At 67.4% G+C, this 54118-nt stretch carries 61 protein-coding genes and 1 tRNA gene (1 of these 62 cut by a window edge); 27 read left to right on the top strand and 35 right to left on the bottom strand.

The window, feature by feature from the left end; translation table 11 throughout:
- From lysA to ACWF4Z_RS06870, 7 genes are all read right to left on the bottom strand, one after another.
- On the bottom strand, nt 1-287 hold the start of the coding sequence (gene lysA, locus ACWF4Z_RS06900; protein WP_452242008.1) for a diaminopimelate decarboxylase. Its footprint begins 1117 nt before the window's first position; 287 of the gene's 1404 nt are visible here — the first part of the coding sequence; the start codon lies at nt 285-287; its stop codon lies off the left edge, out of view.
- The gene (gene argS, locus ACWF4Z_RS06895) at nt 284-1942 is read right to left on the bottom strand and encodes an arginine--tRNA ligase (protein ID WP_452242007.1); all 1659 of its coding nucleotides are present in this window, start codon (nt 1940-1942) and stop codon (nt 284-286) included. Before argS ends, lysA begins: the two co-directional genes overlap by 4 nt.
- Before the next feature lie 62 nt (nt 1943-2004).
- Nucleotides 2005-2424 (bottom strand): PIN domain-containing protein, encoded by a 420-nt coding sequence (locus ACWF4Z_RS06890; protein ID WP_452242006.1) that lies wholly within the window; start codon nt 2422-2424, stop codon nt 2005-2007.
- Nucleotides 2424-2669, bottom strand: coding sequence for a FitA-like ribbon-helix-helix domain-containing protein (locus ACWF4Z_RS06885; RefSeq protein WP_452242005.1), 246 nt, complete (start codon nt 2667-2669; stop codon nt 2424-2426). The genes ACWF4Z_RS06890 and ACWF4Z_RS06885 overlap by 1 nt, the downstream gene beginning before the upstream one ends.
- A 56-nt stretch (nt 2670-2725) precedes the next feature.
- Nucleotides 2726-3253, bottom strand: a complete 528-nt coding sequence (locus ACWF4Z_RS06880) for a hypothetical protein (RefSeq protein ID WP_452242004.1) — start codon at nt 3251-3253, stop codon at nt 2726-2728.
- Between the two features lie 58 nt (nt 3254-3311).
- The gene (locus tag ACWF4Z_RS06875) at nt 3312-3497 is read right to left on the bottom strand and encodes a PspC domain-containing protein (RefSeq protein ID WP_452242003.1); all 186 of its coding nucleotides are present in this window, start codon (nt 3495-3497) and stop codon (nt 3312-3314) included.
- Nucleotides 3498-3690: 193 nt separating this feature from the next.
- Complete coding sequence (locus ACWF4Z_RS06870; protein ID WP_452242002.1) at nt 3691-4524, bottom strand: hypothetical protein; 834 nt, start codon at nt 4522-4524, stop codon at nt 3691-3693.
- Nucleotides 4525-4603: 79 nt separating this feature from the next.
- Between ACWF4Z_RS06870 and ACWF4Z_RS06865 the strand changes: the two genes are divergently transcribed.
- Nucleotides 4604-4675: transfer RNA gene (locus ACWF4Z_RS06865), tRNA-Arg, on the top strand.
- Between the two features lie 231 nt (nt 4676-4906).
- Here ACWF4Z_RS06865 and ACWF4Z_RS06860 read toward each other — a convergent pair.
- Entirely contained in the window at nt 4907-5509 is a 603-nt protein-coding gene (locus ACWF4Z_RS06860) for a TetR family transcriptional regulator (RefSeq protein ID WP_452242001.1), read from the bottom strand.
- 144 nt (nt 5510-5653) lie between these two features.
- On the opposite strand from ACWF4Z_RS06860, the gene ACWF4Z_RS06855 reads away from it, so the two are divergent.
- A complete protein-coding gene (locus ACWF4Z_RS06855; RefSeq protein WP_452242000.1) occupies nt 5654-6109 on the top strand; it encodes a nuclear transport factor 2 family protein in 456 nt (151 codons plus the stop codon).
- A gap of 45 nt (nt 6110-6154) precedes the next feature.
- Here ACWF4Z_RS06855 and ACWF4Z_RS06850 read toward each other — a convergent pair whose 3' ends face one another.
- On the bottom strand, nt 6155-6793 hold the full coding sequence (locus tag ACWF4Z_RS06850) for a TetR/AcrR family transcriptional regulator C-terminal domain-containing protein (protein WP_452241999.1): 639 nt from the start codon (nt 6791-6793) through the stop codon (nt 6155-6157).
- A gap of 70 nt (nt 6794-6863) precedes the next feature.
- Here ACWF4Z_RS06850 and ACWF4Z_RS06845 point away from each other — a divergent pair, with 70 nt between their 5' ends.
- Nucleotides 6864-8330, top strand: a complete 1467-nt coding sequence (locus ACWF4Z_RS06845) for an FAD-dependent monooxygenase (protein WP_452241998.1) — start codon at nt 6864-6866, stop codon at nt 8328-8330.
- On the opposite strand, the gene ACWF4Z_RS06840 is transcribed toward ACWF4Z_RS06845, so the two are convergent.
- Nucleotides 8327-9187, bottom strand: a complete 861-nt coding sequence (locus ACWF4Z_RS06840; protein WP_452241997.1) for an AraC family transcriptional regulator N-terminal domain-containing protein — start codon at nt 9185-9187, stop codon at nt 8327-8329. The genes ACWF4Z_RS06845 and ACWF4Z_RS06840 overlap by 4 nt on opposite strands.
- Nucleotides 9188-9309: 122 nt before the next feature.
- On the opposite strand from ACWF4Z_RS06840, the gene ACWF4Z_RS06835 reads away from it, so the two are divergent.
- Nucleotides 9310-10332 carry an aldo/keto reductase gene (locus ACWF4Z_RS06835; RefSeq protein ID WP_452241996.1) on the top strand — a complete coding sequence of 341 codons (1023 nt, stop codon included), beginning with the start codon at nt 9310-9312 and terminating at the stop codon, nt 10330-10332.
- On the opposite strand, the gene ACWF4Z_RS06830 is transcribed toward ACWF4Z_RS06835, so the two are convergent.
- Nucleotides 10329-10859: a helix-turn-helix domain-containing protein gene (locus tag ACWF4Z_RS06830; RefSeq protein ID WP_452241995.1), complete on the bottom strand. Its 531-nt coding sequence runs from the start codon at nt 10857-10859 to the stop codon at nt 10329-10331. The two genes, ACWF4Z_RS06835 and ACWF4Z_RS06830, sit on opposite strands and share 4 nt — an antisense overlap.
- Before the next feature lie 118 nt (nt 10860-10977).
- Here ACWF4Z_RS06830 and ACWF4Z_RS06825 point away from each other — a divergent pair, with 118 nt between their 5' ends.
- The gene (locus ACWF4Z_RS06825; RefSeq protein WP_452241994.1) at nt 10978-12501 is read left to right on the top strand and encodes a serine hydrolase domain-containing protein; all 1524 of its coding nucleotides are present in this window, start codon (nt 10978-10980) and stop codon (nt 12499-12501) included.
- Here the strand turns inward: ACWF4Z_RS06825 and ACWF4Z_RS06820 are convergent.
- From ACWF4Z_RS06820 to ACWF4Z_RS06810, 3 genes are read right to left on the bottom strand one after another with little or no spacing between them, the layout of a single operon-like run.
- Nucleotides 12479-13108: a maleylpyruvate isomerase family mycothiol-dependent enzyme gene (locus ACWF4Z_RS06820; protein WP_452241993.1), complete on the bottom strand. Its 630-nt coding sequence runs from the start codon at nt 13106-13108 to the stop codon at nt 12479-12481. The genes ACWF4Z_RS06825 and ACWF4Z_RS06820 overlap by 23 nt on opposite strands.
- Nucleotides 13109-13145: 37 nt before the next feature.
- Nucleotides 13146-14327 carry an RNA polymerase sigma factor gene (locus tag ACWF4Z_RS06815; RefSeq protein ID WP_452241992.1) on the bottom strand — a complete coding sequence of 394 codons (1182 nt, stop codon included), beginning with the start codon at nt 14325-14327 and terminating at the stop codon, nt 13146-13148.
- Nucleotides 14324-14632 carry a YciI family protein gene (locus ACWF4Z_RS06810; protein ID WP_452241991.1) on the bottom strand — a complete coding sequence of 103 codons (309 nt, stop codon included), beginning with the start codon at nt 14630-14632 and terminating at the stop codon, nt 14324-14326. Before ACWF4Z_RS06810 ends, ACWF4Z_RS06815 begins: the two co-directional genes overlap by 4 nt.
- Before the next feature lie 155 nt (nt 14633-14787).
- On the opposite strand from ACWF4Z_RS06810, the gene zwf reads away from it, so the two are divergent.
- From zwf to ACWF4Z_RS06785, 5 genes are all read left to right on the top strand, one after another.
- A complete protein-coding gene (gene zwf / locus ACWF4Z_RS06805; protein WP_452241990.1) occupies nt 14788-16296 on the top strand; it encodes a glucose-6-phosphate dehydrogenase in 1509 nt (502 codons plus the stop codon).
- Between the two features lie 29 nt (nt 16297-16325).
- Nucleotides 16326-17090: a precorrin-6A synthase (deacetylating) gene (gene cobF, locus ACWF4Z_RS06800; RefSeq protein ID WP_452241989.1), complete on the top strand. Its 765-nt coding sequence runs from the start codon at nt 16326-16328 to the stop codon at nt 17088-17090.
- A gap of 84 nt (nt 17091-17174) precedes the next feature.
- The gene (locus ACWF4Z_RS06795; RefSeq protein WP_452241988.1) at nt 17175-17849 is read left to right on the top strand and encodes a DUF433 domain-containing protein; all 675 of its coding nucleotides are present in this window, start codon (nt 17175-17177) and stop codon (nt 17847-17849) included.
- On the top strand, nt 17849-18115 hold the full coding sequence (locus tag ACWF4Z_RS06790; RefSeq protein WP_452241987.1) for a PIN-like domain-containing protein: 267 nt from the start codon (nt 17849-17851) through the stop codon (nt 18113-18115). The genes ACWF4Z_RS06795 and ACWF4Z_RS06790 overlap by 1 nt, the downstream gene beginning before the upstream one ends.
- Nucleotides 18116-18184: 69 nt before the next feature.
- Nucleotides 18185-19759 (top strand): carboxylesterase/lipase family protein, encoded by a 1575-nt coding sequence (locus tag ACWF4Z_RS06785; RefSeq protein ID WP_452241986.1) that lies wholly within the window; start codon nt 18185-18187, stop codon nt 19757-19759.
- Here the strand turns inward: ACWF4Z_RS06785 and ACWF4Z_RS06780 are convergent.
- The 3 genes from ACWF4Z_RS06780 to ACWF4Z_RS06770 all read right to left on the bottom strand — a co-directional run bounded on the left by ACWF4Z_RS06780 (nt 19719) and on the right by ACWF4Z_RS06770 (nt 22331).
- Nucleotides 19719-20339, bottom strand: a complete 621-nt coding sequence (locus tag ACWF4Z_RS06780) for a TMEM175 family protein (RefSeq protein ID WP_452241985.1) — start codon at nt 20337-20339, stop codon at nt 19719-19721. The genes ACWF4Z_RS06785 and ACWF4Z_RS06780 overlap by 41 nt on opposite strands.
- Nucleotides 20326-21762, bottom strand: a complete 1437-nt coding sequence (locus ACWF4Z_RS06775) for an MFS transporter (protein ID WP_452241984.1) — start codon at nt 21760-21762, stop codon at nt 20326-20328. The genes ACWF4Z_RS06780 and ACWF4Z_RS06775 overlap by 14 nt, the downstream gene beginning before the upstream one ends.
- A gap of 86 nt (nt 21763-21848) precedes the next feature.
- Nucleotides 21849-22331: a MarR family winged helix-turn-helix transcriptional regulator gene (locus tag ACWF4Z_RS06770; protein WP_452241983.1), complete on the bottom strand. Its 483-nt coding sequence runs from the start codon at nt 22329-22331 to the stop codon at nt 21849-21851.
- A gap of 100 nt (nt 22332-22431) precedes the next feature.
- Between ACWF4Z_RS06770 and ACWF4Z_RS06765 the strand changes: the two genes are divergently transcribed.
- The gene (locus tag ACWF4Z_RS06765; protein ID WP_452241982.1) at nt 22432-23403 is read left to right on the top strand and encodes an alpha/beta fold hydrolase; all 972 of its coding nucleotides are present in this window, start codon (nt 22432-22434) and stop codon (nt 23401-23403) included.
- Here the strand turns inward: ACWF4Z_RS06765 and ACWF4Z_RS06760 are convergent.
- Nucleotides 23338-23841, bottom strand: a complete 504-nt coding sequence (locus ACWF4Z_RS06760; protein ID WP_452241981.1) for a mycothiol transferase — start codon at nt 23839-23841, stop codon at nt 23338-23340. The two genes, ACWF4Z_RS06765 and ACWF4Z_RS06760, sit on opposite strands and share 66 nt — an antisense overlap.
- Before the next feature lie 128 nt (nt 23842-23969).
- On the opposite strand from ACWF4Z_RS06760, the gene ACWF4Z_RS06755 reads away from it, so the two are divergent.
- The 8 genes from ACWF4Z_RS06755 to ACWF4Z_RS06720 all read left to right on the top strand — a co-directional run bounded on the left by ACWF4Z_RS06755 (nt 23970) and on the right by ACWF4Z_RS06720 (nt 31171).
- Nucleotides 23970-25136 (top strand): MFS transporter, encoded by a 1167-nt coding sequence (locus ACWF4Z_RS06755; RefSeq protein ID WP_452241980.1) that lies wholly within the window; start codon nt 23970-23972, stop codon nt 25134-25136.
- Nucleotides 25137-25146: 10 nt separating this feature from the next.
- A complete protein-coding gene (locus ACWF4Z_RS06750) occupies nt 25147-26232 on the top strand; it encodes a precorrin-3B synthase (RefSeq protein WP_452241979.1) in 1086 nt (361 codons plus the stop codon).
- Nucleotides 26229-26861, top strand: a complete 633-nt coding sequence (locus ACWF4Z_RS06745; protein ID WP_452241978.1) for a precorrin-8X methylmutase — start codon at nt 26229-26231, stop codon at nt 26859-26861. The genes ACWF4Z_RS06750 and ACWF4Z_RS06745 overlap by 4 nt, the downstream gene beginning before the upstream one ends.
- Nucleotides 26858-28384, top strand: a complete 1527-nt coding sequence (locus tag ACWF4Z_RS06740) for a precorrin-2 C(20)-methyltransferase (protein WP_452241977.1) — start codon at nt 26858-26860, stop codon at nt 28382-28384. Before ACWF4Z_RS06745 ends, ACWF4Z_RS06740 begins: the two co-directional genes overlap by 4 nt.
- Before the next feature lie 79 nt (nt 28385-28463).
- The gene (locus ACWF4Z_RS06735; RefSeq protein ID WP_452241976.1) at nt 28464-29168 is read left to right on the top strand and encodes a hypothetical protein; all 705 of its coding nucleotides are present in this window, start codon (nt 28464-28466) and stop codon (nt 29166-29168) included.
- An 84-nt stretch (nt 29169-29252) separates the two neighbouring features.
- Nucleotides 29253-29906 carry a hypothetical protein gene (locus ACWF4Z_RS06730; protein WP_452241975.1) on the top strand — a complete coding sequence of 218 codons (654 nt, stop codon included), beginning with the start codon at nt 29253-29255 and terminating at the stop codon, nt 29904-29906.
- A 93-nt stretch (nt 29907-29999) separates the two neighbouring features.
- Nucleotides 30000-30677 (top strand): SDR family NAD(P)-dependent oxidoreductase, encoded by a 678-nt coding sequence (locus ACWF4Z_RS06725; RefSeq protein ID WP_452241974.1) that lies wholly within the window; start codon nt 30000-30002, stop codon nt 30675-30677.
- Between the two features lie 11 nt (nt 30678-30688).
- Entirely contained in the window at nt 30689-31171 is a 483-nt protein-coding gene (locus ACWF4Z_RS06720) for a 2,4'-dihydroxyacetophenone dioxygenase family protein (RefSeq protein ID WP_452241973.1), read from the top strand.
- Between the two features lie 22 nt (nt 31172-31193).
- Here ACWF4Z_RS06720 and ACWF4Z_RS06715 read toward each other — a convergent pair whose 3' ends face one another.
- On the bottom strand, nt 31194-32075 hold the full coding sequence (locus ACWF4Z_RS06715; protein ID WP_452241972.1) for a LysR family transcriptional regulator: 882 nt from the start codon (nt 32073-32075) through the stop codon (nt 31194-31196).
- A 402-nt stretch (nt 32076-32477) separates the two neighbouring features.
- On the opposite strand from ACWF4Z_RS06715, the gene ACWF4Z_RS06710 reads away from it, so the two are divergent.
- Nucleotides 32478-33545, top strand: coding sequence for an FAD-dependent oxidoreductase (locus ACWF4Z_RS06710; protein ID WP_452241971.1), 1068 nt, complete (start codon nt 32478-32480; stop codon nt 33543-33545).
- Here ACWF4Z_RS06710 and ACWF4Z_RS06705 read toward each other — a convergent pair.
- Nucleotides 33535-34095 (bottom strand): TetR/AcrR family transcriptional regulator, encoded by a 561-nt coding sequence (locus ACWF4Z_RS06705; RefSeq protein ID WP_452241970.1) that lies wholly within the window; start codon nt 34093-34095, stop codon nt 33535-33537. The two genes, ACWF4Z_RS06710 and ACWF4Z_RS06705, sit on opposite strands and share 11 nt — an antisense overlap.
- A 94-nt stretch (nt 34096-34189) precedes the next feature.
- On the opposite strand from ACWF4Z_RS06705, the gene ACWF4Z_RS06700 reads away from it, so the two are divergent.
- On the top strand, nt 34190-35209 hold the full coding sequence (locus ACWF4Z_RS06700) for an aldo/keto reductase (protein WP_452241969.1): 1020 nt from the start codon (nt 34190-34192) through the stop codon (nt 35207-35209).
- Between the two features lie 3 nt (nt 35210-35212).
- On the opposite strand, the gene ACWF4Z_RS06695 is transcribed toward ACWF4Z_RS06700, so the two are convergent.
- Both ACWF4Z_RS06695 and ACWF4Z_RS06690 read right to left on the bottom strand, forming a co-directional pair.
- The gene (locus ACWF4Z_RS06695) at nt 35213-35686 is read right to left on the bottom strand and encodes a GyrI-like domain-containing protein (protein WP_452241968.1); all 474 of its coding nucleotides are present in this window, start codon (nt 35684-35686) and stop codon (nt 35213-35215) included.
- A gap of 25 nt (nt 35687-35711) precedes the next feature.
- Nucleotides 35712-36107 (bottom strand): nuclear transport factor 2 family protein, encoded by a 396-nt coding sequence (locus ACWF4Z_RS06690; protein ID WP_452241967.1) that lies wholly within the window; start codon nt 36105-36107, stop codon nt 35712-35714.
- Between the two features lie 83 nt (nt 36108-36190).
- On the opposite strand from ACWF4Z_RS06690, the gene ACWF4Z_RS06685 reads away from it, so the two are divergent.
- Nucleotides 36191-36715, top strand: a complete 525-nt coding sequence (locus tag ACWF4Z_RS06685; RefSeq protein WP_452241966.1) for an SbtR family transcriptional regulator — start codon at nt 36191-36193, stop codon at nt 36713-36715.
- Nucleotides 36716-36743: 28 nt separating this feature from the next.
- A complete protein-coding gene (locus ACWF4Z_RS06680) occupies nt 36744-38033 on the top strand; it encodes a glycoside hydrolase domain-containing protein (RefSeq protein ID WP_452241965.1) in 1290 nt (429 codons plus the stop codon).
- A 1-nt stretch (nt 38034) separates the two neighbouring features.
- Here the strand turns inward: ACWF4Z_RS06680 and ACWF4Z_RS06675 are convergent, their stop codons facing one another.
- Nucleotides 38035-38406 (bottom strand): cupin domain-containing protein, encoded by a 372-nt coding sequence (locus tag ACWF4Z_RS06675; RefSeq protein ID WP_452241964.1) that lies wholly within the window; start codon nt 38404-38406, stop codon nt 38035-38037.
- Between the two features lie 62 nt (nt 38407-38468).
- Here ACWF4Z_RS06675 and ACWF4Z_RS06670 point away from each other — a divergent pair, with 62 nt between their 5' ends.
- Entirely contained in the window at nt 38469-38933 is a 465-nt protein-coding gene (locus tag ACWF4Z_RS06670) for a MarR family winged helix-turn-helix transcriptional regulator (RefSeq protein WP_452241963.1), read from the top strand.
- Between the two features lie 4 nt (nt 38934-38937).
- On the opposite strand, the gene ACWF4Z_RS06665 is transcribed toward ACWF4Z_RS06670, so the two are convergent.
- The 6 genes from ACWF4Z_RS06665 to ACWF4Z_RS06640 form a co-directional block, all read right to left on the bottom strand.
- The gene (locus tag ACWF4Z_RS06665; RefSeq protein ID WP_452241962.1) at nt 38938-39480 is read right to left on the bottom strand and encodes a hypothetical protein; all 543 of its coding nucleotides are present in this window, start codon (nt 39478-39480) and stop codon (nt 38938-38940) included.
- 201 nt (nt 39481-39681) lie between these two features.
- The gene (locus ACWF4Z_RS06660; protein ID WP_452241961.1) at nt 39682-40119 is read right to left on the bottom strand and encodes a hypothetical protein; all 438 of its coding nucleotides are present in this window, start codon (nt 40117-40119) and stop codon (nt 39682-39684) included.
- Between the two features lie 26 nt (nt 40120-40145).
- Nucleotides 40146-40640: a hypothetical protein gene (locus ACWF4Z_RS06655; RefSeq protein ID WP_452241960.1), complete on the bottom strand. Its 495-nt coding sequence runs from the start codon at nt 40638-40640 to the stop codon at nt 40146-40148.
- A 116-nt stretch (nt 40641-40756) separates the two neighbouring features.
- Complete coding sequence (locus tag ACWF4Z_RS06650) at nt 40757-41194, bottom strand: hypothetical protein (protein ID WP_452241959.1); 438 nt, start codon at nt 41192-41194, stop codon at nt 40757-40759.
- A 108-nt stretch (nt 41195-41302) separates the two neighbouring features.
- Complete coding sequence (locus ACWF4Z_RS06645; protein ID WP_452241958.1) at nt 41303-42574, bottom strand: serine hydrolase domain-containing protein; 1272 nt, start codon at nt 42572-42574, stop codon at nt 41303-41305.
- A gap of 103 nt (nt 42575-42677) precedes the next feature.
- A complete protein-coding gene (locus ACWF4Z_RS06640) occupies nt 42678-45530 on the bottom strand; it encodes a DEAD/DEAH box helicase (protein ID WP_452241957.1) in 2853 nt (950 codons plus the stop codon).
- A 129-nt stretch (nt 45531-45659) separates the two neighbouring features.
- Between ACWF4Z_RS06640 and ACWF4Z_RS06635 the strand changes: the two genes are divergently transcribed.
- A complete protein-coding gene (locus ACWF4Z_RS06635) occupies nt 45660-47252 on the top strand; it encodes a carboxylesterase/lipase family protein (RefSeq protein ID WP_452241956.1) in 1593 nt (530 codons plus the stop codon).
- Here the strand turns inward: ACWF4Z_RS06635 and ACWF4Z_RS06630 are convergent.
- Entirely contained in the window at nt 47200-48108 is a 909-nt protein-coding gene (locus ACWF4Z_RS06630; RefSeq protein WP_452241955.1) for an alpha/beta hydrolase, read from the bottom strand. The two genes, ACWF4Z_RS06635 and ACWF4Z_RS06630, sit on opposite strands and share 53 nt — an antisense overlap.
- A 100-nt stretch (nt 48109-48208) precedes the next feature.
- On the opposite strand from ACWF4Z_RS06630, the gene ACWF4Z_RS06625 reads away from it, so the two are divergent.
- On the top strand, nt 48209-48673 hold the full coding sequence (locus ACWF4Z_RS06625; RefSeq protein WP_452241954.1) for a MarR family winged helix-turn-helix transcriptional regulator: 465 nt from the start codon (nt 48209-48211) through the stop codon (nt 48671-48673).
- Nucleotides 48674-48739: 66 nt separating this feature from the next.
- On the opposite strand, the gene ACWF4Z_RS06620 is transcribed toward ACWF4Z_RS06625, so the two are convergent.
- The 5 genes from ACWF4Z_RS06620 to ACWF4Z_RS06600 form a co-directional block, all read right to left on the bottom strand.
- The gene (locus ACWF4Z_RS06620; protein WP_452241953.1) at nt 48740-49567 is read right to left on the bottom strand and encodes a chitosanase; all 828 of its coding nucleotides are present in this window, start codon (nt 49565-49567) and stop codon (nt 48740-48742) included.
- A gap of 255 nt (nt 49568-49822) precedes the next feature.
- On the bottom strand, nt 49823-50707 hold the full coding sequence (locus tag ACWF4Z_RS06615; RefSeq protein WP_452241952.1) for a diacylglycerol/lipid kinase family protein: 885 nt from the start codon (nt 50705-50707) through the stop codon (nt 49823-49825).
- Entirely contained in the window at nt 50707-51462 is a 756-nt protein-coding gene (gene tatC, locus ACWF4Z_RS06610; RefSeq protein ID WP_452241951.1) for a twin-arginine translocase subunit TatC, read from the bottom strand. The genes ACWF4Z_RS06615 and tatC overlap by 1 nt, the downstream gene beginning before the upstream one ends.
- A 102-nt stretch (nt 51463-51564) precedes the next feature.
- Nucleotides 51565-51858, bottom strand: coding sequence for a twin-arginine translocase TatA/TatE family subunit (locus ACWF4Z_RS06605; RefSeq protein WP_452241950.1), 294 nt, complete (start codon nt 51856-51858; stop codon nt 51565-51567).
- Between the two features lie 60 nt (nt 51859-51918).
- On the bottom strand, nt 51919-52110 hold the full coding sequence (locus ACWF4Z_RS06600; protein WP_452241949.1) for a hypothetical protein: 192 nt from the start codon (nt 52108-52110) through the stop codon (nt 51919-51921).
- 119 nt (nt 52111-52229) lie between these two features.
- On the opposite strand from ACWF4Z_RS06600, the gene ACWF4Z_RS06595 reads away from it, so the two are divergent.
- On the top strand, nt 52230-53420 hold the full coding sequence (locus tag ACWF4Z_RS06595) for a winged helix DNA-binding domain-containing protein (RefSeq protein ID WP_452241948.1): 1191 nt from the start codon (nt 52230-52232) through the stop codon (nt 53418-53420).
- Nucleotides 53421-54118 lie beyond the last annotated feature (698 nt).

Raw genomic sequence — 54118 nt, 5'->3', positions numbered from 1 at the left:
AAAGCCTTGCCGGCGTAGTAGACGTCGAAGTCCTTGAAACCGTGCTTGAACGCGCGGGCCCGGGCGCGGAAGTCGTCCTCGTCCAGCACGTACGCCGGGCTGCCGTGCTCGGCGACCAGGTCACGGACGTCGACACCGCCGACCTCGAGGGCGCCTTCGCCGTTCTTCTTGGCGTTGGTCGACCAGAGCGAGGTGACCAGGTCGTTGGGATCGCGGGGCGCGCGCAGCCACGGCGGCGCCTTGTGGCCGATGTCGGCGTGCAGCGCGCCCGCCTCGTGGGCCCTCACATCCGCTCCGGTGCGGTGACGCCGAGCAGGTCCAGCCCGTTGGCGAGCACGGTCCGGGTCGCGGCGACCAGGGTCAGGCGAGCCTTGTGCACCGGCTCGACCTCCTCGTCGCCGCGCGGCAGCACGCGGCAGCTGTCGTAGAACTTGTGGAACGCGGCCGAGGTGTCCTCGAGGTAGCGCGCGACCCGGTGCGGCTCCCGCAACTCGGCCGAAGTGGCGACGATGCGCGGGAACTCGGCCAGCGCGCGGAGCAGGTCGCCCTCGCGCTCGTGGCTGAGCAGACCCGGGTCGAACTCGTCGAGCTTGATGCCGAGCTCATCGGCGTTCCGCAGGATCGAGGCGAGCCGGGCGTGCGCGTACTGGACGTAGTAGACCGGGTTCTCGCTGGCCTGGCGGGTCATCTCCTCGATGTCCAGCGTCAGCGGGGAGTCGGCCGGGTAGCGACACAGCGTGTAGCGCAGCGGGTCGACGCCGCCCTCCTCGACCAGCTCGGCGAGCGTGACGATCGTGCCGGCCCGCTTGGACAGCTTCATCTCCTCGCCGCCCTTGAGGATCTTCACCAGCTGGCCGATCAGAACCTCGATGTTGTACTGCGGATCGTCCCCGGCGCAGGCCGCGATGGCCTTCAGCCGGTTCACGTAACCGTGGTGGTCGGCGCCGAGCATGTAGACGCAGGTCTCGAAGCCACGGTCGCGCTTGTTCACGTAGTAGGCCGCATCGGAGGCGAAGTACGTCGGCTCGCCGTTCGAGCGGATCAGGACCCGGTCCTTGTCGTCGGTGAAGTCCGTCGTCCGCATCCAGAGCGCGTCGTCGGCCTCGTACAGATGACCCTGCTCGCGGAGCTTCTGGATCGCGTGGCCGACGCCGTCCTGCTCGTGCAGGCTGCGCTCCGAGAACCACACGTCGAACTTGGTCCGGAAATGCTCCAGCTGGGCCTGCTGCTCCTTGAGCTGACGCTCGTACCCGGCCTCGCGGAACGCGACGGCCTGCTCGTCGTCCGGCAACTCGGTGATGCCCGGCACCTCGGCGACGATCTGCTTGGCCAGGTCCAGGATGTACTCCCCGTGGTACCCGTCCTCGGGGATCGGCTCGCCGTTCGCCGCGGCCTTCAGGCTGGCGCCGAACTTGTCCATCTGGTTGCCGCGGTCGTTGATGTAGAACTCGCGGGTGACGCTGGCCCCGGCCGCGGACAGCACCCGGGCGAGCGCGTCGCCGACGGCAGCCCACCGGGTGTGACCCAGGTGCAGCGGGCCGGTCGGATTGGCCGAGATGAACTCGACGTTGATCGTGCGGCCCTGCAGGCTGTCGCTGGTGCCGTACGCCGGGCCCGCGTCGAGAATCGACTGGGCGATCTTGCCCTGGGCGTCGGCGGCGACCCGAAGGTTGATGAAACCGGGGCCGGCGATCTCGACGGCGGTGATCGCGTCGTCGTCCTGCAGCTTGGCGGCGAGCAGCTCGGCGAACTGGCGCGGATTCATCCCGGACCGCTTGCCGAGCTGCATGGCGACGTTGGTGGCGTAGTCCCCGTGCTCGGGGTTCTTGGGCCGCTCGACCTTCAGCTCGCGCGGCAGCCCGCCCTCGACGGTGATGGCGCCGTCGTCGGCGAGCGCGGCCAGGGCCTGCAGGATCTTCTCAGCGAGCTGTTCCGGAGTCACCGCCTCAGCCTAATGGCCGCAGGCCCGATGTCTTGACTCACCATCCACAGCCCGGTACACCCTCACTCCCACGGATTGACCAGCTGAACCCCGGTCCGGACGAAGTCCGCGATGTTCCTGGTCGCGAGTGGAGCTTGTTCTACCAGGCAGATCGCCGCGATCTGCGCATCCAAGGTGCCGATCGGCAGACCGGCCCGCCGCCGGTCGCGCATCACCACCGAATAGGCCGTCGCCGCCTCCGCCGTGAACGACAGGACCTCGTAGTCGACGACGGAGGAGGCGAAAGGGGCGTCCGCGGCCAGCCGCATCTGCGTGCGCCTGCGGCCACCCGGCATGCGCTCTATGCCGTCGAAGATCTCCGCAACGGTGACGGCCGTCGTCCGGAACTCCTCGCCCAGATTGTCGAGTATCCATTGCCAAACAGCCGGGTCCGGAGTCTCCTTCATGATCTCCGAGACGACATTGGTATCGAGCACGATCATCAGTCGAACTCGACCGGTGCACGATGTCCGCCGGTCCGCGGCGGGATGTCCAGTTCAACTCCACCGAGCGCCGCACAACGCTCGTGCAGGACCAGAAGCCAGTTCTCGGGCCCCTCCTCCTCGGCCACGGCATCGATGAGGATCGCTCTCACCTCAGCCTCCATCGAGCGACCGTGCTCGGCCGCGCGAACCCGCAGCCGGTGCTTCACATCGTCATCGAGACTTCGCACTGTGATTGCTGCCATCGCCGATCCTCCTCCGCCTTCGGTGCTAGCAGAAAGGGTAGCAGTGATTGCACTCTTCAGTGACGGACTGTGATGGCGAGGTTGCTGTTGCGGGTCAGCGGGGTGTTCCAGGGGGCTGGTTTGCCGTCGATGGTGACGGTGAGCGCGTGACAGGCGTCGGCCAGGCACTTGGCGTCGTACCGGACTCCCCAGAGAGTGAAGAACTGCGGAAGGGTCGGGCGCTCGGCGGTGGTCTTGGATTCGACCCAGACCAGGCCGTCGGTGGTGTGGGTGTGGACCGCGGCCTGCTCCGCGCGGAGGCGATCGATGCCCACCCCAGCCGGGACCTCGACGGGCTTGCCGTCGACCGTGACGGAGATGGTCAGTGTGTACGGCGAGGGCCCGGAGAAGTCGAGCGGGAGCCGTTCGAAACCGGCCTTGTCGATGTACGAGACGGCGTCGCGGGGTGCGTCCCACGGTGGCGGGCCGCTCCGGAGTTCGGCCGCGGCCGGCGGCGCGGGGCCTACCTGACAAGCGCTGGTGCCGAGGAACAGCGCGGCGAAGGTTGCCGCCACGCCCGCCCGGCGCCACCTGCCTGCTCTCATGAACAGTCAGGTTGCCATGCCGGGCAGCGTGCGGGATGCGAGGGGCCAGCTGATCGGGTCAGTCCTCGGAAGGCATCAGGACCCAGAGCACGATGTAGATCAGGAACTGCGGGCCGGGCAGCAGACAGCTGATGACGAAGATGGCGCGCATCGTGTTCGGCGTCGTACCGAACCGGCGGGCGAGCCCGGCGCAGACACCGCCGATCCAGCGACCGTTGGACGGGCGGACCAGTGAGCTAGCCATGAGAGCACTTTCCTTTCGCAGACGGGCTTACGTCCACTATGACGCCGGTTCCGCCACAGTCGATCCCGCCGCGCCCCTCTTCCAGGGTCGACTCAGGGTGCCCCTACGACGAAAGTCGGTGACCCCTCCGGGTCAGGTGGACCGAATCGTGGCCGTGGGCAACGATTCGGTCCACTGCGGAGGTTCTTCGGGATCAGCGCTGGAAGCGGTAGGTCTTGCTGTCGATGGCGATGCAGGCACCCGGAGACAGGATGACGACGCGGAGCGTGCCGTCGTTCTCGAAGTAGTCGATACCCTCCACCTCGAACTCACCGGAGCAGCCGCTCTGCAGCGGCAACTGACCGAGTGAGGTCACGTGCCCGTTGACATCGCCGGAGCCGACCGGCGCGGACAGATCCACCTGCAGCAACGGCTTCGTCGTACCGAAGAGCGTCCCGGCCGGGTCGTCGGACGAGCAGAGCAACTGGGTCGCGGTGACGAAGTCACAACCCTGTACGTCGCGGACCTGGTGGTCGAGGCGGACCGACGAAGCCAGCGGCAGGTTCTTGGACGGATCCGTCGCGGCGACACCCGGCATCGGGAAGACCAGCAGGCGGTCCATCGTTCCCCACTCGCCGTTGACCATCCAGCGAGTGTCGGGCGACACGGCCGACCAGCTGTTGTTGTTGGCCTCCGACGACTCGAGGGCGTGGGTGTAGTTGGCCCAGGTGCCGGACGGCGACTGCACCCGGAAGAGCTTCCCGCCACGGTCATCGCGCTGGTAGGGCTCGACGTACCAGCCCTGCGCGGCCCCCGGATCGCCGACGTGGTTCCAGCCCTTGAGCAACAGATCGAGCGGAATGGTCGTCGTACCGGTGTAGCGGTACTGCGTTGTCGCACCACGAGTGACCGTGGCCAGTCCTTGACCTTCATCCAGCGGACGGGCGTTGTCCGACCCGACGATTCTCCATCCAGTGACGGCTTGGGCCTGAGCCGGCGCAAGCAGGGCGGCGAGCACTACGACGAGAGCAATCCCCAGTTTTCGCATGGCCTCGTTCTACCCTGCCCAGGTGTCGCCCAATTCGGGATCAAGCGAACTTTCCTGCTACTGTTCTGCAAGTTCCTGAGCCCCCGTAGCTCAGGGGATAGAGCACCGCCCTCCGGAGGCGGGTGCGCAGGTTCGAATCCTGCCGGGGGCGCGACCGATCTGGCCGATCCTTGTTCGCGGAGAGCGCGAACGTTGGATCGGTCGCCGTGTTTCTGGGGGGTGCAACCCCCCAGACCCCCGCCCGGCGGGGCTTCGCCCCCCGGACCCCCCGGGTCTGTGGTTGCTCGGGTGCCTTCCGGTTCCGGCCTTGGTTGGTGTGGTGCTTCCAGTTTCGGCTGTGGTTGCTGTAGTTGTGTGGTGCTTTCGGTTCTGGCTGTGGTTGCTACGGGGTTTGGGTGAAGGCGTCGCGGAGGAGCGACAGGGCTTTTGTGCATTCTTCATTGAGGGGGGTGTGCTGGCCGGACTGGAGCCAGAAGACTGTGGCTACGCGCATGGCGTCGGTTACGGCGTGGGTTAGGACGTGGGCGCGGAGTTCGGTGTCGTGGGTTCTGGGGTGGCCTGTTAGGAGTGCTTCTACAAAGTGTTCTTGGCCGCCGCGCCATACCAGCTGGAAGAGGCGCGCCTGGAGGGCAGGGACGGCTTGGACCAGGCGATAGGCGCGCATCGTGCGGGCCGGGTCGCCGGCGGTCAGGCCGGCGAGCATGGCTCGGGCCACGAAGTCCACGTCCGTCTCGTCCGGGTGACGCTCGGCCAGTGCCTGTCGGGTCGCGTCGGCGGCATTCGGACCGCCGAGGAGCACGTCCTCCTTCGCCGGGAAGTAGCGGTAGAACGTTCGCGGTGAGACGTCGGCGGCCGCCGCGATGTCGTCGACCAGCACCGCGTCGTACCCCTTCGACTCGAACAGCCGCAGCGCGGCGTCGATGATCGCATCCTCGGTTCGCCTCTTCTTGCGCGTCCGCAGGCCGTCCTCGGGATCACTGGTCACACCGATCAGGCTAAACCACACCCGACAGAACTGCCGAACGGCAGGATTGCCAAGTGGCAGATCTGCCACTACACTCGTTCACGGTCGTCCGGACGCCCACCTGCCCGAAGCATCCACGCACCCGCACGCAGGAGGAAGTACGCCGTGAACCGCGAAGACACCATGAATCAGTACTGGCGGGCCTACAGCCGCCACGACCTCGAAGCCGTCCTCGCCTACATGTCCGAGGACGTCGTCATCCAGTTCCCGACGAGCGCACAGCCGAGCCGGGGCAAACAACACATCCGGCCGGTCTGGTCGATGCTGTTCAGCACGATCATCCCGGACGTCCGCCAAGAGGTCGTGCACACCGTGATCCACGGCGACACGGCCGCCTGCGAGTTCGTCGAGACCGGCACACTCCACCTTCCGCCCGGCGTGACCGAGTCGGCAGGCGGCCGGCCCTACACGATGGAGATGGCCTCGTTCTTCCATTTCGACAGCACCGGCCTGATCGACCGAATCCGTTCGTACTGGGACACCGGGAGCTTCGCCGAACAGATCGGGATCGACATCAGCGTCATCCGCTCCCTGCAGTCACGCGCACACCTGACCGCCTGACCGCCTGAGGCCTCGCCGCCAGCGACTCCTACCGACCACCTGCCGCTAGCTGGTCGGTAGGTAGGTGGCTTTCAGGCCCGTGAGGATTACCTGGAGGCCCGCCTCGAAGGCTTGGTCTGTTCTCGATTCGAACAGATGGGGGCCGGCTTGGGTGGTCAGTGGGTAGCGGGTGCTGGTGGTGAGGGGGGTCGATGTGTAGGGATTCTCGCCTTTGTAGTCGGCGCCGGTTCTTGCTTGTTCTTCGATGGTGAAGCCGATGGTGTAGTGGTAGACGACCGGGAAGCCTCGGGCCGCGTCCTCGAGGGTGAAGCCGGCGTCGACGAGGGTGGCGAGGGTCAGCTCCACGGATCTGGGGAGGTCCGACTCGTCCATGTAGCTGCCGGCGAAGACTCTGGCGCCGTCTCGGTAGGTCAGCATCATCTGGCGCAGGGCACGGGCGCGGCCGGTGAGCCACTCGGTCCAGTCGATGCCTTTGCGCGGCGCTTCGAGACCGTCGTTGACTTCGTGAGACATGACCGCGGCCATCGCGTCCAGTAGCTCCTGCTTGTTCTTCAGGTGCCAGTAGAGGGCGGGCGCCTGCACGCCCAACTCATTCGCGAGCAGGCGCATGGTCAGGCCGTCCAGGCCGACCTCGTTGAGCAGACCGAGGGCAGCCTTCGCGATGACCTCGCGAGTGAGCTTCATGCTTGACACCTTAACACCGTTATGGGCATCCTTAACATCGTTAAAGCTTAACAACGTTAAGGAGACTCTGATGGAGACCACGAGCGTTCTGATCGCCGGTGCCGGGCCGACCGGACTGATGCTGGCGTGCGAGCTGCGGCTGGCCGGCGTCGACGTACGGGTTATTGATCGGCTCGACCGGCGTGGTGATGAATCGCGGGCCGGTGGCATGCACCCGCGCAGCCTCGAAGTGCTGGATCAGCGCGGGATGCTCGCGCCGTTCCTGGCCCAGGGGAAGCCGTTGCAGGCCGGGCACTTCTCCGGGATCGGGCTGGACTTCAGCGGCTTCGCGACCCGGTTCCCGTATTCGCTGGTGCTGCTCCAGGCCCGGGTCGAGCGGTTGCTCGAGGAACGCCTGGTCGAGCTGGGCGGCCGGGTCGAGTGGTCGGCGGAGATCACGGGAGTAGAGCAGGACGAGGACGGTGTCGCCGTACGGATCAATGACGCACAGGAGATTCGTGCCGACTACCTGGTCGGAGCCGACGGCGGCCGGAGCGCGGTGCGCAAGCTGGCGGGCATCGGCTTCTCCGGTACGGCGGCAACCTTGACGACGCTGCTCGGCGACGTCGAGTTGCGCGAACCACCGACCGAGGCGTTCTTCCAGGTTCGTACCGAGAACGGAAGCTTCTCCGTGCTCAGCTTCGAGCCGGGCTGGTACCGGGTGATGGTCCAGGAGTACCACGTGATCCTGGATCGGCACGCGGAGGTCAGCCTGGAGCAGGTGCGGACGGCCCTGATCCGCGTGGCCGGCACCGACTTCGGCCTGCACAGCCCGCGCTGGCTCTCCCACTTCGGCGACGCTGCGCGGCTCGCGGACCAGTACCGGAGCGGCCGCGTGCTGCTGGCCGGGGACGCAGCGCACATCCACTTCCCGGCCGGCGGGCAGGGCATGAACACGGGTCTGCAAGATGCGGTCAACCTCGGCTGGAAACTCGCCCTGGTCGCCACCGGCCGAGCGCCGGAATCGCTGCTCGACAGCTACGAGACCGAACGCCGCCCGGTCGCCGACCGCGTCCTCCGCAACACCCGCGCACAGACGTTCCTGGGTCGACCAGGTCCGCACGCCGACGCTCTCCGCGAGACCGTCACCGCGTTGATCGGGACCGAGGCCGGCAACGACACCATCGGCACGATGATCTCCGCGCTCGACCTCAAGTACCCGGTCGGTGACGAGCACCCGCTCCTCGGCCGGCGCGTCCCCGACCTCGATCTCAAGACCGCCGACGGCGCCGTCCGCCTGTACGAACTCCTGCACGCCGGCCGCCCGATCCTGCTCGACTTCGACGGCACCCGCCGTACGGCGCTCGACGGCTGGACCGACCGTGTCGACCGCGTCGAAGCCATCCTGCCGACCGAGCGCTGGGCGGTCCCGGCCGTCGGCGACATCCCCGCCTCCGCGGCGCTCCTCATCCGGCCCGACGGTCACGTCGCCTGGCTCCCCGAGTCAGCTGTTGACCTGCAGACTGCCCTCGCCACGTGGTTCGGGCCGAAGAGCTAGGCGGTGCGGTCCTCGCTCGGGGTCCGGCCGAAGGCCTGGTGGTAGGTGCGGGTGAAGTGGGCCGGGCTGGTGTAGCCGACCTGGTACGCGACCTCGGCCGCCGTCATCGACTGCGTGCGAAGCAGGACCCGGGCCTCCTGCAGGCGGATCTGCTTCTGGAACTGGATCGGCGTCATCGAGGTCGCGGCCCGGAAATGCCGGTGGAAGGTCGACGGGCTCATCCCGGCCAGGTCCGCCAAGTCGGCCACGAGCAACGGTTCGTCGTGGTGACTGCGGATCCAGCGGATGGCCCGGGAGATGTGGGCGAGCATGCCGTCGGCCAGACCGACCTGCCGGACCAAGGCGCCGTGGTCTCCGGTGAGCAGGCGCCACAGGATCTCCCGCCGGATCCCCGGCGCCAGCACCCGGACGTCGTCGGGGTGGTCGGCAATGCGCAGCAGTCGTACGACGGGGTCCAGCAGCTCAGGTGTTGCGTCACTCACGACCAGACCGGCGTACCGCGGCGGCTGCTCCGGCACCTCGAGCAGTAAGGCCGCGATCTCGAGCGGGTCGAGGCGTAGGCCGACCACGGCGAACGGCTCGTCCGGGCTTGCCTTCAGGGCTTGCCCGATCACCGGAAGATCCAGGGTGGTGACGAGGAACTGCCCGGCGCGGTACTCGTAGGCGACGCCGTTGAGCATGGTCCGCTTGACACCCGACGCGACCAGGGCGACCGACGGCTCGGTGATTCCGCCGGCCGGATCGGTCGGCTTGTCGCGCCGGCTCACCCGGACCCCGTCGAGCAGCTCAACGGCGTACCCGCGTTGTCCGGTCGTGTACCGGATGATCAGATCCAGGAGTTCGTCGAGCAGATCCACTTCTCCAGTGGAGCACAGAACGCGGCAGGATCGCGCAAGCCGGCGCCAGCATCACGCTCACGCTCCGTGTCCGCACGATGGTCTGATGAAGAGGTCAGTACATCGTGAGAGAGGCACCACCCGTGAAACGCAGAATCCTCGGCGGCACCGGAATCTCGGTCAGCGACGTCGCGCTCGGCGCGATGATGTTCGGCGCGATGGGCAACCCGGATCATGAGGACTCGGTCCGGATCATCCACAGCGCCCTGGATGCCGGCATCAACCTGATCGACACCGCGGACGTCTACTCGGCCGGGGAGTCCGAAGAGATCGTCGGTACGGCGATCCGCGGCCGGCGCGACGAGGTCGTGCTGGCGAGCAAGTTCGGCATGCCGATGGGCCAGGATCCGAACCAGCGCGGCGCGTCCCGCCGCTGGATCAACCAAGCGGTCGAGAACAGCCTGCGCCGGCTCGGCACCGATCACCTCGACCTGTTCCAACTGCATCGGCCGGACCACGACACCGAGACCGCTGAGACGCTGTCGGCGCTGTCGGATCTGGTTCAGGCGGGCAAGATCCGCGCGTTCGGTTCGTCGATGTTCCCGGCCGAGCTGATCGTCGAGGCGCAGTGGACCGCGGAACGGCGGAACACGCAGCGCTTCCTGACCGAGCAGTGCATGTACTCGATCCTGACCCGGCGGCCGGAGGCGTCCGTCTTCCCGGTGACCCAGCGGTACAACCTCGGCGTACTGACGTTCAGCCCGCTGAACAGTGGTTGGCTGTCCGGCCGAACGAATGTGTCGTCGAGCCACCGCGCCACGATGCGGCCGTCGAGTCACGACCCCTCGAGCCCGACCGGTCAGGCCAAGGCTGCGGCCGTGGCGAAGCTCGCCGCGCTGGCCGACGAGGCCGGGATGACGCTGCCGCACTTGGCCGTCGCCTTCGTCCGGGCGCATCCGGCGGTCACCTCGGCTCTGATCGGCCCGCGCACCCAGGACCAACTCGACAGCCTGCTCCCCGCCGCCGAGCTCGACCTGACCGACGACATCCTCGACCGCATCGACGAGATCGTCCCGCCCGGCACCGAGCTGGACCCGGCCGACAACTACGCCACCACTCCCCCGGCCATCGAACACCCCCACCTGCGCCGCCGCGGAGCGAGCTAGACGTCCGGCAGGGCGATCACCGAGACGACGACGCGGTCCTTGTCGGGTTGTTCTTGGAGGTGGGGGGCGAAGAGGGCGTTGATGCCCTGGCGGATGGTGTCGAGGTCCTCGGCATCGACGTACATCGCTAGTTGGCTGTAGCCGAGCTGGCCGATGCGGGGGTAGAACTCGCCACTCTCGACGAGGCGGTCGAAGTCGGCGGCGAGGCGGGTCAGGATCAGCAGGAACGCCTGGCGATGCTGCTCCGGGGTCATCGCGCGGGCCTCGGCCTCGTCGATGTGGCCCTTGGACTGGTCCAGCGTGAGGGTGCGCTCGATGGTGCCGCGGACGCGGCGTTCGCGGACCACGGTGAGGAGGCCGGCATCGATCAGTACGGCGACGTGCCGGTACAGGCTCGTGGTCGGGACATCGGGCAGGTCGCGCTTGAGCTCGGTCGTGGTCAGCTCGCGGCCGAGCAACCGCTGCGTGATCCGCCACCGGATCGGATGCAGCAACAGGTCCGAGACCGGCGTCGGCGATTCAGCCATCAGGGTTGCTCCATCAGGGTTGCTCCGTCAGGGTCATTTCAGGGTCCCCATTACTTCCAATCTTGGTAATAATAGCGGCAACGGAAGCATTTCCCTTTCGCCCTGAGGAGAAGTTGCTGTGCCTGTCACCCGTCGTTCCATCCTCGCCGCCGCGGCTGCCGCCGTACCGGCCGCCGCTCTCACCCTCCCCGCGTCCGCCGGCCCGATCCCGGCGACTCGCCGCGAGCCGGCCTCGGTCGGCCGGTTGGCGGACAAGATCGAGGCCGCGATGGACAAGTACGCGATCCCCGGCGTCGGTCTCGGCCTGTGGTACCGCGGCCGCGAGTACGTCCGCGGCTTCGGCATCACCAGCGTCGACAAGCCCTCGCCGGTCACCGCCGACACCGTGTTCTGGATCGGCTCGACCACCAAGACCTTCACCGCCACCGTCATCATGCGCCTGGTCGAGCGCGGCCGGATCAGCCTGGACCGGCCGGTCCGTGCGTACCTGCCGGACTTCCAGACCGCGGACCCGACGGTTGCGGCGCGCGTCACCGTGCGGCAGTTGCTGAAGCACACCGCCGGCTGGCAGGGGGACTACTTCGAGGACACCGGCAATGGCGACGACGCACTGGCCCGGTACGTCGCGGGCATGACGAAGGTCCCGCAGTTGACTCCGCTCGGCAAGGTGTTCTCGTACAACAACGCCTCCATCGGCGTTGCGGGACGGATCATCGAGGTCGTCACCGGCAAGCCGTACGAGGTCGCCGCCCGCGAACTGCTCGTCGATCCGCTCGGCCTCGACCACAGCCGGTACTTCGCGAACGAGCTCGGCGGATTCAGCGTCGCCGCGTCACACAACATCGTCGACGGGAAGCCGGTCGTCGAGCCGTCGTTCGAGCAGATGCCACGCGCCCTGCACGCGATCGGCGGCCTGCGCTCGACCGCTCGCGATCAACTCCGGTACGCGCGGTATCACCTCGGACACCCGGGTTTCCCACACCTGCTGAGCGATCGCTCTCGGGTCGCATTGCAGTCCAACCCCGGGCCGGGCGGCACGCTCTTCGTCGAGCTGACCGGCGTGGGCCTCTCCTGGATGCTGCGACCGACCGCCGAGGGCGTGACGATCGTGCAGCACGGCGGCGACTGGTCGGGGCAGCACTCCGGCTTCATGATGGTCCCGCAGCGGGACTTCGCGATCACGGTGCTCACGAACTCCGAGAGCGGTCCCCTGCTGGTGGCCGACCTGTTCGGCGACGACTGGGCCCTGCGGGAGTTCGCCGGCGTGAGCAACCTGCCCGCCGTACCGAGGCAACTGCCGGCGCGGAAGCTGGCGAAGTACACCGGCACCTACGTGTCCCACGCGATCGGATTCGACGGCAGCACGGAAGAGCTCGGCCTGGACCTGACCGCCGATGACGGCGAACTCGTCGCGAGCCTGGGCGGCCAGGTAGCCCTCCGCCTCCCCTTCTACCGCAAGGACTACGTCCTGGCCCTGGACCCGACCGGCCAACCCACCCACAGCCGAGCCAACTTCCTCACCTCCCCCGACGGCGAGGTCGAATGGTTCCGCTACGGCGGCCGCCTCTTCCGCCCTCACCCCACCGGCACCCCCACAACCGCATCCAACCCAGCCAACCTCAAACACCCCCGCCTGCTCTGAACCGGTCGGCGGCAGCGCCGGAGAGGTGGGTTGGGGGGAGGGAGCGGTTGCAGAGGACGAGGAGGAGGTCTTGGGCGGTGCCGGTGAGGGGGGTGCCGGTGCCGTGGGTCCAGTCGAGGTCGGTTGCGCGGAGTTGGATGCCGGTCAGGTCGACGCCGAAGTACTTGATGGCGCGGGGGCTCGACGTGGCCAGGATGATGCGTAGGCGGTCGAGCGGGACCTGGCGATTGATGCCTAGGGCAACGGTGATGTCCAGGCCGTGGATGACGTCGTGGGACAGCGCGCCTTCGTAGCCGCCGCCTGGTGGTTTCCAGGGGTGGTGGAGGTTGTCGCGGACACTGGCGATCAGGTCGGCCGAGGTGAGAGTGGCCGCGTCACGGCGGGCGACGCGGTCGGCGAAGCGGTCGAAGTTCCCGCGGGCCTTCACCATCCCGGCCAGGAACTGGGGAGTTGAGTAGCGGTAGGCCATGGTGACGTGGGCAACCACCTCTCGCACCCGCCAGCCCGCGCACAGGGTGGGCTTGTCCCAGTCGTCCTCGGACAGACCGGTCAGTACGTCGGCGAGGTCAGCCCGCTCACCTGCCACGGCAGCTTTGATATCCGTCATACCCACCGACGAACGGATCCGGCCGGGACAGACACCTCTACCGCGAGACTTCGGCGAGCCGTTTCAGCAGATAGAGGCGGTCCGGCTCGGTGGGAGCCAGCGCGAGGGCTTCTTCGTAGGCGGCACGTGCTTCGGGGTGGCGGCCCAGACGGCGGAGGAAGTCGGCTCGGGTTGCGGGGAGGAGGTGGTAGCCGGCCAACGCACCTGCCGCGAGGTCGTCGACCAGGCGTAGGCCGACCGCGGGACCGTCGGCCATACCGATCGCCACAGCTCGGTTGAGGGCCACGACCGGCGTCTGCTTGAGCTGCGCGTACAGGGCGGCGATTTGAGGCCAGTCTGTGTCGGCCGCGGTGCGTGCGGTGGCGTGGCAGGCGGCTATGGCGGCCTGGATTTGGTACGGGCCTGGTGTGCGGCGGCTGAGCGTCGCGTCCAGCAGATCCACAGCCTCGGTCATCAGTGTGTGGTTCCACCTCGTGCGGTCCTGGTCCTCCAGGGTGACCAGCACACCGTCCGCGGTTAGACGGGTGTCGCGACGTGAGTCGTGCAGAAGCATCAACGCGAGCAGTCCCGCGGCCTCGGGCTCGTCCGGCATCAGTTGCACGAGCAGTCTGGCCAGTCGGATCGCCTCAGCGCTCAGACTGGTCCGAACCAGGTCCGAGTAGCCCTGGTTGAACAACAGATAGAGGACTGCCAGTACGGCGGGAGTCCGCTCGGGCAGGAGGTGTGCGGGCGGGACGCGGTACGGGATGCCGGCGTACTGGATCTTCTGCTTGGCTCTGGTCAGTCGCTTGGACATGGTCGTTTCCGGGACCAGGAAGGCCCGCGCGATCTCCGCCGTACTCAGTCCGGCCAGTGTCCGCAAGGTGAGCGCCACCCGGGCTTCCATCGCCAGTGCGGGGTGGCAGCAGGTGAACATCAACCGCAGGCGGTCATCGGGTACGTCGTACGCCGGATCGGTCGGTGTGGTTATCGCCGCCACCTCCTGGAGCTTGGCCGCGCCGACGGCCTCACGCCGCAGCCAGTCGATCGCACGGTTCCGTGCGGTGGTGGTCAGCCAGGCACCTGGCTTGTCCGGTACGCCGTCCCGCGGCCAACGCTCCAACGCGGCCGCGAACGCCTCCTGCGCGGACTCCTCCGCCAACTCCCAGTCACCGGTCACCCGAATCAGCGTGGCGACGACCTGCCCCCACTCCTGCCGGAAGATCTCCTCGAAGGTCAAAGCACCGGACGGATCTCGATCGTGCCGTAGCCGGCCGCAGGATGCTTGGCCGCGATCTCGATCGCCTCGTCGAGGTCAGCGCAGTTGATCAGCACGAATCCGCCGATCTGCTCCTTCGTCTCGGCGAACGGCCCGTCCGTGAGCAGAAGCTCGTCATCACGTACCCGCACGGTCGTCGCCTCCCCCGGTGGCCTCAACCCGACACCACCCTCGACCACACCGCGCTCCTCCATCTCCTCCGACCAGCCCCCACACCCGTCGTTCGCATGCGACTCGTCCCCACAAATCATCAGCAGGTACTTCACCAGAACTCCCTTCCGTCACCCACCGACGAACAACCCCGCCGGAAACAGACACCTGCACCGTAATCGGTCTTTGGCAATCCGTCTGATGCCTTTGCGTCACTCTGGGGTCCTACACTGCGGAGGTTGGCTCCGGTGGCGTCCGTGGGAGGACCTCAATGCCTGACCGTACCCAGACCATCGCCTATCCGGCGCCCGGATCGCGTCCGTCGCGACGCGATCTGGAGCCGCTGGCGCCGCACGTGATCGTGCTGTTCGGCGCGACCGGCGACCTGGCCAAGCGCAAGCTGCTGCCGGGGCTTGCCTACCTGCAGCAGTCCCGGTTCGCTCCCGACGTACGCATCATCGGGTCGGCGACCGAGGACCTGACCTCGGAGGAGTTCCGGGACCGGGCGCGGGAGGCGATCGAGACCTTCGGCACGCACCACGTCTCCGACGAGGACTGGGCGACGTTCGCGGACCGGCTCGAGTACGTGCCGGTGGGCGCCGGCCCGGAGGCGTTGGCCGCGGCGGTGAAGAAGGCCGAGGAGCTGCTCGGCCCGGACGCGCGCCGGCTGCACTACCTGTCGGTGCCCCCGAAGGCGGCCCAGTCGGTGATCGCGATGCTGCGCGACGCCGGCCTGGTCGACCGGGCCCGGGTCGTGATGGAGAAGCCGTTCGGCGACGACCTGGCCAGCGCGATCAAGCTGAACGACTTCGTCCACGAGACCTTCGACGAGTCGCAGGTGTTCCGGATCGACCACTTCCTCGGCAAGGAAGCGGCGCTGAACATCCTCGCGTTCCGGTTCGCGAACGGCCTGTTCGAGCCGATCTGGAACCGCAACTTCATCGACCACGTGCAGATCGACATCCCCGAAGAGCTCGGCCTGGACCAGCGCGCCACCTTCTACGAGCCGACCGGCGCGTTCAAGGACATGGTCGTCACGCACCTGATGCAGGTGATGTCGTTCGTCGCGATGGAGCCGCCGACCGCCCTGGAGCCGCGGGCGATCTCGGAGGAGAAGAACAAGGTCTTCCGCTCGATGCTGCCGATCAACCCCGAGGACGTGGTCCGAGGCCAGTACGCCGGGTACCGGCAGGAGAAGGGGGTCGCGCCGGACTCCGACACCGAGACCTTCATCGCGCTGAAGGTGGAGATCGACAACTGGCGCTGGGCCGGCGTACCGATCTACCTGCGGACCGGCAAGAAGATGGCCGAAGGCCAGCGGATCATCTCGATCGCCTTCAAGGAGGCGCCGAAGACGATGTTCCCGACCGGCTCCGGCGTCGGCTCGGAGGGACCGGACCACCTGACCTTCGACCTGGCCGACTCGTCCCGGGTCTCACTGTCGTTCTACGGCAAGCGGCCCGGCCCGGGGATGCGGCTGGAGAAGCTGTCGATGCAGTTCTCCACCCAGGAGACCGACAACGCCGCCGACGTACTGGAGGCGTACGAGCGGTTGATCCTGGACGCGATGCGTGGCGACCACACGCTGTTCACCACCGCCGAGGGCATCGAGTCGCTGTGGGAGCGGTCGGCGCCGCTGCTGGAGTACCCGCCGCCCGCCAAGACCTACCAGCCCGGCACCTGGGGTCCGAACGCGATCCACCAGCTGATCGCCCCGCGGGCCTGGCGCCTCCCGTTCGAACGCGAGTGGCGCGAGGCCAAACCGGACGGCAAGGAGTAGCTGTCACCGCCTGGCCTAGGCTGCTGCGCATGCGGGAGATTGTGGTGATCGGGGTCGGGGCGGGCGATCCGGAGCAGGTGACGATGCAGGCCGTGTCGGCGCTGAACCGGGTCGACGTGTTCTTCGTGCTGGACAAGGGCGAGGTCAAGCAGGAGCTCGTCGACCTCCGCTCGGAGATCCTGCGGCGGTATGCGACCACGCGCGAGTACCGCATCGTCGTCGGGCGCGACCCCGAGCGGGACAGGACTACTTCGGCGTACGTCGAAGCCGTCGACGACTGGCGGCACCGGCGGGCCGATATCATCGCCGAGCTGATCGCGTCGGAGCTCGGAGAGGATCAGGTCGGTGCGTTCCTGGTGTGGGGCGACCCTTCGCTGTATGACAGCACGCTGGCGATCCTGGACGACATCCAGGCCCGCGGCGCGGTGACCTTCGAGGTCGAGGTGATTCCAGGGATCAGCAGCGTGTCCACGCTGGCCGCACGGCATCGCGTCGGGCTGAACCAGGTCGGTCGCCCGATCCAGATCACCACGGGCCGCCGGCTGGCGAAGGGGTGGCCGGACGACGTCGACGACGTGGTGGTGATGCTGGACGCGCAGACGGCGTTCACCGAGCACCTCGACCAGGACGCGGACATCTACTGGGGCGCGTACCTCGGCACACCGGACGAGATCCTGATCTCCGGGCCGCTGCGGGAGGTCGCGGCCGAGATCGAGAAGGTTCGTGCGGAGGCTCGCGATCGCAAGGGCTGGATCATGGACACCTACCTGCTGCGCCGACTGTCGAAGGACTGAGCCGGCCGGGCAAGCGTCCAGGAATCTGTCGACACGACGTAACAGATTCGCGTGCTGTCTCAGGTCGGTGACAAGATTGTCGCCATGGCTGACACTCTCCTCGATCGAGCGATCTACTCGTACCCGGACGTAGATCGCCTTGTCGGCCTCTACTCAGGAACTGCGCGGCGCTGGCTGGAAGGGTACGAGCGGGGCGGCCGGTTCTACGACCCGGTACTGCGTACCGAACCGACCGGCGGGGACGAGGTGACCTGGGGTGAGATGGTCGAGGCGAGGCTCCTCGCGGAGCTCCGCAGCCGTAATGTGCCGGTGCAGCGCCTTCGCCCGGCGATCCTCCGGCTTCGCAAGGAGTTTGGACGGTACCCACTCGCACATGCCCGCCCGTTCCTCGACGTCGAAGGCCGCGAACTGGTGAGGATCGTCCAGGAGCAGGTCGGGCTCGAGGGGCCACTGCAGCTCGTCGTGATCCGCAACGGTCAGCTTGTGCTCGCCGAGTCCGCGGCGCGGTTCAGCACGGCAGTCGAGTACATCGGTGACATTGCCGGGCAGCTGACGCCCGATCCTCGTACTCCCGACGTACTCATGGATCCACAACGGTCCTTCGGCCAGCCATCTGTCCGGAACGTACGCACCGAATCCCTCGCCGAGGACTTCCGGGCAGGTACGCCGCGAGACGAGCTTGCCGAATTCTACGATCTCAGCCCAGAGCAGATCGACGGCGCCATCCGGTTCGAGCTGATCGCCGGTCGCGCCGCCTGATGACGGCAGCTCGCGGACTGGTGTATTTCACCGACGAGAACAGTCTGGGTCTCGGCAAGCTCCTCCGTCGTAGTGGTCGCGACGATGTGGTCTATCCGGGACACGAGGAGCTTGCGGAGGTGCCACTCGGCACGCTCGACGTTGACTGGATGCCCGTTGTCGGCCGATACAACCTCGTCGTTCTGACGCGAGACCGGCGGATCCGCACGAGACCAGCCGAACTGCGTGCGTACACGGAGCACGCATGCGGCGCGAGTTGCGAGTAGACCAAAGTCTTAGTGCTTCTGGCCGCTGGACCGAAGTCACGGATGCGTCCGCTGGCTGAAGCTGCCGATATGACGAAGAAGAAGAGGCTCTTGGCAGCAATCGCGATCGTCTTGGTGCCGATAGGTGTGTCGGTAGCTCTGGCCGGCCCCAGTGACGCGACCGACCAGAATGTCGTTCGGACAGACAACGGGCTGGTCTCGAGTCGGTCGGTCGGGGACACGCGGGTCTTCGACGGGATTCCGTACGCCGCTCCCCCGGTCGGCTCGTTGCGGTGGAAGGCACCGCAGCCCGCCAAGCCGTGGGACGGCGTCCGCGAGTCGAAGCTCGCCAGTGCGTGTCCACAGCAGGCCAACTCGGAGGTTCCGAACGGCACCGCGAACGAGGACTGCCTCTATGTGAACGTCACGACGCCGGCAGCCAAGTCGGCCAAACCGCGCGCTGTGGTGGTGTGGATCCCGGGTGGCGGGTTCTTCATGGGCACGGGCAACAGCTATGGCTCGTCCCGGCTGGCATCCCAGGGTGACGTGGTCGTTGTCACGGTCAACTATCGGCTCGGGATCTTCGGATTCTTCGGGTATCCGGGCCTGCCGGGCTCCGGCACGTTCGGTCTGCAGGACCAGCAGGCCGCTCTGCGCTGGGTGCAGCGGAACGCGCGGGCCTTCGGCGGCGATCCGCACAACGTGACTGTGGCCGGTGAGTCCGCCGGTGGCATGAGTGTGTGCGCGCAACTGACGTCCCCGACCTCCACCGGGCTGTTCGCGAAGGCGATCATGCAGAGCGGGTCGTGTGCGTTCAACTGGGCCGACAACAGCCAGTACCCGGGTCAGGAGGCGGACTCCTTCTGGGTGCCCGCCTCGCGAGTGCAGGAGAACGGCAAGGAGTACGCCGAGGACAACAAGACCAAGCTGGAATGCAAGCCCGGCCAGGCGATGCTGGACTGCCTGCGCGATGCGAAGTCCGACGTACTGCTCGAAGACACGCTCAACTTCACCCAGACCGGGTACGGCGCGAGCGCGGTGATGCCCCTGAGTCCGGCGACGGCGATGAAGGCCGGCTTGTTCCACCGGGTGCCGATCATCTCCGGCAACAACCACGATGAGGGCGCCGCGTGGGTGGCCGCGTTCGGGGACGGGATCAACGACTACCCGCAACTGGTGAAGAACATGGTCGGTACGGCGAAGGCACCCGCCGTACTCGCGCACTATCCGTTGGCTCGGTACGAGTCGCCGGCCGCAGCGTGGACCGCGGTGACGACGGACCGGATCTGGTCCTGCACTCAGGCCGCCACCGACGCCGAGGCGGTTGCTCGGAAGGTGCCGGTGTACGCGTACGAGTTCGCGGACAAGAAGTCGCCGATCACCGCGCCGGGTTTGGGTGCGGCCCATGCGGCCGAGCTTCCGTACCTGTTCGAGGCCGGTGGCATCGAGAAGCGGCTCACACCGACCCAGCAGCAGCTGTCCAACCAGATGATCGCCTACTGGACGGCGTTCGCCCGCACTGGCAACCCGAACGGTCCCGACCGACCGCACTGGTCGCCGAATACCACTCAGTCGATCAAGGGCCTGTCATTCGCTCCGACCGACCAGAGCGGTATCCAGCGGGTCAATCTGACTGCTGAACACCAGTGCGCCTTTTGGAACTGATCTTCCAGATCCGCATCACGATCGGCGTCAGAAGCAGCAAGAACAACGCGTTGAAGTGAACGCCAGGGACGAAGGCCGCCAGGAGAAAGGCGACCAGGGTGGACCCGGTCAGCCACATGGAGCTCACCAACTCCAGGTAGCCGACCGGGTCTTCCGGGTCCTCGAGCTCCTTGTGCCCGCGGACCAGGAAGGTGAGCGCGGACTGGCAGATGCTCAGGACCAGAATCGTCCCGGTGTAGAGCCCCGCGGTGAACTGGCTGCTGTCGTAGTGACCGATGATCTCGGTCGGGAACGGCAGGAACACGATCGTGAGCAGCCAGAGCAGGTTCAGCCGCATTATTCCGCTCGTGTAGGCGCGGACGTGCTCGAACAGCCGATGGTGACCCACCCAGAAGGTCGCGATCACGACGAAACTCAGCAGGAACGTCGCGATCGCCTGCCTGTTCTCGTCGACCAACTCACGCGCGCTGACTTGGTTCCCGACCCCGCCGACCACCTCGACCAGCGGCAGCACGAGCAGTGTGATCGCTATCGCGACCACAGCGTCGCTGAAGAGCACCAACCGGTCAGGATTCCTCATGCGACTGTTCACGGCCGCTAAGACTAGCCAGAACGAGGGCTGAGGCAACAAACGCGGCAGCAGCGAGCCATGCGTGGCTGTAACCGTCACGGAGGGCGAGTACGTCGCTTGCCCCCTGGCTCAACCGGTTTGCCGTGGTCGAGGCGGCCAATGTGGCGAGTACGGCGGTCCCGATCGCCGCACCGGTTTGTTGGGCCGTGTTGTTCAGGCCGGAGGCCAGTCCGGCATCAGCCGGGTCCGCACTGGCCATGGCCAGCATGATCGCGGCCGGGATCGCCACTCCGATGCCGACGCCCATGACCAGGAGCACTGGAGCGATATTGACGACGTACGAACCATCGACTGGTGCCTGACTGATCCAGAGCAGCGCCACCAGGAATGCAGCCAGGCCACCGAGCAGCATCACCCGCGGGCCGAAGCGGACGGTCAGCCGCGGTCCGATGAACAACGACATCACCGCACCGGTGATCGGAGCGGGCAAGAACGCGACTCCGGTGGTGAGCGAGTCGTAGCCGAGCACCTTTTGCAGGTACAGCGCAGTCATGAACTGGAAGCCGAATCCGGCGGCGAAGAGCAGCACGACCACGCCGTTCGCCACTGTCAGGCGACGCTTGCGGAAGATGTGCAGGGAGAGCAGCGGGTTCTTGATCCGGGCCTGGCGCAGCACGAACGCCGACAACAGGAGCACCGACACGGCAGCAAGGATGAGCGTCCGGGTCAGCGTCGCTTGCGGCTCGGCGGTCTGGACGATCGTGTAGACGCCTAGGGAGAGCCCTCCGGTCACCAGTACGGCGCCCAGTACGTCGGCGCCCTTGCCCAGCCCGATGCCTGGATTGTGCGCGAGAAGCCGGACGGCGACGGCCAGAGTGAACACTCCGATCGGGACGTTGATCAGGAACGCCCAGTGCCAGCCGATGGTCTGGGTGATCACGCCACCGAGGATCAGGCCGATCGACGCACCGCTTGCGGACGTGAAGCCGTAGACGCCCATCGCGCGGGCTTGCTCACCCGGACGTGGGTAGAGGTTGACGATCATGCCGAGAATCACGGCCGACGCCAGCGCGCCTCCGACACCCTGCAGGAACCGGCCGGCGATCAGGACCGCCGAGCTCCCGGAGACCCCGCACAGCAGCGAGGCCGCGGTGAACAACCCCAGCCCGGCCAGGAACACCCGCTTGCTCCCGATCAGGTCCCCGATCCGACCGGCCAGCAGGAGCAGGCCGGCGAACGCGATCAGGTACGCGTTCATCACCCATGCGAGCCCGGCCTGGGAGAACCCCAGCTCCGACTGAATCGTCGGCAACGCGACCGTCACCACGGTCCCGTCCAAGATGATCATCAACTGCATCACACACAACACGACCAGCGCTTGAACCCGCCCGCGCGCCACCGCTTGGCCTTCGACCTCTACCTCGACAGACATCACCGTCTCCTCGTCTCCAGAACCCGACGAGTAAGACCATAACAGATAGTCCCGTAGTAGACGATCTATTACTGGATTAACTTGGTTCAGGCGGTGCGCTGGCGGGCTCGCCGTACCGGCTGGGCCTCGACGGCCGTGGCGAGAGGGCCGTCGACGAGGGTGGCGAGCGCTTCCACGAAGGGCTTGCGGTCGGGAGTCGCGAGGGCGGCCAGGGCGTCGGCGTGGACCTGGTCGACGATGCGCTGGCCCTCGGCGGCGACCTTGGCGCCGGCGTCGGTGACCGCGATGATCCGCGCCCGGCGGTCAGTGGCCGACGGGCGGCGTTCGGCGTACCCGGCCTTCTCCAGGGCATCGACCGTGACGACCATGGTTGTCTTGTCCAGGTAGGAGAGCTCAGCGATCTGGATCTGCGTGCGCTCCTCCTCGAGCGCATGCCGCAGGACGCACTGCATCCGCAGCGTCAACCCGACCTCAGCCAGCGCCGCGGACAACTGCGTCTCGAGGACGTGCCCGGCATGAGTGAGAAAGCCGGTGAGATCAGGCACCGTACGCACAGGAGTCTTCGCCATCCTTTGAGGATAGCTCGGGATTATCTGCTGACAGATGATCCCGAAGAGAACTATCGAGTTCCGGAAGATGATCGTCCGGAACGTGCTGTAGATCTGAGGTATGGGGCTTCCTGCTGAGGTGGTTGAGGCGGTGCGGATCGAGGTTGGGCGGGGGCATCGGTTGGCGGTCCGGCGGCGTGGGGAGGGCGGGGTGCCGTTGGTGTTGTTGCACGGGTTTCCGTGTACGAGCCGGATCTGGGCGCACAACCTGGTGCCCCTGGCCGCGGCTGGGTTTGACGTGGTCGCGCCGGATCTGCGCGGGTACGGCGATTCCGACTTCGCGCCGGACGGGTTCTACGACTTCAACGCGTTCAACACCGATCTGGTTGGGCTGTTCGACGCGCTGGGTTGGGGGCGCGTGGTTGTCGCCGGGCACGATCTGGGGGCGATGATCGCCATTGATCTGGCCAATCGGCATCCCGAGCGCGTGGATCGATTGGTGGTGCTGGATGACTCGATGCCGGATCTGGGTGAGGCGTTTGCGGCGGCGGGGATCCCGCCGGGCCGACCCAAGCCGGCCGTCTACGACTACCAGCGTCGCCAGGGGCACCACGCGGACGCCTTGGTCGCGGAGTTGAGTACGCCGGAGCAGCGGCGGCGCTATGTCGGTGAGTTCTACGGACATCGGATGTGGTGTCCGCCCGATGCGTTCGACGCGGAGGACTTGGCGTTCCTCACCGAGCCGTACGGCGACGCGGCCCGGCTGCGCGCCTCGTTCGCGGACTATGAGGTCCTGATGGGGACTCGCGAACTCTCGGCGCCGGAGCTGATCGATCGGCCGGTCCAACAGCGCGCTTTGGTGCTGATCGGCACCGATCAGGTGACCCTGGGCGAACACGTCGAAGAGCGCTGCGCCCTGGCCTTCCCCGAAGCAGTTGGCCCCTTCTGGATCAACAACACCGGCCATTTCATGCCCTGGGAACGCCCCACAATCGTCACCCGGGCCATCACCACCTTCTGCGGCGACCTACTCGCCCGTGCTGCCGTCGATCAGCTCGCGAAGGATGTCCAGGTGACCCAGGTGGCGCGCTGATTCCTGCAGCACGTCGGCCACAAGCCGCTCGACGCGGATCGGACCCCGGTAACCCTCGATGAAGGCTGCCCAGTCGGCATGCCGCAGCGTGTCCTGGGTCAGCTCCCACTCCGCGTCGTACGCCGCAATCACCGAAGCGATGGTCTCCTCCTCGCCGATGCGGAACTCGTAGTCGTGGTCGTCTGATCGCCAGAGTGACGGCAGGTCGTTGCCGCCGATGGTGCGCTGGATGTGCTGGCGCTGGACCGCGGTCAGGTGCTTGATCAGGCCGAGCGGATTCATCACCGGTGAGGTGGCGAGCGGTGTTGCGCGGGCTTGCTGCTCGTCGAGGCCGTCGAGCTTGTTCACCGCGGTTGTGTGAACGAACTGGAAGTACCCGACCACGGACTCCGTCAGCGTCGAGTCGTCGGCGGGCCACGGTCGGTCTCTGCGCACCATGTCACCGACCCTGTCACGGGCTTCCGACAATCTGCCGCGGTGGCGGAAAAACGACGTTGAGGTTGGGGTCGACCGCGGTGTCGTAAATCCGCGAGGTTGAGGGACCCCGGGGCGGTTTGGTGGGTGGCATGAGTGTTGTGATGACGCGTACGCCGACGGTCCGGTGGCTCGGGGTGGTGGCGGTGACGTTGGGGATCTTCGCCATTGTCACCACCGAGATCCTGCCGATCGGGTTGCTGACTCCGATCGGCGCCGATTTTGCGCTGACGCCCGGCCGGACGGGCTGGATGATGACGATGCCGGGGCTGGTCGCGGCGGTGGCGGCTCCGGTGGTGACGATGGTGACGGCGCGGCTGGATCGGCGGGTGATGTTGGGTGCGCTGATGGTGCTGCTGGCTGTGGCCGGATTCGTGGCCGCCGCTGCTCCGGCGTACTGGCTCGAGTTGTTTGCTCGTTTTCTGGTCGGGCTGACGATTGGCGGGTTCTGGTCGATCGGTGCGGGCCTGGCCGGGCGGCTGGTGCCTGAACAGTGGAGTGTGCGAGCGACCGCGGTGATCTTCTCCGCGGTGCCGCTTGGGTCGGTGCTCGGCGTACCGGCTGGGACGTTCGTGGGTGAGCTCGCCGGGTGGCGTACGTCGTTCGCCGCGCTCGGAGTGCTGTCGCTGGTCGTCCTGATGGCGCTGTACGCGACTGTGCCTCCCCTGCCGCCGCTTCAGGTCACCCGGCCCGCTGTGCTGCGACAGGCGCTGCGAGGTAGTCGGAACGCGGTGATCGTCACCTGTCTGATCGTGACTGCGCACTTCGCCACCTACACGTATGTGACGCCGTTCCTGCGCGACGTCGTCCGGCCTGAGCTGATTGGGGTTCTCCTGCTGATCTACGGCGGCGCAGGTCTGGTGGGAAACCTCGTCGCCGGTACGGCGGCGGCTCGCAACCTCACCGCGACGTTCGCCACCTGCGCGGGCCTGATCGCGGTCGCAACGGTGCTGATGCCTGTGGTCGGCCGCAGTACGGCCGGAGCGTTGGTGCTGCTGGTGGTGTGGGGGCTGGGGTACGGCGGAGTGCCGGTGTGCTCGATGGGGATGTTCGCCAAGGCCGCACCGGAGTCCCGGGAGGCGGCGACGGTGCTGTTTACGTCGTCGTTCCAGGCCGTGCTGTCCGCCGGAGCGTTGGTGGGTGGGCTCGTGGTCGACGCGTGGTCCGTGTCGGCGGCGATGGTGGCTGGAGGTGCTTGTGCGGCGCTGACTGTCGGTGTCTTGCTGTGGTCCAGAACACAGCAGGTGGCTGGGACGTAGCATCGCGGGTGTGGCGAGGACTCAGACCGATCGATGCCCCGGGGTGCTGGCGGTACATCAGGCGGCCGACGGCGGTCTGGCTCGCGTCCGGGTGCCGGGTGGGGTGCTGACGGTCGCACAGCTCGACGTACTGCGGGAGGCTGCCGCTGAGCTGGGTGATGGCCGGCTGGAGCTCACTTCGCGCGGGAACGTGCAGATTCGCGGGCTGGGCGCGGACGGTCCGCGGGAGCTGTCGGATCGGCTGTACGGCGCCGGACTGCTGCCGTCGATCACGCACGAGCGGGTGCGGAACATCCTCGCCTCACCACTCTCCGGACTGGACGGGCAGAGCCGGTACGACGTACTCCCGGTGGTGGCTGCGGTTGACCGGGAGCTGTGCGCGCGACCTCGGTTGGCTGAGCTGTCCGGGCGATTTCTGTTCGCGCTGGACGACGGACGTGGTGATCTGGCGGATGTGCGAGCTGATGTCGCTGTTCGGGCGGTGGATGAGCACTCGGCGCTCCTGAGTGTCGGCGGGCGTGGAGTTCGGGTGGGGTGGGCTGAGGTGCCTGAGCTGATGGTGTCGGCCGCTACGGCGTTCCTGGACGAACGTGACGGCGAAGAGTGGCGGATCGCCGAACTGGAAGACGGTGAGGCCCGCATCCTCAACCGCCTCGGCCTGACAGCAACTGAAGACCTGCCAACCACCAGCCCGACAATCCACGCCGGCCCCCACGGCCAAGCCCACGTGGTCACAGTCCCCCTAGGCACACTCACCCAAGAACAAGCCGCCGCGCTCGCGCGTTTAGGACCGATTCGGGTTACGCCTTGGCGGTCTGTGGTGGTGGGTGCTGTGGAGGGGTTGGAGGGGGTTGGGTTGGTGACCTCGGCGGGGTCTGTGTGGGAGGGGGTTACGGCTTGTGTGGGGTGGCCGGGGTGTGGGAAGGCGTTGGGGGATGTTCGGGGGGACGCTTCGCGGGTGATGCCTGGGATGGTTCGGGATGGGCGCCGGGTGCATTGGTCCGGGTGTGAGCGGCGGTGCGGGAAGCCGGTGGGAGAGTTCGTGGATGTGCTTGCGGTGGGCAACGGGTATCTGGTCGACGGGGAGCGGATGTGAACTCCTACGTGCGTGATGGTGCGGAGATCTATCGGCGGTCGTTCGCGACGATCCGCGCGGAGGCGGCGGGACCGCTCGGTGAGCTACCGCCTGACGTCGCGCAGGTCGCCGTACGGATGATCCACGCGTGCGGGATGACTGATCTGGTGGCGGACCTGGCGTGGTCGCCGAACGTGGTGAAGGACGCGCGGGCCGCGCTCCAGGACGGTGCACCGATCCTGTGTGACGCGCAAATGGTTGCCGCGGGCATCACCCGGAAGCGGCTACCCGCGAGCAACGAGGTCATCTGCACGTTGTCGGATCCACGGACGGTCGAGCTGGCGACGCAACAGCAGACCACTCGGAGCGCGGCGGCCGTCGACCTCTGGCCGGACCACCTCGCCGGCGCGGTTGTTGCTATTGGCAACGCTCCGACCACGCTGTTCCGGTTGCTGGAGGTGATCGCGGCAGGTGCGCCGCGACCGGCCGCTGTGCTGGGGATCCCGGTCGGCTTCATCGGTGCCGCCGAGTCCAAAGAAGCGCTGGCGGAGAGCCAGCTCGGCCTCGAATATCTGGTGGTCCGCGGCCGGCGTGGCGGCAGCGCCATCACCGCAGCGGCTGTGAACGCGATCGCGAGCGAGGACGAATGACCGGACAGTTGTGGGGCGTCGGACTGGGACCCGGGGATCCTGAACTCGTAACAGTCAAGGCGGCTCGGTTGATCGGGGCTGCCGAGGTGATTGCGTTTCACAGTGCTCGGCACGGGCGGAGCATTGCGCGTTCGGTGGCGGCGCCTTACCTGACCGAAGGGCAGCTCGAGGAGCACCTGGTCTATCCGCTGACCACGGAGACCACGGATCACCCAGGTGGCTACCAGGGCGCGATGGACGACTTCTACGCCGACTGCGCGGCCCGGCTCGCCGCCCACCTGGACGCCGGCCGGAACGTCGTCGTACTGGCCGAAGGCGATCCGCTCTTCTACGGCTCATACATGCACATGCACAAACGGCTCGCCGACCGCTACACGTGCGAGGTAGTCCCCGGTGTCACGAGTGTGAGCGCAGCGGCCGCCGTACTCGGACGTCCCCTGTGTGAGCGCGACGAGATCCTCACCGTTCTCCCCGGCACCCTGCCGCCGGACGTCCTCGCGGACCGGCTCCGCAGCACGGATGCGGCGGCGGTGATGAAGCTGGGCCGGACGTTCGACAACGTTCGCGAGGCGTTCGAGCTGGCGGGCCGAGCAGACGAGGCCTGGTACGTCGAACGCGCGACCACCGACGCCCAGCGCATTGCCCCGCTCAACGCCGTGGATTCCGACGAAGTCCCGTACTTCTCGCTGGCACTCCTCCCCAGCCCGATCAACAACACGTTCACTCCCCCAGCGACCAAGACCGCCAGAGACGGCTCAGTGACGGTCGTCGGCCTCGGACCGGCCGGACCGGAGTGGATGACCCCTGAGGTCCGCGCCGCAATCGCAGGCGCCGACGACCTGATCGGATACGGCCCGTACGTCGACCGCCTGCCGGACCGCGCTCGTCAGCGCAAACATGGCTCGGACAACCGCGTTGAGTCCGAACGGGCCGCATTCGCACTCGACCTGGCCCGTAAGGGCTCCACGGTCGTGGTCGTCTCGTCAGGTGACCCAGGCGTGTTCGCGATGGCCAGTGCGGTCACGGAGGTCGCATCCCAGCCGGAGTACGCCGATATCGCCGTACGCATCCTCCCTGGCATGACAGCTGCGCAGGCCGTCGCCAGCCGGGTCGGTGCGCCACTTGGGCACGACTACTGCGTCCTGTCCCTGTCAGACCGCCTCAAACCGTGGGATGTCATTGCGGACCGCCTCAAGGCCGCCGCAGTCGCTGACCTCGCCATAGCGATCTACAACCCCGCGTCGAAGTCTCGTACCTGGCAGGTCGCGGCGACCCGCGACCTGCTGCTCGAACACCGTTCCGCGGACACACCGGTGGTCATCGGCCGCGACGTCGGTGGTCCACAGGAAGCGATCACCGTCACAACCCTTGCCCAACTCGACCCCCAAGTGGTTGACATGCGCTGCCTGCTGCTGGTCGGCTCGTCTCAGACCCGTACCGTGCCCCGCCCGGCCGGACCACTGGTGTTCACTCCCCGCCGCTACCCGGCGACGGTGAGTGAGTCGACGCCAGGGCCCGGTTAAATCCGCCCTCCGCCTGTGTCAGCAACGCTCCGCGAGGGTAGAGACCGCGCGAGGCGGACCAGTGAGGAGAACAGCGGACATGAGTCAGCAGTACGGCACTCAGTACGGGGAGGCCACGGCCGCCATGCCCACCGCCGAGACGAGCCCGACGCAGCGGTACGAAGAAGCCCGGGCGGCCGCCGCCCTCGCCATGAGCAATGTGGCCGTCGAGCCGAATCAACCGGCTACGGGTGTCACAACGGTCGACGAGCCCGAGGTCGACCCGGAGCTGCTGTCGTACCGCGGCTTCAAGTTCGGTGCGGCGTTCTTCGGCTGGCTGATCGCAGTCGCCATGTCGGTCCTGCTGCTGGCGGCGGTCTCTGCGGCTGCCTTCGGTACGGCGGAGATCCTGGACTACTCCCGCAGTGACGCCGAGGCCGACCCCGGCGCGGCAGCCATCACCGCTGCGGCCGTTTCGGTCCTCATGCTCGCCCTGGCCTACTACATCGGCGGATACGTGGCCGGTCGGCTCGCACGCTTCGACGGTGGGCGGAACGGCTTCGGTGTCTGGATGATCTCGCTCCTGATCGCGGTCATCGCGGCCGGCGTCGGAGCGTTCGTCAACCACCAGTACGACGTACTCGCCGATCTGGACCGTCCGAACGTCAATCTCACCGACAACACCCTCACCCTGGGTGGCGCGATCGCCGCGGCGGCGCTCCTGCTGCTGACACTCGGTGCGGCAATCCTGGGTGGCAAGACCGGCAAGCGGTACCACGACAAGATCGACCGCCTGCTGGACTAGTTGTCGTTAGGTCGTCACGCATGGTTGGCGTCTCAGCGGGTACCGGACGGGCGCACGGGGTCAGTCTGGTGAGGAGAACCGACCATGGTCCAGCAGCACAGCGACGACATCACAACGAAGCGCGCTGAACCGGAACCCGAGCGGATTGAGCGCGCAGAGCACGAACAAGTGGCCCCACCGACGCACCGCGCGGACGTCCGGACTTCGGCCGCCGCTGAGGTGGATCCGGCGTACCGGGGTTTCAAGGGCGGCGCAGCGTTCTTCGGCTGGCTGGTCGCGATCGGCCTGACCGCACTGCTGACCGGCATCATCAGTGCGGTGGCGGCAGGCGTCGACTACGCGACCACGATCGACTGGACCGCGGCCAGGTCTGACGCAGGCACGATCGGTCTCGTGTCCGGTGCGGTCCTGGTGCTCGTCCTGGCGATCGCCTATTACAACGGCGGGTACGTGGCCGGTCGGCTCGCTCGCTTCGACGGCGGACGGCAAGGCCTCGGCGTCTGGCTGATCGGCGTCGTGGTGACGCTGGTAGTGGCCGGAATCGCCGGAGTGGCCGGTTCGCAGTACGACGTACTCGACCGGGTCGACCTTCCGTCCCTGTCGATCGGACAGCACACCCTGACCACCGGCGGGCTCGTGGTGCTCGGTGTGGCCATTGTGGTCACGCTGCTCGCCGCACTGATCGGTGGCCTAGCCGGCCAGCGCTACCACGGCCGCATCGATCGCAGCCGCGACTGACCTCCGCGACTGTCAGCAGGAGACCCGGATGGCAGCTATCCGCCATCCGGGTCTTGCTTGCTCACAGCAGTCCTGGCCGAGCACCATCCAGACATGGCAGCCCGCACCGCGCTCGTCGTCGGAGGCACTAGCGGCATCGGTGCGGCCGCCGTACGGCGACTGACCGCGGACGGACTGCAGGTCGTCGCTGCGGGGCTCAAGGCCGGACCGTCCGAGGTAGAGCTCGATCTCCGCGATCCGGATGCTCTTGAGGAGCTGATCGCCCAGCTCGACCAGCTCGACGTACTGGTGAACGCCGCCGGGATCATCCGGCGCGGCGACGAGCACCGGCCGGACGTGTTCCGAGAGGTCGTCGAGATCAACCTGACCGGCGCAATGCGGTCGGCCGAGGCCGCGCACGACCTCCTCGCCGCGAGCCGCGGCTGTGTCGTCAATGTCGCGTCGATGCTGAGCTACTTCGGTGGTCCGCTCGTTCCGGCGTACAGCGCCTCCAAGGGCGGGATCGTGCAGCTGACCAAGTCGCTGGCGGTCGCATGGGCCGCCGACGGGATCCGGGTGAACGCGGTCGCGCCCGGCTGGATCGCGACCGACCTGACCGCCGATCTCCAAGCCGATCCGGCTGCCTCCGACCGAATCCTGTCCCGTACGCCGATGGCCCGCTGGGGCACGCCCGTCGAGGTCGCCGCGGCGATCGCGTTCCTCACCGGCCCGGACGCGGGCTTCGTCACCGGCGCCGTCCTGCCCGTCGACGGCGGCTACTTGAGTATGTGAAGGAGCTGTGGATGATCCCGATTTCAGCAGGAGTGCCGGCCGAGATCGCCGTACCGGCTGTCCCGGACGACGACCGGCTGTGGGTGCAGCAGGCGCCGGACGTGTGGTTCCGGCCGCTGATGCTGAACACGATCACCGGGCAGTGGTGCAACCTGCTCAAGGTGACCCGGTCCGGCATCGTGTCGCGGCACCGCCACCCGAGCGCGGTCTTCGGCTACGTCATCAAGGGCAAATGGCAGTACGACGAACACGACTGGGTCGCCGAGACCGGCTCGTTCGTCTACGAACCGCCGGGTGAGATCCACACGCTCCGGGTGCCGGAGGACTGCACCGAGATGATCACGTTCTTCAACATCTCGGGGGCGATGATCTATGTCGATGACGACGGCAACCAGATCGGCTACGAGGACACGTTCACCAAGATCCAGCTCTGCCGGGACCACTACGGCGCGAACGGGCTGGGTGCCGACTACGTGGACCAGTTCATTCGGTGACTGTCTTCATTCGGTGACTGTCTCATTCGGTGATGGCGCGGATCGTCGCGATCACCCGGTCGAGGGCCGGCGACCGCGGCCGCGTGCGGTGACTGAACAGCGCGACCTGCCGGTCGACGCCGGCGTCGTGGATCGGGACGAGCCGTACGCCGGTGAGGTTCGCGGTGGTGACCGCGAGTTCATTGGTGACGCCAACGCCGAGGCCGTGGCGAACCAACGACAGCAGGGTCTGCGGCTGGTTGGTCCGGAACGCGGACTCCGGGTTCAGACCGGCGGATGCGAAGGCCAGGTGTGATTCGAACTGGCGTGGTCCGTCGGTCTCGCCGATCGAGATCAAGGGCCAGCCGACGAGTTGCTGCAGGCTGACGGATTCGGCCGCGGCGAGCGGGTGGGCTTCGGCGAAGACGGCGACCAGGGGTTCGCGCCAGAGGACCTCGTGCTGGAGTGATTCGGCGGCAACCAGCGGGAGGACGGGCCGGATCGCCAGATCGATGTCGCCGCGGAGCAGAGCACCTTCCAGCTCCAGGCTCGGGCCCTCGACGAGTGACAGCGTGAGGTCGGCGGGCAACCGGCGTACGACCTGCGGGAAGAGCCACGCGGCCGCGCTCGGGTACGCGCCGAAGCGGACCGCTCCCCCGGCTGAGGTCAGGTTGCTGAGGCGGTCGAGGATCTCCTCGGCATGCGGGACGAGCGCCCGGCCCTCCGGCGTGAGGCGGGCGGGATGGGCGCTGCGGTCGAACAGTTGTACGCCGAGGGCACGCTCGAGCTCGGCGACATGTTCGCTGATCCGGGACTGACCCCGGAACACCGCCTTCCCGGCCGCCGAGAACCCGCCGTGGCGCGCGACCGCGACGAAGCTGACGATCCAGTCCATCCGGAACCCGTACGCCGTGGTGAGATCCATGCCACTCAAACTAGTCGCGCGCCAAGAAACGCTGAAGTTGTAACGACGGAGTGGCACAGCAGTCAGGGCTACCGCGACGAACCAGCCACCCCGGCCCGGCGCCGGCGCCGGCGCCGGCGGAGCGAATTTCATGGGCAGACCCCTGAAATCGTGGGATGCACACCCTCATCAGGGTCAATAACCACCAATTCCAGGGGTCTACCCATCAAATAGGCCAACTCCGCACGGGGGCCCGGGGCCGCAACGGGACACCCCCTGACCACCCCACCCACCACCTACGGCGGCCGCCGCCGCCCCGCCCCGCCACCGAACCGGTCGACTCGAGACAGTGACAACCCCGACCTTTCTTGCCGAAGCCCTAGTCGTGGGAAGACCGGTCCGTCGAGAAGCGTTGTGGATGAAATGCTCGAAGTCGTGGTGATCGGCGCCGGTCAGGCCGGGTTGTCGGCCGCGTATCACCTGGTCCGGCTGGGATTCACGCCGTACGACGAGGTCGTCGTACTCGACCGGAATCTGGCCGCGGGTGGAGCCTGGCAGCATCGGTGGGACTCGCTGACCATGCACGACGTACACGGGATCGCGAACCTGCCGGGAGTGCCGGTGCCACCGAGTGCCGACTCCGAACGGGCGAACGAGTTCGTCCCGGCCTACTTCGCGGACTACGAGAAGCGGTTCGAGCTGCCGGTGTTGCGGCCCGTTGCCGTGACCAGCGTGCATGCCGTCGACGGTGGGTTCTCGATCGAGTCCGATGGTGAGACATACGAAGCGGCGGCGCTGGTGAATGCGACTGGGACGTGGGATCGGCCGTTCATTCCTTGGTACCCAGGGATCGAGACCTTCCGTGGGCGGCAGGTGCATACTGCCGACTACCGCGGTGCGGCCGAGTTCGCCGGGCAACACGTGCTGGTGGTCGGAGGCGGTGCGTCCGCGGTCCAACTGCTAGCTGAGCTCTCCGAGGTGGCTTCCACTACCTGGGTGACGCGGCGACCGCCGGAGTGGCGGACTGGTGAGGACTTCAACCCCGAGTACGGCCGGCAGGTCGTTGCCCGCGTGGAGGAACGCGTCCGCGCCGGACTGCCGCCGCAGAGCGTCGTGAGCGTGACCGGACTGCATCTGCGGGAGCAGGAGCAGGCCGCGTTGGAGCGCGGGGTGTACACGCGGCTGCCGATGTTCAGCCGCATCACCCCGGACGGTGTCGAGTGGGCCGACGGTCGCGTCGAGCACGTCGACGCGATCCTCTGGGCCACCGGCTTCCGCGCCGACCTCGCCCACCTCGCACCCCTCCACTTACGCGAGCCGTCCGGCGGCATCCGCATGAACGGCACCGCGACCGCCCTCGACCCACACATCCACCTGGTCGGCTACGGCCCCTCAGCCAGCACCATCGGCGCCAACCGAGCCGGCTTCACCGCAGCCCGCACCCTCCGAAACCTCCTGAAGCCGGCCGCCGCGCGCCCGGCTATTGCTTGAGACCCGCGACGAGTAGGGCGACCAGGCGGCGGGCGTCGTAGTTCGGGTCGCCGCCGATGCACAGGTTGCCTACGCCGCGCATGAGTTCGTAGGCCTTGATGTCGGGGCGGATCTCGTTGGCCTCGGCGGCGGCGGTCAGGAGGTCGGTGCAGACGGGGACGAGGCGGCCCAGGAAGTAGGTGGCGAGGGTTTCGACGCCGGGCTGGCCGGGTTGCAGGATGGCGGCCAGGCCGTGCTTGGTGGCGACGAAGTCGACGTACAGGTCGATCCATTGCCTGAGCGCCTCGTACGGCGAGGTGGTGGTCGCGAGCAACCGTGGTCCCGCCTCGGCGCAGGCGTCGACCTGGTGCCGGTAGACGGCGATGATCAGGTCGGCGCGGGTCGGATAGTGGCGGTAGATCGTGCCGGTGCCGACGCCGGCCCGGGCCGCGATCTCGCGGACCGGTGCGTCCACACCGGACGCGACAAAGACCGCCGCGGCCGCGTCGAGCAGGTTCTCCGCGTTCCGCCGGGCGTCGGCGCGCTGCGCTCTGGCCTGGTCCGGGCTCACTGAAGCACTCCTCTTGATAACCGGAACAACGTTCCGTATTGTCGATTCCGGAACATCGTTCCGCATTGACCATCATGCCAGGAGGATCGAACTCATGCAGTACCGCAGCCTCGGCACCACCGGAGTACAAGTCAGCACGCTCGCACTCGGCGCGATGAACTTCGGCGCCAGAGCCAACACCACCCAGGACGACGCGACCGCGATCGTCGACGCCGCGCTCGACGCCGGGATCAACCTGATCGACACCGCCGACTTCTACGGCGCCGGTGAGTCCGAGGAGTTCGTCGGGAAGGCGATCGCCGGTCGCCGTGACGACCTCGTCCTCGCGACGAAGGCGACCCTGCCGATCGGCGACGAGCGCAACCATCGAGGCAGTTCACGCCGCTGGCTGGTCACCGCCCTCGACAACAGCCTCCGCCGGCTCGGCGTCGACCACGTCGACCTGTACCAGATTCATCGCTGGGACCCGACCACCAGCGACGAGGAGACGTTGTCGGCCCTGACCGACCTGCAACGGGCGGGGAAGATCAGGTACTTCGGGTCGTCGACGTTCCCGGCGTACCGGATCGTGCAGGCACAGTGGGCGGCCCGCGAGCACCATCTCGGCCGCTATGTCACCGAGCAGCTGAGCTATTCGATCCTGCAGCGCGGCGTCGAGAGCCACGTGCTGCCGGTCACCGCGCAGTACGGGATGGGCGTGCTCGTATGGAGCCCGCTGGCGTCGGGATGGCTGTCGGGCGCGGTCCGCGCGGGCCGCGAGATCACCACGAACCGTGCGGCGAAGCTGCCGGAGCGGTTCGACACCTCGTTCGCCTACAACCAGGCCAGGCTCGACGCGGTCGAGCAGTTGGTGAAGGTTGCCGACGAGGCCGGGCTCAGCCTGATCCAGCTCGCTTTGGGTTTCGTGACCGCGCATCCGGCCGTTACCAGCGCCTTGATCGGCCCGCGGACCCTCGACCACCTGGAGTCCCAACTGGCCGCGGCCGACACCGTCCTGTCTCCCGACCTTCTCGACGCGATCGACGCAATCGTTGCCCCGGGCATCGATCTGGCCGCGCACGAGAAGATCGACACCCCGCCCGCGCTGCTCGACGCCACCCTGCGGCGGCGGTGAGGGTCAGTCCTTCAGTTTGAACTGGAGTTCGGTGTCCCAGTCGGCCATATCGGGGACCTCGCGCGGGTCGGACTTGTAGATCTCCAGGCGGGCGGTCCAGCGGTCGCCGTCGGCGTCGAACTCCAGCCCCTCGGCGGCGGCCCACGCGAGCAGGTCCGCGGTGGCGTCGACCAGGCCGTCGGGGTGGCCGTGGTAGTTCGTGCTCGCGTAGCGGCCGGCCGGGAGTACGCCGGTGACGATCTCACCCTCACCGGGGTGTACGTCGTCGACCGGGAAGCCGATCTCCATCACCAACCCGGCTTCCATGTCGACCACGTCGTACTTGAAGAACGGCGCGTCGTTCGGGGCAATCTCCCGGGCGGCGAGCCAGTCGATCACCTCGCCCATCCGGTCCGCGAACGCACTGATCTCGTTCATCGCGACCTTCCCGCGCAGCGCGACATACGGACGTTCGTCAACTTCCACGATCTCAGGCATCCGACCCTCCACATCGACGATGCCCTCAACCTAACGCCTGCTGGATCGCAGCGGTGTTCTGGTACTCGCGCCACCCTGCGATCCGCCCCTGCACGACGCGCAGGACGCCGATGAACCGCGCCGACCCGCGATGCCCGGTGGACGCGATCTCCCCACCCAACTCGTACTCGACCACTGCGACCTCTGGATCGCTCGTCTCGTGGACCGCGAGCACGGTGAACGCGTCGAGCCGGATCGGGAGACCGGCCCGGGCCGGCTCCGCGAACGCCAGCCACTCCTCCCGCCCGACCCAACGCCGCGCCCCACCGACAGCGAACGGCTCCTCGATGACCACATCCTCGGCCAGCAAGCCGTCGAAGCCACCGGCTTCACCGGTCCAGGCCGCGCCCATCTGATCGATCACCGCATGCAGCTCGGACATGTCTTCCTCCAGAAGATGAGTCACCACTCAGGTTTCAGCCGACTATAGTGAGTCGCCACTCAGTTTTCTACCCCGGAGGAGAAATGACCACCCGCGCCGACGCGCTGCGCAACCGAGCCGCGATCCTCGCTGCCGCGACCGAGACGTTCGCCGAGCTCGGACCGACGGCGACCACCGAGCAGGTGGCGATCCGGGCCGGAGTCGCGGTGGGCACAGTGTTCCGGCACTTCCCGACCAAGGACGCCCTGCTGACCGCGATCATGAAGCAGTCGCTGCAGGAGCTGGTCGAGTTCGCCGCCGGATCGACGCTCTTCGATTTCATCACCGCGGTCGTCGACAAGGCAGTCCGGACGCGGACCGTCGTCACAGCGCTCGCGGGGCCCCGGTTGGACGTCAGTGATGCGCTGCGCGGACTGACCGATGAGGTCGCGCGACTGCTGGACCAGGCCCAACAGGCCGGTGAGGTGCGCTCCGATGTCCGCGTTGACGAGGTGATGGGTCTGCTGACCGCAGCGGCACAGACGGCTCAGCAGAGCGCCTGGCCCGAAGACCTCCGTCGGCGGACGCTGGCGGTGATCTTCCGAGGTCTGGCGTTCGCCGGGGGGTGAGCGTGTACTTGGAGGTGGGGGTGGGCAGATGCTCAAGGTCGTAATGCTCAAGGTTGCTGTGGCGAGTGCGGCGATGTTGCTGGTCAGTCCGATGGCTGTGGCGGAGCCGACTACTCCGCTGACCTATGTGTCCGGTACGACGGCCACGCGGTTCACCGGGCTGGCTTTCGATACGTGTACGGCGCCAACGCTGGCTCAGATGACCGCGTGGAAGGCCTCGCCGTACAAGGCGATCGGCATCTACGTGGGCGGGGTGAATCGGAGCTGTGCCCAACCACAGCTCACGGCCAGCTGGGTCAGAGAAGTCACCGCGCTGGGCTGGCGGCTGGTGCCGATCTACCTCGGGTTGCAGGCGCCATGCGGGACGCGGAAGTACAGGATGTCGACCACGTCCTCCAACCGCGAGGGAGTGCGTGATGCCGACGACGCCGTTGCCAAGGCAAAGGCGCTGGGCATCATCCCGGGTAGTGCGATCTACAACGACATGGAGAACTACGACAGGACCAATGCCACCTGCCGTTCCGCCGTACTGCACTACCTGTCCGCCTGGACGCGGGAGGTGCACCGGCTCTCGTACCTGTCCGGTGTGTACGCAAACCTGAGCTCTGGCGCACGTGACCTGGCCGACGCCTACAAGTCCCCGTCGTACGCCCGACCGGACGCGCTCTGGATCGCTCGGTGGGACGGCAGTAGTGCACTGACCGGCTGGGCGACCATCCCCGATGCGTTCTGGGCGGTCGGCCAGCGCGGCAAGCAGTACAAGGGCGACCACACCGAGATGTACGGCGGGGTCACGCTCAACATCGACACTGACCGGTTCGACGGGCCGGTCGCGTCCGTTCCGTACTGGTACACGGTCAGGAAGGCCGTCCACAGCTACAGCGGACCGTCCGGCACGTATCCGATCAAATCGACGATCCCTGCCAACGCGACCGTGCGAGTCGCGTGCCAAACGTCCGGACCGAAGATCGGCACCACTTCAGTGTGGGACAAGCTGGTCGACGGGACCTACGTGCCGGACTACTACGTCAGGACGCCTAACAAGACCGGATACAGCGCACCGATTCCTGGCTGCAGTTATCCGTTCCAGACGACCATCGACAACCTGCGGCGGCGACATGGCCCGAGTGCGTCGTACGCCGGGTACCCGGGCTTGTTGCGGATCGGCTCGCTGGCCTGGGTCACCTGCCAGCGTCCTGGCAGCAAGGTCGGTACGACGGCCGTGTGGGACCGGCTGACCGACGGCAGCTACGTCACCGACTACTACGTCGCCACCGCGAGCAAGACGACGTACAGCACACCGATCCGGCGGTGTTGAGCTACTGAGCCCACGGCGGCTGGACTGTGGTGCCGTCGGCCATGGTGCCGGTGAAGCCGGCGGTGATCGCTACGTACAACTCGGCGGCGTTCTCGCCCAGGTTGGTGAGAGCGATCGGCTCGCCGGCGTTGACGACGACCCCATCGCCGGCCGCGAGCTTGTCGCCGTCCGGGGTGACCTGGACCGTGCCGCTGAGCACGTAGAAGACCTCGTCCCGGTCGATCGTGTGCGGCTCGTCGGTGCGGTGACCGGGCTCGACGGTGAGCTTCCACGTGCACAGACCGGCCGAACCGCGGCTCGGCGCCGCCACGACAGCGAACTCGGTACCGGGTAGGTGGAAGCGCGGCGCCTCGGCCGCGCGGGTGACCTGCATGGTGTTCCCCTCCTAGATAGTCAAGTCAACTTGACCAAGTTGACTTGACTATCATGGCTGCCATGACGCGATCGGGCAAGCCGGATTTCGGGATCTTGTTGGTGCTGGCCGACCAGGAGTTCGTCCGCGGGCTGCGGGAGCACCTCGCCGGCCTCGGGTTCGACGACCAGGGCCGGTCGGACGGCTTCGTCCTGCGGACGCTCGGCGCCGCGCCGACCACAATCAGCAGCCTGGCCGAACGGCTCGAGATCACCAAACAGGGCGCGAGCCAGCTGGCCGACGACATGGAACGCCGGGGGTATGTCGAACGCCGCCCGGACCCCACCGATGCCCGGGCGCGGCTGTTACACCTCACGCCGCGCGGTGAGGCGGCGCTCGCGGCGGCCCGGAAGTTCCACCAGGCCTATGAGCGCAAGCTCCGCACGCGATTCGGGGACGGCACGATCAACGCGATGCGCGACGTGCTGACCTACATGGCCGGTGAGCCGCAGGTCAGCACGCCGCACTTTCGTGCGCTGATGTTCTAGATGCTCAGCAGGCCGCCGCGGTGAGCCTGATTCGGTACACCGGGCCCCAGTCCAGGTTGTAGCGGATGATCCCGGCCGGGACGCAACCGCGCTCCGAGCCGTTCTGGTTGTCGTACCTGGCGCCCGCGTTGCCGGTCTGGTTGTTCACGAAGTAGCCGAGGCCTCCCCAGTAGCTCACGGAGTAGCCGTCGTAGTGCACGAACTTGAAGACGTACGTACCGTTGCCGTAGGGCACGGCGGCACACGCATAGCCGACGTTGCAGGTCGTGGTCTGGCTACCTGTGATGAAGACGTGCTCGACAGCCGGCGACGTCGACGGGATCGCGGCAATCGAGCGCGACGACGCCGAGCCCGCGACAACGCCAACCTCAACGGCCCCATCGGCGCGAACCTGAGTCACCCGCGTCCCGTCTGGTTCAACCGACTGCGTCACCCGCGTCCCATCCGGCTCTGCTGTCGATGCCTGGGCCGTGGATGCGGTCGCCCCGACCGCGAGCAGACTCATCAACACACCAGCAGCCGCGAGAACGTTACGTTTTCCGGACACTCTTCCTCCCCAGAGACTGCGCCCACCGCCCGACACGGCAGGTCACACCCAGGACGTTAAGAGCCGCCATCCAACCAGGTCAAAGGTTTCGGCCAGGCCCGAAAAGCGTGCACAAACCCTGATCAGAGGGGAGAATCCCAGTGGCGTGCTGACTTCCCCTGATTGAGTCAGCACGCCACTGCTCGTCCGCGATAGTTGCCATCAGCAAGGAGATTCGGTCAACCGAATACTCCACACAGGGCTCCAGTTGATGTCCTTACGCTCGTTCGGCCGCAGACAGCCGAGCTGGCGCCCGTTGACGTCGTACCACCGGAAAGCCGCCCCGCCGGTCTGCCGACTCACCGCCGTGCCCTGCCCTGTCCAGGAGTACAGCGAGTACGTCGCATACCTGGTAAAACTGAACGCATACCACCCGCCGTCCCCGGCCGGCACGCTCGCGCACGCGTACGCTGTCGGGCACACCTTGGCCCGACCTGGTGGGATGTATTCGCGCGTCACACTTGGCGACGTCGACGGCAGTGCAACGACGACGCTGGGCCTGGCCGACGCAGACGGCTCGGCCGGCACGGCTTGCGCTGTCGCATCGCCCGACAGCACTAGCGCAGTTGCCGCGATTGCCGCAGTTGCGGAGCGGATCATCGTTCCTCCCGGCGCGATGGTTGCCATCAGCAAGGAGCGGCGCTCAGACGGATCCGCCAGACCGGGGTCCAGTTGGCGTCGTAGTTCCAGCCCGCGGGTACGCAGGCGAGCTGGGTACCGCTGGCATTGTCGTACCGGGCGCCGGCGTTCTGCGTTTGGTGGTTGATGAAGACGCCTTGGCCGAACCAATTGCTCACCGAATATCCCCGGTAATCCTTGAACTTGAAGACGTAGGCTCCATTGCTGTAGGGGACGACGGCGCAGGCATAGAGCTCCTCGCAGTAGTCACTCTGCCCCGGCCCGAGGAACCGGTGCCAGACAACTGGCGAGGTCGTCGGCACGGCTGCGACCGTACGAGGCAACGGCACCGAACCATCGGCGACCTTGATCAGAACGCTACCGTCGGCCTGTTTCGTCTGTGAGTACTCCACCAGATTCGCCGCTTGTGCGGTCGGAACGGTCGTGATCCCAGCACACACGGCCGCCAGCACACCGGCGGCCGCGAGAAGTTTGCGTTTCATTCGTTCTCCCCAGAGTTGGTGCCTGCCACTGGATGTGGCGGGTCACAGCAACGATGGTGAGAGCGACCTCCGGTCCAGGCCTAGCTTTTTGTTTATGTCTAAAAAGCTGGATGCTGTTAGCAAGGAGTCGCGGTGAGGCGGATGCGGTAGACCGGGTTCAGATAGACGGAGTGGTTCCGCCCGTCGGCGGGGATGCAGCCGAGCTGGCGGCCGCGTGCATCGTCGTACCGGATGGCGGCGTTGCCGGTCTGCACGTTCATGATCGTTCCGGTTCCGGTCCATTTGTACGTCGAGTAGGACCCGTAGTTGTAGAAGTCGAACGCCCAGAGCCCTTCGCCATAAGGCACGGCGACGCAGGCGTGCCCTGACCCGCACCCGACAGTCCGGCCCGGCTCGATGTAGCCGTTGGGCACGGCCGGCGAGGTCGTGGGCCACAGGATGTCGGACATCGGGCTGAAGTGAGTGCTGTCGACGGCCTGTGCGGTCGGCGCGGTTGCGGCGGCGGTGCACAGCATCAGCAGTGCACCGGCCGCTGCCAGAATCTTGCGTCGCATGATGTCTCCCCAGAGTCGCGCCTACCGAGCGGCAGGTCGCACTCGCGACGCTAGACGGGCGACAGACCAACCTGACGAGGTTTGCGTCTGCGCGCAAACCCCAGGGAATCAGGCGAAGTACTGCGGGAACAGGTCCTTCGTTGGCCAGGTCTTGACGCCGTTGGCGGCTGTCCACAGCGCGGCGTCGATGTCGCCGTACGACTTCCCGGACGGGTCGTCGCGGCGGTTGAACAGCGCGGCCCAGCTCATGCCGTTGTAGGTGCGGACGACGATGGTGAACGTGCCGGGCAAACTGCCGGTGTGCCAGGTGTTGCGGCCGGTACCGCCGGTGGTGACGGGACGGACCTGCCAGCCGAGACCGTAGTACCAGCCCTCGGAGTTCACACCGGTCGACGGCTTCGACCAGACGCGGCCGAGCGACGTGCTGTTCAGAACGTTGCCCGGGGCATCGAACATCTTCGCCCAGCGGACCAGGTCAGGAGCGCTCGCGATCCAGCCGCCGTTCGCGTCGTGCAACCGCATGCTGAACGTGCCGTACGGCGCTGCCACGGTCTTCCCCGACATGTCCAGCACGGTCGGCGCACTGTACTGCGACTCGTACGACGTCTCACCGGCGTGCTTCGCGATCGTGTAGCCCTGCGCCATCCGGGTGATCTTCAGCGGGGTGAGCAACTTCTGCTGCACGTACGTCGCGTACGGCAGGCCGCTGAGCTTCTCGATCACTCGGCCGGCCAGCAGATAGCCGAAGTTCGAGTACGCCACCTTGGTGCCAGGGTTGAAGTCCAGCTTCTGCCCGGCCATGTACTTGATCACGTCGGCGTGCTGCAGCTCCATCGGTACGCCGAGGGTCCGGGAGATGATCGCGTCCTTGGCCAGCGGGTCACCGGAGACATCGCGGTCCCAGCCGCCGAGGTGCTGCAGCACCTTCCACATCGTGATCGTCGACCAGCGCGGATCCCTGGTCAGTCCGGTGGCCGGAGTGATGCCGAGGAGGTTGACGACCGGCGTGGCCAGGTCGAGCTTGCCGTCCTGGACGAGCTTCAGGATCGCCGCGGCGGTGAAGGACTTCGTCAGGCTGGCGACCCGGAACAGCGACGTGGGCTGGACGGTCAACGCGGTGGAGGTGCTGTAGCCGCGGGCAAGAACCAGGCGACCCTTGTACGTCACCGCGAGCTGGCCGCCAGTGATGCCGCGGGCCTGCATGAACGCCTTCATCTGATTGTCGAAGCCGGCCAGGGCGGTCACTGCGGTACCGGTGGTCTTCCACGTCGCGGCGGCATCGGCCGAACGGCTCAGCGCCGTACCGACTCCGGTGCCGGCGGCCGCGACCGCCCCGGTGGCGACTGCGAGCTTGCCAAGATTCCGGCGCGTCAACTCCACGGATGGGGCCTCCTTCAAGTCTTACTGGGCAGAGGGGCGTAGCGGAAGGATTCTTACAGCCGAAGAGGTCTAATCAACGACAGGGGTTGGGAGGTGGAGAGGTCTAATCGACGACCGATGCGTACGAGATGACGCCGCGACGGATCTCGTCGACGACGGCTCGCGCCGTACTGCGCAACGGGGTCGGTCCAGCGGCGTCGGCGACCTGCTCGGTCAGGTCGATCAGTTGCTTCACCCAACGGACGAAATCACCGGCCGCGAGATCGGACTCGTACAGCACCTCCGCCAGCGAAGCACCCGACGCCCACCGGAACGCGGGCCAGCAGAACCCGAGGTCCATCGACCGCAGGAAGTCCACCCGCATGTCCCGCTCGAGCGCGGACAGCTCGCGCCAGATGACGCCCATCTTCTCCAGCGCCAGCCGTACGTCGCCGCGCGGCAACCGTGGTGACGTCGGCTCGTCCTTCGACCGCGCCTCGTAGACCAATGCGGCCAGGCAGGCGGCGAGGTCCGGGACCGAGAGGTCGTCGAAGACTCCTTGCCGAAGGCACTCGGCGGCGACCAGATCGAGCTCGGTGTAGATCCGCGACAGCCGGTCGCCGGCCTCGGTCGTCTTGTCGCCGTCCAGATAGTGCAACGCGTCGAGGACCTGGCAGACCCGGTCGAACTGGCGGGCGATCGTGTTCGTCCGCTGCTCGATCTTGCGCTGTACGTCGCGGTTCTCCCGGTCGAGCCGGAAGTACCGCTCGGCCCAGCGGGCGTGGTCCTCGCGATCCGAGCAGCCGTGACACGGGTGCGCACGCAGCTGCGCCCGCATCTCCTGCAGCTCCGGGTCGTCGGCGTGCGTGATGACATCGCCGTTGCGGCTGCGGGACGGCGGACCGTCCTCGCCGAGCAGATCGGTGCGCGTGCGCAGGACCTGCGCCAGCTCGCGCCGCTGCTGCGGGTTACGCGGGTTGAACTTCTTCGGGATCCGCATCGTGCTGATCGCCTCGACCGGCGTGGGGAAGTCGATCATCGACAGCTTCCGCACCTGCCGATCGAGCGTGAGCACGGTCGGCCGCGGACCTTCTCGCTCCGAACGCATACCCGGGTCGAGCACCAGCGCCCAGCCCGCACTCCGTCCGGCCGGGATCCGGATGATGTCACCGATGCGCAGCTTCTCGATCGACTCCTGCGCCTCGACCCGGCGATCCAGCTTGCGTCGCTTCGAGCCGGACGCCTCGCGCTCCCCGATCCGCCGGCGCAGATCGGCGTACTCGAGGAAGTCGCCGAGGTGACAGTCGATGGACTGCTTGTACCCCTCGAGCGCCTCGGTGTTGCGCTGCACCTGCCGCGCCAGCCCGACCACGGCCTGATCGGACTGGAACTGCGCGAACGACAGCTCGAGCATGTCGCGCGCCCTGGTCCGCCCCACCTGGCGAACCAGGTTGACGGCCATGTTGTACGACGGGGAGAACGACGAGCGCAGCGGATACGTACGCGTCGACGCCAGCCCGGCCACCGCCCGCGGATCGAACCCGGGCTGCCACAACACGACCGCATGCCCCTCGACGTCGATGCCACGACGCCCGGCCCGCCCGGTCAGCTGGGTGTACTCCCCCGGGGTGATGTCGACGTGCGCTTCGCCGTTCCACTTCGACAGCTTCTCCAGTACGACGGTCCGCGCCGGCATGTTGATGCCCAGGGCAAGCGTCTCCGTCGCGAACACGACCTTGATCAGCCCGCGCGCGAACAGCTCCTCGACGACCTCCTTGAACGCCGCCAGCAGACCGGCGTGGTGCGCCGCGATGCCACGACTCAACGCCTCGGCGAAGTCGTGGTACCCGAGCACGCCGAGGTCCTCGTCCGGCAGGTCGGCGGTCCGCTCGGCGAGCACGCGCTTGATCTCGTCCCGCTCGGACGGCTTCGTCAGCCGCAGCCCGGACCGCAGGCACTGCATCATCGCGTCCTCGCAACCCTTGCGAGAAAAGATGAAGTAGATCGCCGGCAGCAACGCGCCGGCATCCAGCTCCTCGACCACGTCGGACCGGTACGGCGTGAAGTGGCTCCGGGCCGGCCGTCCCTTCGGCAGGTCCCTGCGCCGACGGGGTTTGCGCGAGTCGTCGCGGAAGATCCGGTTGTCGTCGCGGGCGATCCGGACCAGCTGCGGGTTGACCAGGTCGCGCAGGTCCGTGGCCGAGCCGCCCTTGCCGGCTGCCTTCGCCGGGTTCCCCGAGCGATTCGGCCGGCCGGCCGACGGACCGAACTGCGCCTGGACGCCGGCGCCGGCCGTCGGAGTCTCCCCGGCGAACAGATCGTGCAGCCGCTTGCCGACCATCACGTGCTGGAACAGCGGCACCGGCCGCTTCTCCTCCAGCACGACGACCGTGTTGCCGCGGACGGTCTCCAGCCAGTCGCCGAACTCCTCGGCGTTGCTCACAGTCGCGGACAACGACACCACCGAGACCGAGTCCGGCAGGTGGATCAGCACCTCCTCCCAGACCGCGCCACGGGCCCGGTCGGCAAGGTAGTGCACCTCGTCCATCACGACGTACGAAAGACCGAGCAGTGTCTGGGATCCGGCGTACAGCATGTTGCGCAGGACCTCGGTCGTCATGACGACGATCGGGGCCTCGGAGTTGACCGAGTTGTCGCCGGTGAGCAGTCCGACCTTGTCAGCGCCGTACCGGCTGACGAGGTCGGCGTACTTCTGGTTGCTCAGGGCTTTGATCGGGGTCGTGTAGAAACACTTCTGCCCGCGCTGCAGGGCGAGGTGGACGGCGAACTCACCGACCAGCGTCTTCCCCGAGCCGGTGGGCGCGGCGACCAGGACCTGGTGGCCGTCCTCGAGCGCGGCGCAGGCACGCAGCTGGAAGTCGTCCAGACGAAAGTCGTACAACCCCCGGAACTCCCTCACCGCCGGGTGCTCCTGGTCCGAGCGGAACGTTGCATATCTCTCGGACGGGGTACTCATGCCCCCAATCTATTCGACGCCACCCCCAAAACCACCCTCCGCCCACCCTCCACCCACCCTGCGCCAACCTCGCGCCAGGCGATACCAAAGGTTGATCCACCTGCGGAGCCCGCTGCCTAGGGTGCAGGTATGACTACGAAAGGTATTCGACGCGCTGCGGTGGCCATCACCTCAGCCGTCGCTCTGACGCTCGGGATCACGGCGATCTCCACCGCCGCCGAGTCATCTGACCGGCCATCGGACGGCACCGTCGTACGAACCGACAAGGGTCTGGTGCGCGGTGTCAGCGAAGGACCGTCCAAGGTCTTCCAGGGGATCCCGTACGCCGCTCCCCCTGTCGGTGAACGACGCTTCGCGATGCCACAACCCGCGGCGGCGTGGTCCGGCGTCCGCGACGCCGGCAAGCCCGGCGCCAGCTGTGCCCAGCTCAACGTCGACGGCACCGCCTTGATCCCCGGGTCCGCCGAGGACTGCCTCTACCTGAACGTCACTACGCCTGACAGCACGGGCAAGCCGCGTCCGGTGATGCTGTGGATCCACGGTGGCGGGTGGGGCGCCGGCAACGGCAGCGACTACGACGGCGCGTGGCTGTCGCAGACCGGCAACGTTGTGGTGGTGTCGATCAACTACCGGCTGGCGACGCTCGGGTTCTTCGGCTATCCCGGGTTGACGAACTCCGGCACCTTCGGCCTCGCCGACCAGCAGGAGGCAATGCGTTGGGTGCAACGCAATGCGCGCGCCTTCGGCGGCGACCCGAACAACGTGACCGTGCTCGGCGAATCCGCAGGTGGGCTGTCCACCTGCGCACAGATCGCCTCCCCGATCGCCCGGCCGATGATGGATCGCGCGATCGTCGAGAGTGGCTCGTGCGAGATGAACTACCCGTTCAACGTGAACTATCCGGACAGCCCGGCCAAGCAATGGTGGGCGCCGCGGTCGGAGATCCAGGCCAGGGGCAAAGCGGCCGGCCAGACGCTCGGCTGCTCGGACCTGGAGTGCCTGCGCAGGGTGGACACCTTCACGCTGCAGAAGCTGACCGAGACCTTCACGACGGCCGGCTACGGCACTCCGCTGTTGCCGATCGAGCCTCGGAAGGCCTTGAAGATCGGGGCCTTCAACCGGGTGCCCGTGATGGAGGGCAACACCCGCGACGAGCAGGGGTACTTCGGCTGGCTGTACGAACTCGGCGGGACGATGACGCCGGCGGCGTACCGGGAGAATCTGGCGAAGAGCTTCGGCCCCGAGGCTGCCGCGGTTGAGAAGGAGTACCCGCTGTCGGCGTACGACTCGCCGATTCACGCGTGGAACGCGGTCACGACCGACCGTGGCTGGGTCTGCCCGTCGGTGACCAGCAGTACGTCGATGGCTCGGCATACGCCGGTCTACACGTTCTCGTTCGCGGATCGGACTGCTCCGCCGTACGTGTACTTCCCGGCGGGTTACGTCCCGCAGGCGTATCACTCGGCGGAGCTGCCGTACCTCTTCAACTTCGGCACCCTCGCGCCGCTCAACCCGGCGCAGACCGCGCTGTCGAAGCAGATGCTCGAGTACTGGACCAACTTCGCGCGGTCCGGCGACCCGAACGGTCCGGGTCTGCCGAAGTGGGACCGGTTCCACGGTCCCACCGGCGTGACGACGCAGTCTCTCCAGTTGGGTGGTGTCAGTCGGGTCAACTTGCAGCAGTTGCATCACTGCGGCTTCTGGAACCAAGCCGCTGGGTGATGAAGGTGGCCGCACGATCCAGGGCTTCGTCGGCCTCCGGGAGGAAGCCGGCGAAGTACTGGAACACGTGCGGAGCTCCGGCGATCACATCCAGGCTGACGTCGACCTCCTGCTCGGCCGCACGGGCGACGAGCCGCAACGCATCGTCGAGCAGGACTTCGGCCGACCCGACCTGGACCAGCAGCGGTGGCAGGACGCTCAGATCGGCGAACACCGGACTGGCCAGTTCGTTGTGCGGGTCGGCGCCGTTCAGGTACTTGTCGGCGTACTCGGTCATCAACGCCCGGTTGAAGAGCGGGTCGAAGTCACCCCGGCTGTCCATGCTGGGGCCGGTCAGCGCGAGGTCGACCCACGGGGAGAACAGGACGGCTGCGGCCGGCTGCGGCAGCCCTTCCGCGCGGGCTGCGAGCAGTGTGGCGATCGTGAGGCCGCCACCGGCCGAATCCCCTGCGATCACGACGTTCTGACCGCTGTCGACAAGCTCCCGGTACGCCGCCAACGCGTCGTGCACGCCCGCGGGGAAGGGATGCTCCGGGGCGAGGCGGTAGTCCAGCGACACCGCCGGCAGGCCGGTCCGGCGCGCGAGCGGGGCGGCGAGGTTGGCGCCGGTGCGGGCGGAACCGACGACGTACCCGCCGCCGTGGAGGTACAGCATCACGCCGTTGCCGTGGGCGCCGTCGACTCGGACGTCGAGGGCCGGCACCCCACCCAGCGTTCGTTCGGCGAGCGTGATGTCGGTGCCGAGCGGACGCTCGGCGAATCCGGCGTCGAACCCGGCGCGCTGCTCGGCCACCGTGCGGCCGACCTCGCCTTTCTCCAGCAGGTCACGGGCACCGGCGCGTTGTTCGTGGCTCATGGTTCACCCCAGTCGTGTATGCGATCATTGATTCCAAGGAAGCTACTTCCCTCCAACTACATTCCCTGGAATCTAATTCCCTCGACCTTTGGACCGGCCTGTGACTGATCTCACATCATTGTTCACCGACCTGGTCCGGCTCGAAACGCGGCTCTACAACGTGCTCGACACCCGGCTCAAGGCCGAGCACCAGCTACCGCTCGGGCAGTTCGAGTTCCTTCGGTTCATCGCCGCGCAGGGGACCACGCGGGTCTACGACCTGGCCCACGAGATGGCCATCACGGTCGGCGCCACCAGCAAGGCCGTCGACCGACTTGAGGCGGCCGGCCGCTGTCGCCGTACGGCGAATCCGGACGACCGCCGCTCCTCGCTCGTCGAGGTCACCCCGGCCGGCGCCGCGCTCCTGGCCGCGGCCACCCCGACCGTCGAGTCCGAGCTCAGCACCTGGCTGGGCTCGGTCCTCCCGGCGGACAGCCTCGAACGGCTCGCCACCATGGTCTCGATGCTTCGCCAGCGCGCCGAGCTCGACGAGCGCACGAACCGCGCCGACCACGCGGCTTCCTGAACAGGAAACAGCCGGGCTCCCTCCCCTGGTGGGTGGTGGGAGTCCGGCTGGGTCCGGTCCAGGTGCTTAGCCGATGTGGTACGGGTCGCCGTAGACCTTCCAGTCGAGCGGGGTGTTCAGGTCGAAGTTGCCGTTGCGGAGGAAGACGCGCTGAGCGGTGTCGACGCGGCTCGTGTCGCTGTGGGCCTCCTCCTGCTTCATAGCCCAGACGCGGGCGTCAAGGAAGGCGTTGAGCCAGGTTGTCTCGTTGCCACCCTGCGACGGCGGCTTGGCCTTCCCCAGCGCGCGCTTGCGGATCCCACCGAAGCTGGTGGAGTCGGTGCCGGGGCCGTGCATGACGATGGCGTCGTAGTAGCAGAACTGACCGAGCGCACGGATCCCGTCCGACTTACCCTGCGACACCGCGGGGTTGAAGTAGACGCGGTCGCGCTCGTCGTTCTGGGCCTGCTGGAACACGGTGTCCTTCGCGGCCGTGGCCCAGTCCTTCGGGTAGTTCGGGTCGAGGCCTGAGTGCGAGTCGCTGCCGTTCACCCGGCGCAAGGCCGGCAGGTACTTCTGCAGCACGTTGTTGGGCTTGCGGTTGGCGTACAGCTCGACGAGCTCGAGCATGTCGCCGGTACCCGAGCAGAACCCGATGATGCCCGCGGTGTAGCCGCGGCCGTCGTCGATGTCCTCGATGTACTTGTACTGCGCCTTCCAGTCCAGCGAGGAGTTCTCCGCGCTGCAGACGATCTTCATCGCGATCTCCTTCTTCGCGGGATCGTCGAGTCCGACCGCCGTGACCGCGGCGTCGGCGTGCGGCGCGAAACGGGTGGCGGCGTAGGCGGTCGCCGGGGCGGCCGCGAGGCTCAGTCCGAGCAGGAGCGTGGTCCTGCGGGTGGGGCGGGTCGGCATGATCTCCTCCGGTGGGCGTTCCGAGAGTGACTGTTAGGAAGCTTTCCTATCAGACAATGTTCGTCACAGCCAGAGGTGAGAAAAATTCGGAGTGCGAAGGTTCCGTCTCAGCCCGCAACAGCCCCGCCAGACGGAACCAGCGGACCGATCGTTCTGTCCAGGCCCTGGACCGACCGTTCTGTTCGGCCGGCCTCCGGCTGCTGGACCTTGAGTGCCGGCCCTTGAGTGCCGGCCCTTGAGTGCTGGACCTCAGGCTCAGGCGAAGACGGTGAGGGCGCCGGGGGCGATGGTGACGTCGACCGGGAGTGGGCCGAGCGGCTCACCGTCGCCGTACGCGGTGATGCCGGGCGACTCGATCCGGACCGAGCTGCCGCGCAGGGTGCGCACCGCCGGGTGGCCCACGTGCGTCCCCTTGGACAGCTTGGGGAACATCTGCAGCAGGGTCAGCCGGGAGACCGTCTCGATGATCGTGACGTCGAGCAGCCCGTCGTCGATCTCGGCACCGGCGCAGATCTGCAGGCCGCCCCCGTACGTCGGTCCCGTGCCGACGGCGACCAGCATGGCCGCGGTCTCGATCACGGTGCCGTCCACGGTCACGACGTACTCGAGGGGTTTGAAGGTGCGCAGCTCGGCTAGCGTGGCGACCGTGTAGCGGGAGTTGCCCTTCGGCCAGCTCATCGCGTTCGCCCGCTTGTTGACCAGGGAGTCGAAGCCGCCGGCCACGACGGTGGTGATGAACTCGTCGCCGGAATCGAGCACGGCGACCGCGAGGTCGATCGTGCGGGTCTTGCCGCGCACGATCAGGTCGGCCGCCGCGGCCGGATCCTTCAGCGGTACGCCGATGCCGCGGGCGAAATCGTTGCCGGTACCGGCCGGGATCACGCCGAACGGCATGCCGGACCTGGCCAGCACCTGCGCGCCGAGATGGATCGTGCCGTCGCCACCGATCAGCGCGACCGCGTCCGCACCGGAGGCGACCACCTCGGCGGAGATCCGGCCGACGTCCTCGGCGCACGTGGTGGAGTGCACGTCGACGCTCAGTCCGGCGGCCGCGAGCCGCTCACGCACCACAGGTGCCAGCCGCGCGCCCAGGCCTCGTCCGCTGGAGGGGTTGACCACCAGCGCGATCTTCCGTGACATCAGTCGCTCAGCAGCTCTTCTTGGCGGACGCCGCGACGCTTGTCGTTGATCCGCGCGATCACTTCGGCCGCGAAGAACAGCAGGCACATCGGGATCGCCAGCAGGCACATCGTGAACGGGTCACCCGACGGCGTCGCGACCGCGGCGAAGACGAAGATCACCAGGATGATGTACGGCCGGAACTTGCTCAGCGCCTTCGCCGGCACCACGCCGACCATGTTCAGCAGCACGACGACCAGCGGGATCAGGAACGCGACACCGAAGACCAGCATCGTGCGGATGACGAAGTCCAGGTACGTCGGGAGCTCGATCAGGTTCTGGATGTCGAGCGGGGTGAAGCTGATCAGGATCGCGATGCCCTTGGGCAGCGTCCAGTACGCCACGGCCATACCGCCGGCAAACAGCGGCGCCGCGATCCCGGAGAAGATGTAGGCCCACTTGCGCTCGTTGCGGTGCAGGCCCGGCGCGACGAACGCCCAGAGCTGGTAGAGCCAGACCGGGCTGGCGAGCACGAGGCCGAACAGCGCGGAAATCTTGATCCGGAAGGTGAGCGCGTCACCGACGCCGGGGAACGTGAGGATCGGTTCCTTGCCCTGCTCCCGGGCCAGGTCGCCGACGCTGGTGTGGAACGGCTGGGTCAGGAACTTGAAGGCGTCGTTGTAGAAGATCCAGCCCAGCACCGTGCAGACCACGATCGCGAGCACGCCGATGAGCAACCTGTTGCGGAGCTCGACGATGTGCTCGCGCAGGGTCATCCGACCCTCTTCGTCCTTCGGCGGGCGCTCTTTCTTTTCCTTGCGCCTGCCCATCTTCATCAAGGACACAGTCTCACCATTGACACCGGCGTAGCACTCGGCTCAGTTGGCCGTGTGGGTCGGCGGCAGGTTGTCGCCCGGCGCCTGGCCGTTCACCTGGTTCGGCTGCTGGGCCGCCTGCGGCTGGGCCTGCTGGACCGGGGCCTGGACCGCCTGGGTGCCTTCGGTCAGCTCCCCGTCCTTCTTCTTGGGGCCGATCTCTTCTTCCCAGATCTTCTTCGACTTGCCGAGTTGCTTCACCAGGGCCGGCAGCTTGGCCGAACCGAACAGCAGCACGACGATCGCGAGGATGACGAGCCACTCTGCACCTTGGGGCATACCGAGGAGCGGTGTCATGTCGATCTCCCTTTCACAAACATCTACTCGTGGCTCAACGCTGAGTTCGTGGGCCGAATACTACGCCGGGGCGTGCTCGTCGCGGGGGGTCTGTCCAGACCCGGCCGCGGACTGGGCAGCCTCCAGCTTGGACTGGGCGGCGACCAACTCACGTGTCAGCGCCTTGCCCTGGCCCCACAACTTCTTCGCGAGCAGGGCGAGGACCAGGAGCCACACCGCCACCACAGCGAGGAAGAGCAACAACCAGTACATACCCAGGAGCCTAGCCGGTTCCAGGCCGTCGCCCACGCCCCGCGGGGAGTCTCTGCGGACAACGGTGTCGGAACGTGATGGTAAAACCGAGTGTCGCAAGGAAGCGCGAAGGGTGGCAGATGGTGCGGATCGGCGTCGAGGAACGGCGGGCGCGGCTCGGGCGGAGGCATCGGCTCGGGGTGGGCTGCCAGGCGGCCGACCCGGTCGAGGCGGCCGCGGCGATGGTCGCGTTGCACGCCACCGATCCGGCCACGGTTCACCTGAGCGTCGCCGCCCGGGTACCGGGCAGTGACGTCGCGGGCACAGAGCGTGCGCTGTACGACGATCGCACGCTGATCCGGATGTTGGGGATGCGCCGGACGGTGTTCGTCGTACCGACGCCGTTCGCGCCGATCGTGCAGTCCGCATGTGCGGACGACATCGCGGTCAAGCAGCGGAAGTTGCTGGCCAGGCACCTGACCGAGGCTGGGATCGGTGCGGATCTCGAGGCGGCGGGGTTGTGGCTGCGGACGGTCGAGGAGTCGACGGCGACCGCGCTGGCGTTGCGAGGGTCCGCGACGGCGCAGGAGTTGTCAGCCGACGAGCCACGGCTTCGGACCAGGCTGAACATGTCGGAGGGGAAGGCGTACGCGGCGGCGCCGTACGTGACGAGCCGGGTGTTGTTCCAGTTGGCTGTCGAGGGGCGGATCGTGCGCGGGCGGCCGTTGGGGACGTGGCTGAGCGGTCAGCACCAGTGGTCACCGGCCGAGGACTGGCTGCCGGGTGGGTTCGGTGATCGGCTGGTGGCCGACGAGGCGCGGGTGATGCTGGCGCGGGCGTGGTTGTCGTCGTTCGGACCGGGGACGGCGGCGGACCTGCAGTGGTGGGCGGGGTGGACCGCCGGTCAGACGAAGAAGTCGCTGGCGGCGGTCGAGGCGGTGGCGGTCGATCTCGACGGGCAGGTTGGGTATGTGCTGCCTGGGGACGAGGCGCCAGAGATTCCGGTGGAGCCGTGGGTTGCGTTCCTGCCCGGGCTGGACCCGACGCCGATGGGGTGGAAGGAGCGCGACTGGTACCTGGGCGCTCACAAGGCGAAGCTGTTCGACACCACCGGCAACGTCGGCCCGACCATCTGGGCAGACGGCCGCATCGTCGGCGGCTGGGGACAGCCCGAATCCGGCGAGGTCCGCTACCAACTCCTGGAAGACGTCGGCACGGACACACGACAACTGGTCGAAACAGAGGCCGCCCGCTGGACCACCTGGCTAGCCGGCGTCCGAGTCACCCCGCGCTTCCGCTCCCCACTGGAAAAACACCTCAGCCAGTCCTGACCCACCACCCAGCCCCGCCCCACGCCCCGCCCACGCCCCGCCACCCTCCCGCCACCCTCCCACCACCCGGCCCCACGCCCACCCGCCCCAACACGAGCCGGATAACCCCTGCTGTTGTGGGTTCTCCCCTCGCATACCAGAGGAGAACCCACAACAGGAACGGATATCCGGCTCTTGTGTCGGATGTATGGGTTGATGCGGACAGCGCTTCGCGGCGGCTGGTCCGTTTGCCGCCTTCGGCGGGCGCCCAGGTGGCTGTTGTGCGCTCAGGTCGTGTGTGCGAGCGCGTGGTGGTGGCAGCGGGTGCCGCCGATGTGGTCATCGCGGTCTCGGGATCCCGCGGGGAGTTGTGAGCCGGGTTCAGGTGATCGAGTCGTGGATCCGGGTCAGGAATCGGCGGCGAATTTCGCCGATATCCACGACTCGATATCCCGGCCCGAACCACTCGCCACGACTCGATGCGCCGGCCACGGCGGGCGCCGGCCACGGCCGCCGCCGTCTTTCCGGAACTTTCTGGTCGCTATCCGCAGATTTACTTCCGGAAAGACTCAGCCGGCACCTCACCACGGTCCACTCCCGTGATCACATCCCGCGCGTGCGACTACTCGGGTGAGCGGCTCCGGAATAGCTGCGATCCTTCCCTGGTCGCGGTGGTGTGGGTCAAGGGTCGAAGATCGCGCAGCGACGCCGAAGGCGCC

This window comes from Kribbella sp. NPDC055071 (assembly GCF_053608045.1).
This window is presented reverse-complemented; position numbering and strand designations above follow the sequence as displayed.

Bases quoted from the DNA above. Each gene is read 5' to 3' on its own strand.
- ACWF4Z_RS06890 (WP_452242006.1), bottom strand. From the start codon at position 2,424: ATGATCGTGCTCGATACCAATGTCGTCTCGGAGATCATGAAGGAGACT.
- ACWF4Z_RS06885 (WP_452242005.1), bottom strand. From the start codon at position 2,669: ATGGCAGCAATCACAGTGCGAAGTCTCGATGACGATGTGAAGCACCGG.
- ACWF4Z_RS06880 (WP_452242004.1), bottom strand. From the start codon at position 3,253: ATGAGAGCAGGCAGGTGGCGCCGGGCGGGCGTGGCGGCAACCTTCGCC.
- ACWF4Z_RS06875 (WP_452242003.1), bottom strand. From the start codon at position 3,497: ATGGCTAGCTCACTGGTCCGCCCGTCCAACGGTCGCTGGATCGGCGGT.
- ACWF4Z_RS06870 (WP_452242002.1), bottom strand. From the start codon at position 4,524: ATGCGAAAACTGGGGATTGCTCTCGTCGTAGTGCTCGCCGCCCTGCTT.
- ACWF4Z_RS06850 (WP_452241999.1), bottom strand. From the start codon at position 6,793: ATGAAGCTCACTCGCGAGGTCATCGCGAAGGCTGCCCTCGGTCTGCTC.
- ACWF4Z_RS06845 (WP_452241998.1), top strand. From the start codon at position 6,864: ATGGAGACCACGAGCGTTCTGATCGCCGGTGCCGGGCCGACCGGACTG.
- ACWF4Z_RS06830 (WP_452241995.1), bottom strand. From the start codon at position 10,859: ATGGCTGAATCGCCGACGCCGGTCTCGGACCTGTTGCTGCATCCGATC.
- ACWF4Z_RS06820 (WP_452241993.1), bottom strand. From the start codon at position 13,108: ATGACGGATATCAAAGCTGCCGTGGCAGGTGAGCGGGCTGACCTCGCC.
- zwf (WP_452241990.1), top strand. From the start codon at position 14,788: ATGCCTGACCGTACCCAGACCATCGCCTATCCGGCGCCCGGATCGCGT.
- cobF (WP_452241989.1), top strand. From the start codon at position 16,326: ATGCGGGAGATTGTGGTGATCGGGGTCGGGGCGGGCGATCCGGAGCAG.
- ACWF4Z_RS06795 (WP_452241988.1), top strand. From the start codon at position 17,175: ATGGCTGACACTCTCCTCGATCGAGCGATCTACTCGTACCCGGACGTA.
- ACWF4Z_RS06790 (WP_452241987.1), top strand. From the start codon at position 17,849: ATGACGGCAGCTCGCGGACTGGTGTATTTCACCGACGAGAACAGTCTG.
- ACWF4Z_RS06785 (WP_452241986.1), top strand. From the start codon at position 18,185: ATGACGAAGAAGAAGAGGCTCTTGGCAGCAATCGCGATCGTCTTGGTG.
- ACWF4Z_RS06780 (WP_452241985.1), bottom strand. From the start codon at position 20,339: ATGAGGAATCCTGACCGGTTGGTGCTCTTCAGCGACGCTGTGGTCGCG.
- ACWF4Z_RS06775 (WP_452241984.1), bottom strand. From the start codon at position 21,762: ATGTCTGTCGAGGTAGAGGTCGAAGGCCAAGCGGTGGCGCGCGGGCGG.
- ACWF4Z_RS06770 (WP_452241983.1), bottom strand. From the start codon at position 22,331: ATGGCGAAGACTCCTGTGCGTACGGTGCCTGATCTCACCGGCTTTCTC.
- ACWF4Z_RS06765 (WP_452241982.1), top strand. From the start codon at position 22,432: ATGGGGCTTCCTGCTGAGGTGGTTGAGGCGGTGCGGATCGAGGTTGGG.
- ACWF4Z_RS06760 (WP_452241981.1), bottom strand. From the start codon at position 23,841: ATGGTGCGCAGAGACCGACCGTGGCCCGCCGACGACTCGACGCTGACG.
- ACWF4Z_RS06755 (WP_452241980.1), top strand. From the start codon at position 23,970: ATGAGTGTTGTGATGACGCGTACGCCGACGGTCCGGTGGCTCGGGGTG.
- ACWF4Z_RS06740 (WP_452241977.1), top strand. From the start codon at position 26,858: ATGACCGGACAGTTGTGGGGCGTCGGACTGGGACCCGGGGATCCTGAA.
- ACWF4Z_RS06735 (WP_452241976.1), top strand. From the start codon at position 28,464: ATGAGTCAGCAGTACGGCACTCAGTACGGGGAGGCCACGGCCGCCATG.
- ACWF4Z_RS06730 (WP_452241975.1), top strand. From the start codon at position 29,253: ATGGTCCAGCAGCACAGCGACGACATCACAACGAAGCGCGCTGAACCG.
- ACWF4Z_RS06725 (WP_452241974.1), top strand. From the start codon at position 30,000: ATGGCAGCCCGCACCGCGCTCGTCGTCGGAGGCACTAGCGGCATCGGT.
- ACWF4Z_RS06720 (WP_452241973.1), top strand. From the start codon at position 30,689: ATGATCCCGATTTCAGCAGGAGTGCCGGCCGAGATCGCCGTACCGGCT.
- ACWF4Z_RS06715 (WP_452241972.1), bottom strand. From the start codon at position 32,075: ATGGATCTCACCACGGCGTACGGGTTCCGGATGGACTGGATCGTCAGC.
- ACWF4Z_RS06710 (WP_452241971.1), top strand. From the start codon at position 32,478: ATGCTCGAAGTCGTGGTGATCGGCGCCGGTCAGGCCGGGTTGTCGGCC.
- ACWF4Z_RS06700 (WP_452241969.1), top strand. From the start codon at position 34,190: ATGCAGTACCGCAGCCTCGGCACCACCGGAGTACAAGTCAGCACGCTC.
- ACWF4Z_RS06695 (WP_452241968.1), bottom strand. From the start codon at position 35,686: ATGCCTGAGATCGTGGAAGTTGACGAACGTCCGTATGTCGCGCTGCGC.
- ACWF4Z_RS06690 (WP_452241967.1), bottom strand. From the start codon at position 36,107: ATGTCCGAGCTGCATGCGGTGATCGATCAGATGGGCGCGGCCTGGACC.
- ACWF4Z_RS06685 (WP_452241966.1), top strand. From the start codon at position 36,191: ATGACCACCCGCGCCGACGCGCTGCGCAACCGAGCCGCGATCCTCGCT.
- ACWF4Z_RS06680 (WP_452241965.1), top strand. From the start codon at position 36,744: ATGCTCAAGGTCGTAATGCTCAAGGTTGCTGTGGCGAGTGCGGCGATG.
- ACWF4Z_RS06675 (WP_452241964.1), bottom strand. From the start codon at position 38,406: ATGCAGGTCACCCGCGCGGCCGAGGCGCCGCGCTTCCACCTACCCGGT.
- ACWF4Z_RS06670 (WP_452241963.1), top strand. From the start codon at position 38,469: ATGACGCGATCGGGCAAGCCGGATTTCGGGATCTTGTTGGTGCTGGCC.
- ACWF4Z_RS06660 (WP_452241961.1), bottom strand. From the start codon at position 40,119: ATGATCCGCTCCGCAACTGCGGCAATCGCGGCAACTGCGCTAGTGCTG.
- ACWF4Z_RS06655 (WP_452241960.1), bottom strand. From the start codon at position 40,640: ATGAAACGCAAACTTCTCGCGGCCGCCGGTGTGCTGGCGGCCGTGTGT.
- ACWF4Z_RS06650 (WP_452241959.1), bottom strand. From the start codon at position 41,194: ATGCGACGCAAGATTCTGGCAGCGGCCGGTGCACTGCTGATGCTGTGC.
- ACWF4Z_RS06640 (WP_452241957.1), bottom strand. From the start codon at position 45,530: ATGAGTACCCCGTCCGAGAGATATGCAACGTTCCGCTCGGACCAGGAG.
- ACWF4Z_RS06635 (WP_452241956.1), top strand. From the start codon at position 45,660: ATGACTACGAAAGGTATTCGACGCGCTGCGGTGGCCATCACCTCAGCC.
- ACWF4Z_RS06630 (WP_452241955.1), bottom strand. From the start codon at position 48,108: ATGAGCCACGAACAACGCGCCGGTGCCCGTGACCTGCTGGAGAAAGGC.
- ACWF4Z_RS06620 (WP_452241953.1), bottom strand. From the start codon at position 49,567: ATGCCGACCCGCCCCACCCGCAGGACCACGCTCCTGCTCGGACTGAGC.
- ACWF4Z_RS06615 (WP_452241952.1), bottom strand. From the start codon at position 50,707: ATGTCACGGAAGATCGCGCTGGTGGTCAACCCCTCCAGCGGACGAGGC.
- tatC (WP_452241951.1), bottom strand. From the start codon at position 51,462: ATGACCCTGCGCGAGCACATCGTCGAGCTCCGCAACAGGTTGCTCATC.
- ACWF4Z_RS06605 (WP_452241950.1), bottom strand. From the start codon at position 51,858: ATGACACCGCTCCTCGGTATGCCCCAAGGTGCAGAGTGGCTCGTCATC.
- ACWF4Z_RS06600 (WP_452241949.1), bottom strand. From the start codon at position 52,110: ATGTACTGGTTGTTGCTCTTCCTCGCTGTGGTGGCGGTGTGGCTCCTG.
- ACWF4Z_RS06595 (WP_452241948.1), top strand. From the start codon at position 52,230: ATGGTGCGGATCGGCGTCGAGGAACGGCGGGCGCGGCTCGGGCGGAGG.